The sequence below is a fragment of the Micromonospora sp. CPM1 genome, from assembly GCF_023896895.1.
In the GTDB taxonomy this organism is placed as follows: domain Bacteria; phylum Actinomycetota; class Actinomycetes; order Mycobacteriales; family Micromonosporaceae; genus Micromonospora; species Micromonospora tulbaghiae.
In genome coordinates this window covers 284,375-339,608 of sequence record NZ_JAMHIU010000004.1, presented here as the reverse complement: position 1 = coordinate 339,608, position 55,234 = coordinate 284,375, and the positions used below count along the sequence as shown (strand labels likewise).

Genomic DNA, 55,234 nt, shown 5'->3' with positions numbered 1-55,234 from the left:
GGCGGGGGCGGGGTCAGGGGCGGTGGTGCATGGCCAGGCGGAGCAGGAGGAAGCGCAGGGCCGTGGCGGCCAGGTTGGCGGCCACCAGGACGGTCAGCTCCCGTCCGCGACTCGGGGGCGTGGTGGCGTGCAGCACGGCCAGGGAGCCGCTGGTCAGGGCCAGGCCGAGCGCGAACGCCAGCAGCCCCTGGAGGTGGTGGCGGCCGGCGTGCCGGCGTCCGGTCACCCCGAACGTGAGCCGCCGGTTGGCCGCCGTGTTGGCCACCGCGGTGAGCAGCAGCGCCAGCAGGTTCGCCGGTTGCGCACCGAGCGGGCCGCGGGCCAGCAGGAACAACAGCAGGTACGCGAGCGTGCTCGCCACGCCCACCGCGGCGAACCGGGCGAGCTGCCGGGGCAACCCGGCCGGCACCTGCGCCGGGGGTGCCGGCAACGGCCCACGGCCGAGCTGGGCGCGCAACCGCGCCAGCGGCAGCGCCCCGGTCACCAGCGCCCGGCCCAGCCGGCCGATGCCGCGCAGGTCGGCCAGCGCGGTGGCGACGATGTCGACGCGGCTGTCCGGGTCGTCCACCCAGTCCACCGGCACCTCGTGGATGCGCAGCCCGGCCCGCTGCGCCAGGACCAGCAGCTCCGTGTCGAAGAACCAGCCGGTGTCGCGTACCAGCGGCAGCAACTCGGCCGCCACGTCGGCGCGGATCGCCTTGAACCCGCACTGGGCGTCGGAGAAACGCGCCGCGAGCGCGCCGCGCAGCAGCAGGTTGTAGCCCCGCGAGATGACCTCCCGCTTGGCGCCCCGGACCACCCGGCTGGTCCGCGCCAGCCGGGTGCCGATGGCCAGGTCCGAGTGCCCGGAGATGAGCGGCGCGACCAGCGGCAGCAGCGCGGCCAGGTCGGTGGACAGATCCACGTCCATGTACGCGAGCACCGGCGCCGGCGAGGCCGACCACGCGGCGCGCAGCGCCCGCCCGCGTCCCTTCTCGTCCAGGCGCAGCACCCCCACCCCGGGCAGCTCGTCGGCGAGCGCCCGCGCCACCGCCGGCGTGCCGTCCACGCTGGCGTTGTCGGCCACCGTGATCCGGAACGGGTACGGGAAGTGCGCGGTCAGGTGCGCGTGCAGCCGCCGGACGCAGGGGCCCAGATCGGCCTCCTCGTTGTACACCGGAACCACCACGTCGAGCACCGCGCTGCCGGCGGCGGGCCGGGCCTGCACGGCGGCCCGGGGAGCGTACGTGCCGGTCATGGCTCAGCCCTGCTTTCCGCTGCTCAGGTCGTACACGGTCACGCCGTCGAGGGTGGTCGCGGTGAAGTTCTCGGCGACCCAGGCGGCGATCTCGGCCGAGGCGTTGCTGCCGCCGTTGGCCCGGAACCCGCCGCCGCCGAGGAAGTAGTGGATCCGCCCGTCGGCGACGTACCGCTGGAACTGCGCGAGCGTCGGCGACGGGTCGCTGCCGTTGAAGCCGCCGATCGGCATGACCGGACGGCCGGTGGCCAGCTGGTAGCCGGAGGCGTTGTTCGAACCGACAGTGGCGGCGACCCAGGTGTAGTCGTCGGCGTCGGCGGTGAGCAGCCCGGTCATCTCGGCGCTCGGCTCGCGGGCGTCGAGCAGCCCGCCCATGCCCCCGCCGCGCTGCCCCCGCCCTTCCTGCCTGGTCCCGCCGTCCTGGCCGGTGCCGCCGGGAGCGCCCGGAGCCGAACCACCACCAGGGAATCCGGGGAACCCACCGGCGTTCGCCCCGCCGTCCTGGCCGGTGCCGCCCGGGCCGTAGCCGTCGGAACCCGTGCCGTCCGAGCCGGTGCCGTTCGGACCGCCCGGGAAGCCCGGGAACTGCCCGTTCCCACCGCCCGGACCACCGGGGAACTGTCCGTTCCCGCCGCCCGGCATCCGCCCGCCCGGTCCGCCGGGGCCGCCGAAGCCGCCCGCTCCGGCCGGCCCGGCGCTCGGGATCGAGCCGCTGTGCGGGGTGGCTGCGGTCTGCATCGCGTACGCGGCCGGCCCGGCCAGCGCCACCGCGATGCCGGCGACGGACACCACCGGCACGACCCACCGCGCAACCCGCCCGGCGAACCCGGCCCGGCTCCGCGCCGTCGCCCCCGCCTCGGAGTTGACCAAGGAGTTCGCGTCACCCGGAACGCCACTTCCGGACACAAACTCCTTGATCACCGGGGCGGTGGCCAGGAGGGCGGCTGTGGTCAGACCCAGGGCCAGCACCGTGGTGCGCAGCCAGGGGTGCCAGTCGGGTGTGCGGCCGAGCAGGTGCCAGGACCACCAGGCGGTGACCGCCAGCGTGCCGGCCAGCACCAGCGTGGCCGCTGACCGACGCCACCGGACCGGCGCGGAGCGGGCCCGCCACAACAGGGTGGTCCCGATGCCGACCAGCGCGCCGACCGCCGGGGCCAGGGCGACCGTGTAGTACGCGTGGAAGATCCCGGACATGAAACTGAAGATCAGGCCGGTGACCAGCAGCCAGCCGCCCCACAGCAGCAGACCGGCCCGAGTACGGTCGGTACGCGGCGCCCGTCCGGCCAGCCACAGGCCGGCGACCAGCAGGATCAGCGCGGCCGGCAACAGCCAGGAGATCTGCCCGCCGACCTCGGTGTCGAACATCCGCAGCAGGCCGGTCCGGCCGGAGAACGGCCCGCCGCCTCCCCCGCCGGGCCGGCCGCCACCGCCGCCGACGCTGCCCACCTCGTCGCCGGTGATGCGGCCCAGGCCGTTGTAGCCGAGCGTCAGCTCCAGGATGCTGTTGTTCTGCGAGCCGCCGACGTACGGGCGGGCGCTCGCCGGCACCAGCTCGACGATCGCCACCCACCAGCCGGCCGAGACGACCACGGCGAGCCCGGCCAGCAGGAGCCGGCGGATCCGCCGTCCGAGGCCGGTCGGGGCGGCCAGCAGGTAGACCCCGGCGAAGACCGGGATCACCAGGAACGCCTGGAGCATCTTGGTGAGGAAGCCGAAGCCGACGAGCACGCCGGTCAGCGCGATCCACCGGGTGCTCGCCGTCTCGACCGCGCGCACCGTGGCGTACGCGGCGGCGACGAGCAGCAACACCAGCAGCGCGTCCGGGTTGTTGAACCGGAACATCAGCGTCGCCACCGGGGTGAGCGCGAGCACCGCGCCGGCGAGCAGGCCGGCGGCCGGGCCGTACCAGCGGCGGACCGTCGCGTACAGCACGCCGACCGAGGCGACGCCGAGCAGCGCCTGCGGCACGAGGATCGACCAGCCGTTCAGGCCGAAAATCCGCACGGAGAGCGCCATCAGCCACAGCGATGCCGGGGTCTTGTCCACGGTGATCGAGTTGGCCGCGTCGGACGAGCCGTAGAAGAACGCCGTCCAGCTCTGCGACCCGGCCTGCACGGCGGCCGAGTAGAACGCGTTGGCCCAGCCGGAGGCGCCCAGACCCCACAGGTAGAGCAGCGCGGTCACGACCAGCAGGCCGACCAGGGCCGGCCGGGCCCAGCGCGGGTCGCGGTCGGTGCGGGTCTGCGGGGGTACGGGCGCGGGGGCCGGCTCGGTGCCGGGTGGCGCGGCCGTGGGCACGGTCGGCAGGCTGTCGGTTCGGTTCATGCCGGCAAGCCTCGGCGGGTCCGCTGGCCCGCTCCCGTGAGCGGCCTATGCGTCGGCTGTGGATCCCGGCAGCCAGACCGTGAACGCGGTGTGGCCGGGCCGGCTGACCACGTCGACCCGCCCGTGGTGGGCCTCCACCACGGCGGCGACGATGGCCAGGCCCAGGCCGGTGCTGCCCTGCGCGCGGGAGCGGGAGCTGTCGCCGCGCGCGAACCGCTCGAAGACCTCCGGCCGCAACTGCTCCGGGATGCCCGGCCCGTCGTCGGTGACGCGCAGCTCGACGCCGCCGGGCGCGGGCGCGAGCCGGACGGTGACGGTGGTGCCGGCCGGGGTGTGCACGCGCGCGTTCGCGAGCAGGTTCGCCAGCACCTGGTGCAGCCGGTGGGCGTCGCCGGTGACGGTGAGCGGTTCGTCGGGCAGGTCGAGTTGCCAGCGGTGGCCGGGCCCGGCGACGTGCGCGTCGCTGACCGCGTTGACGGCCATGGCGGTCAGGTCGACCGGCTCGGCGGCCAGCGGGCGGCCGGAGTCCAGCCGGGCCAGCAGCAGCAGGTCGTCGACGAGGCTCGTCATCCGGGTGCTCTCCGACTCGACCCGGCGCAGCGCGTGCGCCACGTCGGGCGGCACCTCCTGGCGCCCCCGGCGGGCCACCTCGGCGTACCCGCGGATGGCAGCCAGGGGTGTACGCAGCTCGTGGCTGGCGTCGGCGACGAACTGGCGTACCCGCGTCTCGCTGGCCTGCCGGGCGGCGAGCGCGGCGGCGACGTGGCCGAGCATCCGGTTGAGCGCGCCGCCGACCTGCCCGACCTCGGTGCGGGGATCGGTGTCGGCGGCCGGGACCCGCACGGACAGGGCGACCTCGCCGCGGTCCAGCGGCAGTTCGGTGACCCGGGCGGCGGTGGCGGCGACGCGGTTGAGCGGGCGCAGCGTGACGCGGACGACGAGCGTGCCGAGGGCACCGGCGATGACCAGGCCGGCGCCGATCACCCCGGCCTGCGCGACGAGCATCCACATGACCGTGTCGTCCACCTGGGCCAGCGGGATCGCGAGGACCAGGATGTCCCCGTCGCCGCGCGGCGACCGCATCGCGATCGCCCGGTACTCGCCCCGGTCACCGACGACGACGGTGCGCGGGCGTTCGCCGGCGGGTACGCGGGCCAACGCGGCCAGGTCGGCGCCGGGCACCGCCTCGCTGTCGCCGTCGCCGGACCGGACCCGGCCGGCGGGTTCTCCGGTGACGGACACCCGGACCGCGATCGAGCCCGGCGGGAACCCGCCCGGAGGAGCCGGCGCCACCTCGTCGGTGTCCGGCGGGGTGGGCCGCTGGTCCGGGCGCGGTGGGTCCATGCCGCGGCGGGCCCAGCGTTCGAGGTCGTCGGGCCGCCGGTCGCCGAAGCTGAGCTGGTTGTCGATCTGGTCGATCAGGAAGTGCCGCAGCGCCACTGTGGTCAGGCCGCCGATGCCGAGGCTGACCAGCGCGAGCAGCGCCACCACGGAGACCACCAGCCGGCGGCGCAGCGACCAGCCGGCGAGGCGGCGGCGCAGCCGGCCGCGCCTGTCACTCGGCGGGCTTGAGGACATAACCCGCCCCGCGCAGGGTGTGGATCATGGGTGCCCGGCCCGCGTCGATCTTCTTGCGCAGGTACGAGATGTACAGCTCGACCACGTTGGCCTGGCCGCCGAAGTCGTAGTTCCACACCCGGTCGAGGATCTGCGCCTTGCTGAGCACCCGGCGCGGGTTGCGCATGAGGTAGCGCAGCAGCTCGAACTCGGTGGCGGTGAGGGTGATCAGGTCGTCGCCGCGGCGTACCTCGTGGCTGTCCTCGTCGAGGGTGAGGTCGCCGACGGTGAGCACCGCCTCCTGGCGGGCGGCGACCGCGAAGCCGGAGCGGCGCAGCAGCGCGCGCAGCCGGGCGATCACCTCCTCCAGGCTGAACGGCTTGGTCACGTAGTCGTCGCCGCCGACGGTGAGCCCGGCGACGCGTTCCTCCACCGCGTCGCGGGCGGTGAGGAACAGGACCGGCACGCTCGGCGACTGCTCGCGCAGGCGGCGCAGCACCTGGAAGCCGTCCAGGTCGGGCAGCATCACGTCGAGCACCACGGCGTCCGGGCGGAACTGGCGGGCGGTGGTGACCGCCGCCATGCCGCTGCCGGCGGTGGCGACCTGCCAGCCCTCGTACCGCAGGGCCATCGAGAGCAGGTCGGTGAGCGTCGGCTCGTCGTCGACGACGAGCACCCGCACCGGTTCGCCGTCCGGTCGGCGCAGCTCGATGCGACCCTGCGCGGACTGCGCGTTCATGACCATGCCCCCATCGTGGGCGGACCCGCTGTCGCCGGGCTGTCCCGATCCTGTGTACCAGCTGTGCGCGCCGTTCGGCGGCGATCCGGGCAGGTGCGGCCGGGTCTTCCGCACCGGGGCTACCCGGTGGTAACTTCCCGGCATGTCCATCGATGGTCGTGTTTCCGGCCGGTTGGCCGGCAAGGTGGTGCTGGTGACCGGCGCGGCCCGGGGCATCGGCGAGCACACCGCCCGCCTCGCCGCGGCCCGCGGCGCCCGGTTGTCCCTCGTCGGGCTGGAACCCGACCGGCTCGCCGCGCTCGCCGCCGAGCTGGGCCCGGGGCACGCCTGGTTCGCCGCCGACGTCACCGACCAGAACGCCCTCGCGTCGGCGGTGGACGGGACACTGGCGACGCTGGGCGGGATCGACGCGGTGGTGGCGAACGCCGGGGTGGCCAACCGCGGCACGATCGCCGTCGGCGACGTCGAGGCGCTGGTGCGTACCGTCGAGGTCAACCTGATCGGGGTGATGCGCACCGCGGCGGCGACCGTGCCCGCGCTCGTCGACCGGGGTGGCTACCTGCTGATCGTCTCCTCGGCCGCGGCGTTCGCCGCGCTGCCCGGCATGGCCGCCTACTGCGCCTCCAAGGCCGGCGTCGAGCAGTTCGGCAACGCGGTCCGGCTGGAGCTGGCCCACCGGGGCGTGGCGGTGGGCACCGCCCATCCGTCGTGGGTGGACACGGATCTGGTCCGCGAGGCGCGCGCCGACCTGCCGGCCTTCGAGACCGCGCTGGGGAAGCTGCCCTGGCCGCTGCGGCGCACCACCACGGTGACCGAGTGCGCCGAGGCGTTCGTCCGGGCGATCGAGCGCCGCAGCCGCCGGGTGTACGTGCCACGCGCCGTGGCCGGCGTCCAGGCGGTGCGGTCGGCGCTGGTCAGCCCGCTGGCCGACCGGCTGGTGGGCCGCACCGCCCGGGCCACCGTGCCGCTGATCGAGGAGCAGTCCCGGGCGCTGGGCCGGGGCTTCGGCGCCAGCACGCCGCAGGGGCGGCCGTGAGCGCGCCGGTGGAGGTCGTCTACGAGCGGCGGGGCGCCGGGCCCACGCTGGTGCTGCTGCACGGCATCGGTCACCACTGGGCCGCCTGGCGGCCGGTGATGGACCGCCTCGCCGAGGCGCACGACGTGATCGCCGTCGACCTGCCGGGCTTCGGCCGCTCCCCGGTGCCCGCCGCCGGGCTGCCCGCCGACATGCCCGGGCTGGCCGCGGCCATGGTCGAGCTGTTCGGCGCGTTCGGACTGGACCGCCCGCACGTCGCGGGCAACAGCCTCGGCGGCGCGATCGCGCTGGAACTGGCCGCGCTCGGCGCCGTCTCCTCGGCCACCGCGCTGTCGCCGGCCGGGTTCTGCACCGCGCGCGAGCTGCGCTGGGCGCTGACCGTGCTCTCCCTGCACCGCAACGCGGCCCGGCTGCCCGAACCGGTGCTGCGCCGCCTGTTCGCCGCACCCGCGCTGCGGATGCTGGCGATGGGCATGATCCTGGCCCGGCCCAACCGGATGGCCCTCGACGACGCGCTCGCCGACGCCCGCGCGCTGCGCCAGGCCCGGGCGTTCCGCGCCGTCGCCCGCGCCGGGCGGGGGTACGCCTACGCGGGCGCGCCGACGGTGCCGGTCACCGTCGCGTGGGGTACGCGGGACCGGATCCTGCCGTACCGGCAGGCGGCGCTGGCACGTACCCGGCTGCCCGGCGCCCGGCACCTGGACCTGCCCGGCTGCGGGCACGTGCCGATGCACGACGACCCCGAGCTGGTCGCCTCGGTCATCCTCGGCACCACCGGCGTCCGGCCGGCCTGACGCCTCGCCTGCGGCCGCTGCGGAGTCTCACTCGGTCGCGCCGAACGGGAACGTGTGCACGTACCGCATCGTCCAGCCACCGGGTGACGCGTGGTCGTCGCGCTCGTAGAGGTGGTCGGCCACCCCCTCGGCCGGCTCCTCCGGATGACGCAGCACCCACCGGGGCGGCGGCACGCCGTCCGGCCCGGCGGGCAGCTCCCGGGTCAGCTCGTCGGCCGGTCCGCCGACGAACCGTACGCGCACCACGGCCACCGATGCCCTCCGTCCGTCGACGCCCTCGCCGCGAAGCTACCCCGCCGCGGTGCGTACCCTCTGCGGTTTGCACAGCTCCGGGGCCGGGTAGCGGGACCGGAGGGCACCGGACGAGGCGAGGAGTGGGCGATGAGGACGCTGGGCGGGCGGTACGAGCTCGAACAGCGGGCCGGCCTGGGTGGCATGTCGGAGGTGTGGCGCGCGCACGACCGCGTGCTGGACCGGACCGTCGCGGTGAAGCTCATCTCGCCCGCGCTGGACGGCGACGCCGGCTCGGTCGAACGCATCCGGGACGAGGCGCGTTCGGCGGCTCGGCTGGTGCACCCGAACGTGGCGAGCGTGCACGACTTCGGCACCGCGACGCTGCCGGACGGGCGGCCGGTGCCGTACATCGTGATGGAGCTGGCCGAGGGCGAGACGCTCGCCGCGCACCTGCGCAGCGGGCCGCTGGACTGGCGGATCGCGGTGCGGGTCTGCGCCGAGGTGTGCGCCGCGCTCGCCGCCGCGCACGCGCACGGCATCGTGCACCGGGACGTGAAGCCCGCGAACGTGATCCTCACCCCGTGCGGGGTGAAGGTGCTCGACTTCGGCATCGCCACCCCGGCCGGCGCACCGGACCGCACTCCGGACGGCGTCGTGGTGGGCACCCCGGCGTACCTGGCGCCGGAACAGCTCGACCGGCAGCCCGCCACCCCGGCCGCCGACATGTACGCCCTCGGCGTGCTGCTGTACTACTGCCTCACCGGCGAGCTGCCGTACGAGGCGGGCAGCACCACCCAGCTGCTCGGGTCGCGCCGCCGCCGGCCGCCCCGCCCGCTGCCCGAGGTTCCCGGCCTGCCGGGCGAGGTGGCCGAGCTGTGCCGCAGCTGCCTCGACGCCGACCCGTCCGCCCGGCCGACCAGCCCGATGGCCGCGTTGCTGCTGGCCGAGGCCGTGGACGCCCGGGTCTACGTGCCGATGACCGCGGTGCTGCCCCGGCAGCGCGCGCCGCAGGTGTCGCCGTGGACCAGCCGGGCCGCCGCCGAGGCCACCGAGGCGATGGCGGTGGACGCCGCGCCGAGCGGCCGGGTCGGCTGAGCGCTCCTACTGCCTGCCCGGGCGCGGTTTCGCCGCTCGGGGTCCGGGAACGCGGTCCGGTGAGTGACGGGAGGAACGCGATGCCGGATCCGAGTTCCTGGCTGGCCGAGACGGCCACGGCGACCGCGGCGGGCGGTCACGTACGCACCGACGACGGCGGGCTCTCCTCCGCCCTGGCGTCCCCGCTGGCGCCGCACTGCACCGGCCTGACGCCGGAGCAGCTCCTGGCCGCGGCGTTCGCCTCCTGCCTGCACCACGCGGCGGTGGAGGCGGCCGGGGAGATCACCGACGAGGCGCACACCGTGCAGGTGACCGCCGAGGCGAAGCTGGGCCGCGACGACGACGGCCGCTACCGGGCCGACGTGCACGCCGAGATCTCCTCGGCGGGACTGACCCGGGACCAGCTGGCCGACCTGGTCGCGTACGCCGACCGGCTCTGGCCGTTCTCCAGCGGCGACCCGAGCCGGCACCGGCTCACGGTGACCCCGGCGGAGAACGGCCGGCACTGAGCGTTCACCAGCGGAAGCCGGCGGTCACCGCCCGGTGGTCACTGTCCGGGGTGCGCAGCACCCCGGCGGTGGTCGGCGTCAGTCCCCGGTAGAGGACGTGGTCGGGGCGGGTGACCGGCAGCTCCGCCGGCCAGGTGAACCCGAATCCCTGCCCGGCCTCGGCCTGGGCGTCGCCGAGCAGCCGGGTCAGCGGGTCGAAGACCCGGTCGGTGGTGGCGGTGTTCAGGTCGCCGAGCACCACCAGCCGGTCGGCCGGGTCGGCGCGCACGGCGTCGGCGAGCGCGGCGACGGTCTGGTCCCGGGTGGCGGTGTGCCCGGCCCGCGCGGAGCCGAGGTGGACCACGTACACGGTCAGGTCGCCCCGGGGCGCGGCGACCACGGCCCGCAGCGCGCGGTCCCAGCCCAGCCCGGTGTCGACGCCGTGCGCCTCGCGGATCGGCCACCGGCTCCACAGCGCGACAGTCGACACCACCGCCCGGTGCGGGTAGCGCTCGGCCAGCACGGGTGCCACCCGGTCGCCGTCGGCGACCTCCTGGAGCCCGATCAGGTCCGGGGCGTCGCCGGTGAGCGCGCCGACGGTGGCGGCCGGGTCGGGGTTGCCCACGCGCAGGTTCTGGCTGACCACGCGCACCGCGGCGCCGTCCGCGCCGGCGGCCGGGGGCAGCCACGCGCGGCCGTAGAGCCCGGCCCAGACCAGGGCCGGCAGCAGCACCGCCAGCAACGCCGGCCGGGAGCGGCGCAGCAGCGCCGCGAGCGCGAGCAGCGGTACGGCGATCCCGAGCAGCGGGGTGACGCTGTCCACCAGGCTGCCCAGGCCGTTGACGTTCGGCACCGCCCGGTGCCCGGCCAGCAGCAGTGCGAGCAGCACGGCGCAGACGACGAGGATCGTGCCGCGCCGGCTGCGGGGGCCGGGCGGGCGCTCGTCGACCATCCGCTCCGTCACCGTCGGAATCGTATCGAGCGCCGCGGTCGTCGCGCGGCGACCTCGCCATGATCCACAGCCTCGGCGCCGGAGCCGCCGGATCGCGATCGGTCGATCCGACCGTCGGCGGACCCGCCGCCGCGCGAGGGCCGCCCGACCAGGGCACCCTCGGCCGAACGGAGGAGCCGGGCGTCCGCCGCAGCCGGCTCTACCGGACGTCCGTTTCACCCCGTCGAAACCGACATAGGCATTGTTCCGGGTACGCGAGGTTGGCGGCTTTGATGATCAGCCACCCCTAATGCCGCCCGCGAATCCGGCAGATTGTGGCGCATGCCACCAATCACCCCGATGGCAAAGGGCCCGAAGCTTTCTAGCCTCGGCGGGTGCATCCCGACCACCCCGATCATCAGCCGCTGCCCGCCAACCGCCCGGTTCGCCGAACGATTGACCCGGCATCAGCCGAACGGAGAGTGGGACGTCACCGCGCCCCGGAACCGCCACGTCGCGGACCGGCCCGGTCCGTACCCGGCCGGATCGCGGTGGCCACCGGCGTCACCTGCTGCCTCGGCCTGATCGGCGTAGCCGGCGTCGGCGAGACCGGCCCGGCGCACCTGGAGGTACGCGAGGCGGTCGCCGACCGGGCCGCCGCCGACCAGCGCGCCTCCCGCGACTTCACCCGGATCGCGCCACCGGCCGCCGCGGCCCTGCCGCCGCCGGCTCCCACACCCAGCGCCACCCCGGCGACGAAGAAGCCGCCGCGCAAGCCCGCACCGCCCAAGCGCCCCCGGCCGGTCGCCGGCCTGGACCAGCGGCAGATGGACAACGCCAAGGCCATCGTCGACGTGGGCCGGGAGATGAGGATGCCCCGCCGGGCTCTCGTCGTCGCAGTGGCCACCGCCATGCAGGAGAGCAACCTCTACAACCTGGCCAGCGACGTGCTGCCGGAGTCCTTCGACCACCCGCACCAGGGCAGCGGCACCGACCACGACTCGGTCGGGCTGTTCCAGCAGCGCCCCAGCAGCGGCTGGGGCACTGTCGCCCAGCTCATGCGGCCGGCGTACGCGGCCCGCGCCTTCTACGCCGCGCTGCGCGAGGTGCCGGGCTGGGAGGACATGAGCGTCACCGCCGCCGCCCAGGCGGTACAGGTGTCCGCCTACCCCGACGCGTACGCCCGGCACGAGAAGCGCGCCACGACCGTGGTGGCGGCGCTGGTCTGACCCGGCGCGAATCAGGCGGCGCTGCGCCCGGCACCACCGGGCCGTACGCTCGCCGCGGCGGTGGGCGTGTCCACCGCGACCCGCTCACCCCGTGCCCCGGCCAGGATCTCGTCGACCCGCGACTCCCGGCGCCGGCGCGCCAGCAGGGCCGCCTCGAACTCGCGGCGCGCCCGCACCGCCTCGGCGTACGCCTCCTCCCGCAACCGGCGGGCCTCCTCGCGCGCGGCCTCCAGCTCGGCGCGTGCCTGCGCCAGCAGCTCCGCGGCCTCCCGTTCGGCCGCCGACGGGCGGGACGGGCCCCCCTCGACCGGGGCGGTACGGCGATGCAGGAAGTCGCACAGGTGCAGGGCGTCCGAGCGGATCTGGTCCCACTCCCGGCCGGCCCCCGCGGCGCCCTCCGCACGCGCCGCCAGCCGCCCCAGCCGCAGGCTCAGCTCGTCCAGGCAGGCGTCGACCTGACGTCTGTCGTAGCCGGTCTCCACCACCGAGAACCTCATGCGTCGCCCCCCAGGCAGCCGGTGTGCGTCCCCACCTGCCGATCCTGCGGTCCGGGCGCTCCCGGGCGCGGCCGTTCCCACAAAATGTTCAGGATGCGGTGGCCCGGACTTCCCGCCCCTACTGGTGCTTCGGGAGCACGACCACCCGTCCGAAGAACTCGTCGATCCGGCGCACCACGTCGTTGAAGTCGTCCAGGTCGATCGGCTTCGTCACGTACGCGTTGGCCTGCAGGGTGTAGCTGCTGACCACGTCGGTGTCGGCGTTGGAGGTGGTCAGCACGACGATCGGGATGGTCCGCAGGCTCTCGTCACCCTTGACCTCGCCGAGCACCTGCCGCCCGTCCATCCGGGGCATGTTCAGGTCGAGCAGGATCACGTCCGGGCGCTGCGCCTCGGTGTGCCGGCCCTCGCGGCGGAGGAACTCCATCGCCTCCTGGCCGTCGGCCACCACGTCGATGACCTTGTCGACGTCCGAGTCGGCGAGCGCCTCCTCGATCATCAGGACGTCACCCGGGTCGTCGTCCACCACCAGGATGCGTACGGGGCTGGGACTGGTCTGACCCATCGGTTTACCTGCTTCGTGGTGAGGAGGGCGTCCGGCCGCACGGCCGGCTGCTGGCGGGGAAATGTACCGGATCAGGAGGCGGCCGGCGCGGCCGGGTCGGCGGTGTCGCGGCCGTGGTGGAGCACCTCGGCCAGCCCTGTCACCTGGAGCACCCGGTCCACCCGGCCGGTCGCCCCGGTGAGCCGCAGCCAGCCGCCGTCGGCGGCGGCGAGATTGTCGCCGCGGACGAAGGCCGCGATGCCGGTGGAGTCGCAGAACGTCAGTTCGGTGAGATCGAGCAGCAGCTCGCGGTGCCCCTCGGCGACCAGCCGGTCGATCGTCGAGTTCAACTCTCCGGCCGTGGCGAGGTCGAGCTCGCCGGCCAGCCGGAGGCAGACGCCGCCCCCGTCCCGCTGGGCGTACGTGACGGTGAACGTCACAGTGGCCCCCCTCGTTCCCACCACGGAAAAACCCTTGCAGTGGTGCAAGTATATGGGACGGCCGCCCCGGCGCCCGTCAGCGGCCCGCCGCCGACAGCCCGCCCACCAGTGCGCGGCCCCGGCCGAGGAAGGCGGCCGCGCGCGGGAAGTCGCGCAGCTGCTGTCCATAGTGCCCCAGCGTCAGCCCCACCGCGCCCGCCGGCACCCCGCGGCTGACCAGGATCTCCACCAGCCACTCGACGAACGCGGTGAACAGCGTCGCGTCGTCCACGTAGAGCGCGGCGGCCAGGAAGTCCACGATGTAACCGAGGTCGCTGATCGTGGAGTCGAGCTGCGCGGGGGTGTAGTCGGCCGTCGACGGCACCCGCTCCCGCAGGTCGGCCAGGGCGCTGTCGATCAGTTCGCCGCGCCGCTTGACCAGGCTGGCGTACTCGTCGTCGGCCAGGTGGTCCAGCCGCTCCGGCGGTGCCTCGCGCAGCGCCCGCTCGTCGGCCACCAGGTCCGCCGCGGCCGGCGCGTCGGGCGCCCACGGCACACCGAGCACGCGGGCCCAGCGGCCGTCGTCGCCGAAGCCCCGGCCGCCGACCACCACCGGCACGTCGGAGCGGCGGCACGCCTCCACCATCCGGTGGGCGTGCGGCAGCCGCATCGGCAGGGCGCAGGCGAGCGCCACCGCCTCGGCGTCGTAGCGGTGCAGGTAGGACACCAGGTGCGCGGCCGGGACGCTGGCGCCGAGGAAGACGACCTGCCAGCCGCGCAGCCGAAGCACCTCGGCCACCAGCCGGGCCGGCAGCGCGTGCCACTCACCGTCCATGCAGGCCATCACGATCCGCCCCCGCGTCGGCCGGGGATCGGCGTACGCGGCCACCGCGGCCACCACCCGCTCGCTGATGTGGGTGGCGGCGTGCTCCTGGGCGACGCTCCACTCGTTGCGGGCCCAGCGTTCGCCCACCTCGGCCTGGGCCGGGGCGACCAGGTCCAGCAGCACCCGCTCGGCCGGCACGCCCGCCTCCAGCAGCCCGCGGGCCACCGCCACGGCGGCGGACTCGTCGGCGTCGGCCAGGCACTCCAGATAGCCGGGGAAGGCGTGGGCCGGGTCGGCCTCGACGGTCGGCACGGTCACGCGGACAACTCCCTCGTTCGTTCGGTCACGTCCGGCACCGCGTGCAGGTGCCGCGGCGCCCGCCCGGCCGGGCCGGTGGCCCGCAGCGCCAGCACCGCGATGTCGTCGTGGTCGCCGTGCGCCAGCCAGTCGCAGGTCACCTGCTCGATCCGCTCGGCGAGCGCCGGCGCGGGCATCCGGTGGCAGCCGGTGATCGCGTTGAGGAGCCGCTCGGCGCCGAACTGCTCGTCACCGCGCCGGCCGCCGCGCGCCTCGGTCACCCCGTCGCTGTAGAACAGGCAGGTCTCCCCCGGCGCCAGCTGCACCGTCACCTCGCCGATGCGGGGATCGGGCACCACGCCGATCAGCATGCCGCGCAGCGGCACCACCTCGACCTCGCCGGACTCCCGCAGCACCAGCGGCGGCAGGTGCCCACCGCCGGCCAGGGTCAGCGTCAGGCCGCCGTCGCGGTCCGGCCGCGCCACGCCGAGCACCATGGTGGCGAACCGGCCCTGCCCGTGCGCCTGCGTGGTCTCCAGCAGCGCGTCGTTCAGCAGCTTCAGCAGCCGCCCCGGCTGACTCTCGACCCGGTGCAGCGCCTGCAGGCACTGACGCAGCTGGCCGGTGAACACGGCCGCCTCCACGCCCTTGCCCGACACGTCACCGAGGAAGAACACCGAGCCGCCGTCGGCGAGCCGGTGCGAGCCGTAGAAGTCACCGCCGATGCGCAGCCCGGCCTGCGCCGGCCGGTACGCGGTGCCCCACTGCACCCCCGCCGCGGGGGCCGGCTCGACCGGCAGCAGGCTCGCCTGCAACGTGTCGGCGACCTCCGCCTGGTCGCGGTAGAGCATGGCGGTGGTCAGCGCCGCGCCGGCCCGGGCCGCGAACGCGCGGACCAGGTCCACGTCGGCCTCGTCGTACCAGCGGTCGGCGCGCCGGACCACCAGCAACGCCCCGGCCGGCGCCTCCCGGCCGGGCAGCGGCACCACCCGGGCGGTGGCTCCGGAGGCGTCCAGCCCGGGCAGCCAGCCCGCCTCGGCGGCCTGCTCGACCAGCCAGTCCAGTTCGTGCGGCTCGGTGCCGTCCAGGCCGGCCTCGATGGCCGCGGGGAGCGCCGGGGCGGGCAGCACCCCGCTGTCCACGACGGGCGACCGGTCGTCCGCGCGTACCGCCCGCCACCAGCGGGCGCGCCCGGAGCGCGGGGCGAGCACGAGGACCGCCACGTCGGCCGCCGTGGGCACCGCCAGGCGCACCACCGCGGCGGCGGCCCGGTCCGGGTGCAACGGGTTGCCCAGCTTCTCGCCGACCACGGCGAGGAACGCCGAACGAGCCCGCTCGGCCAGCAGCGCGTCGGCCCGGCTGACGCTCTCGGTGACGTCGTCGACGTACCAGCAGCGCCGGCGGTGGGACAACGCGACCGGGCGTACGCGCAGCCGCCGCCCGTGGTGGGTGAACTCGGCCGGGCCGTCGCCGCGCAGCGGGGCCGGCCCGGCGGCGGCCAGCAGCTCCCCGGGCGTCGCCTCGGGGATCAGCCGCTCCGCGACCGGGCTCACGTGCCGGACGACACCGTCGGCGTCGCAGACGACCAGGCCCTCGCGGAAGTGCTCGACCACCTCGGACCAGTTCGGGACGGTGCGGTCGCGGTCGGCTGCCAGCGGCGGCAGGGCGGACGGCGCCGGCGCGGCGGCGGACCGCGCCCGAGGCCGTGCGGCACTCGGCGTGGAGATCCGTCCGTCGCCCGGGTCGGCACCCCTGACGTCGGCAGCAGTCACCAGCTGAGCCCCACTCTCCTCGTCGACACCCGGGGGCGCCGGACCGGGCGCCTGTGGTCACGTCTCATCGCCCACCCTACGCCGGTGTGCCGGGAGCGCCACCTCACGGCGCTGCCGGCCCGCTCGCGCGTCCAGCGAGGTGACGCCGCTGTTGTTACGATCCTGTCAACCCGGTCCCGGCCGGCAGCCCCGCGGAAAGGCGTGACGTGGTTCCTCAACGGAGAAGGCCCGAGGCGAGCCCGCTGAGCATCTCCGTGGATCGATCCGACCCGGCCGTCCCGGTGGTCGTCGTCGGCGGCGACCTGGCCTACGCCACCGCCTCCCCGCTGCGCGCCGAGATCGACGGGCTGCTCGCCACGCGTCCGGCGACGCTGGTGTTCGACTTCGGCGACCTGGAGTTCATGGACAGCACCGGCCTGTCCGTGATCGTGCACGCCTGGCGCGAGGGCCAGCAGGCCGGCACCGCCATCGCGCTGCGCGCGGTTCCGCGCTTCCTGGAGACCATCCTCGACCTGACCGGCGTCACCGGTCTGCTCGACCGCGCCCCGGTCGACGACGCCTCCGGCCACCCCGCGCCGGGCTCGGTCGCGTCCGCGTGACCCCGCAGGTTTCCCGGCCGCGCCCGGCTGGGAACATGGACGCGTGTCCTCCCAGATGTTGACCATCGAGGTGGACCGGCTCGGCGCCGGTTCCGCCCGGATGCGGCTGGCCGGGGAGCTGGACTTCGACACCGCGCCGGAACTCGTCGACGCCGTCGCCCACCTGCGCCGCGACGGTCACCAGGAGCTGGAACTCGACTTCGGCGGGGTGCACCTCTGCGACTCCTCCGGCCTGAGCGCTCTCGTGGTGATCCACCGGGCCGGCACCGGGGCGATCCACCTGCTGAACCTGAACCCGCAGATCAAGCACCTGCTGGACCGCACCGGCCTGGCCGAACTGCTGGCCGCCCCGCCGCGCGACCTGACCGGCGACGCCCGCGAGGTGGGCTGACCGACCCCGCGGCGCCCGCCACACGGGCTGAGCGTCCGGCGGACAGGGGTGGCCCCCGACCCTGGGACCAGGGGCCGGGGGCCGGGGGCCGAGGAGGATGGCTCAGGCGGCGGGCGCGGCCTGCCGGTGCGGCACCCCGTCGCGCGACTGCCCCGCGAGCGGAGGCTCGACGTCCTCCGGCGCGCCGGAATCGGGCGTCTGGAACAGATAACGGACGAAATCCCCGCTCATGTCGTCGTCGTCCGCCCCGGGCCACTGCCCGACACAGTCGACGCCGACCACCTCGCGTCCGCTGCCGTCGTGGTGCTCCAGCAGGGCCCAGAGGGTCACCGGGTAGGAGCGGGTGTCGTCCGGGCCGATCCGCCAACGGGCGTACCAGCCGGGACGGGCGGGGACGATCTCCACGATCCGTTTCATGTCGACCTGCCCTTCCGCGTGCGTCGGAAGTTGTCCGGTCCGTCCGAGCCTGCCGCCCGCCCGGGTGAGCGCTCCTCACCCGCAGCGAATGAAGCGTCCGCCGGGCCGTCCGCCGTTACCTTCCCGGCAGCGCCGGGAACGCGGTCGGCGCAAGCGCAACCGACCCAGGAACGAGGTGCGACGATGCGCAAGCAGATGGAGGGCGACAACCAGCGCCGCCGGACCCTGGCCCGCGAGGCCCGCGAGCGAGGGCTGCGGCCGAGCCAGACCGGCGCCAGCCTGAGCGCGTCCAAGCAGGTCACCTCGCTGGACCAGCACGACCGGTCCGGCCCGCCGCCGGCCGGACGGCACAAGCCGGACAGCACCCGGGGTGGTCCCGCGCCGCCGCCGGTCGCCGTCGCGGAGCAGCAGCGCCCGCTGCCCGACCCGACGCCGCCACCCGGGGTCTCGATGGGCTACCGGGATCTCGTCGACGACGTGAGCCGGCGCGCCGGCGTGGACTTCTCCACGGCCAAGGTCGCGGCGGAGGGCACCGTCCTGGCCCTGGCCCAGGCGCTGGACGAGGCGGAACGGGAGCGGCTGCTGGAGGCGGTGCCGCTGACCCTGCACGACGTGGTGCCGGTGTACGGCCTGGAACGCCGCCGCGACCTGCCCGGCTTCCTGGCCGAGGTCGGCCGGTACAGCCGCCTCACCCCGGAGCAGGCGCGCTACCAGGCCGAGGCGACGCTCGCCGCGCTCGCCGCGGCCGACGCGGATCTGGTCGAGTCGCTGCACGTACCCGACGGGTTGCGTGACCTGCTCGGGCCGACCGACTTCGGCGGCGGCCTGGTGGGCGCGTCCTCGGCCACCGCGCCGCTGACCGAGGCGGAGCTGCGCGACGCGCTCGCGACGCTGCCCTACTGGTCCAGCGACCGGCGGTCGCTCGTGCGGACGATCGAGCTGCCCGGCGGCAACCTGGACCGGGTGCTCGACCGGCTGGACAAGCTCAAGTCCGACGTCGGACGGTCGCCGCAGATCGGGCGGCCGGACCCGGACAACGCCGTGCTGACGGTCCGGACCCAGCAGGTCGACGGCGTGACGGCGGCGGACGTCGACCTCGCGCACCGGGTGGACGCGGCAGTCGACGAGGCCGGCGCCGGGATGGCGGCCGGCTGAGCCGGCGGCGGGACGGCTCCGGTCCCCCGCGGGCCGGGGCCACCCGTGGCCGCGCGGTACCGTGTCCCGCCGTGGATCGCGACGACGCCGAGACCCTGGAGATCGTGGTGGACCCGGCCCGCCCGTCCGGGCGCACGCTGCTGGCCGACGGGGTCGAGCAGTCGTACGTGGACGTGGCCGACGCCCGGTACCTGCACTTCGAGTACGTGCGGCGGATCGCCGCCGCGATCGACGTGGCCGCCCCGCGCGGCGCGCCGCTGACCGCGCTGCACCTCGGCGGCGGCGCACTCACGCTGCCGCGCTGGCTCGCGCGCACCCGGCCCGGCTCGGCGCAGCGGGTGGTCGAGCGCGATCCGGCCGTGGTCGAGCTGGTCCGGCGGAAGCTGCCACCGCTGCCGCCGGAGGTGGTGGTGGCGCTCGGCGACGCCCGGGAGGCGCTCGCCGGGGAGCCGTCCGGGGCGTACGACGTGGTGGTGGCCGACGTGTACCGGGCGGCCCGGATGCCGCCGCACGTGGCGGCGCTCGAGTTCGCGGCCCAGGCCGCCCGGGTGCTGCGCCCGGACGGCCTCTATCTGATCAACCTGACCGACCTGCCGCCGCTGGCGCACACCCGGGCGCAGGTGGCCACGCTGCGCGCGGTCTTCGCCGACGTGTGCCTGGTCGCCGACCGGCGGATGCTGCGCGGGCGCCGGTACGGCAACGTGGTGCTGGCCGCCTCGCCCGCCGCCGGGCGGCTGCCGGTGGTCCGGCTCGCCACCCGCGTCGCCGCCGACCCGGTGCCCGGGATCGTGCTGCACGCCGCGACGCTCGACGCGTTCGCCGCCGGCGCCCTCCCGGTCACCGACGCCGACCTGGGCTGAGCGGTTTCCGCACCGGCGTGGCGGGTAGCCGCGCCGGATGAGCGCCGCCTCGGACCGGTCCACCGCGCGCCGGACGCTGATCGTGATCGGTCTGGTCCTCGCCACCGTGGTCGGACTGGCGCTGGTCTGGGCCACCCGGCGGGTGCTGGTGTGGGGGCTGGTGGCGGTGTTCTTCGCGGTCGCCCTCAAACCGCTCGTGGACCGGCTGGAACGTCGGGTACGCCGCCGCGCGCTCGCCACGCTGCTGGTGTTCCTGGCCGCGTTCGCGCTGTTCGCCGCCGTCGGCGCGCTGATCGTGGTGCCGCTGGTGGACGAGGTGGGCCGGTTCGCCGACCGGGCGCCGGAGCTGGTGCGCGAGGCGCAGGCCGGACAGGGACCGCTCGGGCGGCTGCTGGAGCGGTTCCACCTGCTCCGGTACGCCGAACCCGGCCAGCTCCGCCGCTTCGGCGCCCGGCTCGGTGACCCGACGGTCGGGGTGGTCCGCAGCGTCGTCCAGGCGGTCGCCGCCCTGGTCACAGTGGTGGTGCTGGCGTACCTGATGGTCCTGGAGGCGCCGAAGATCGTGGCCGCCACGCTGCGGCTCACCGGCGACGGCCCGGCGGCGCGGCTGCGGCGCATCGGGCGCGACTCGTCCCGGATCGTTACCGGCTACCTGAGCGGCAACCTGCTGATCAGCGTGATCTGCGGTGGTCTGACATTCGTCGTGCTGTTCCTGCTCGGGGTGCCGTTCGCCGCGGTGATCGCGCTGACGGTCGCCGTGTTCGACCTGATCCCGCTCGTCGGCGCCACGCTCGGTGCGATCGCCGCGACCGGCGCGGGGTTCCTGCACTCCCCCACCGCCGGCATCGTGGTGCTGGTCTTCTTCGTGGTCTACCAGCAGGTGGAGAACCATCTGCTGCAACCGGTCATCATGGCCCGCGCGGTCCGGCTGAACCCGTTGACGGTGCTGGTCAGCGTGCTGCTGTCGGTCGAGCTGGCCGGGCTGGTGGGCGCGCTGCTGGCGATCCCGGCGGCCGGCATCGTGCAGGTGCTGCTGCGCGAGTTCGCGCCGGCCGGACGGCAGGCCCTGCCGCAGCCCGCCGACGGCGAACCGGCGGAACCGGCGGGTCCGCCCGACACCGGCCCGGCCGCCAGTGCGATCGCGCCGCATCGGCCGGAGGCCGGCCCGGGAGCGCCGCAACGCCCGCCGGCCGGCGGGTGAGGGCCGGCCGGCGGGCGCGCGGGGCGCTCAGCGGCGGCGGGCCAGCTCCGGGGACTCGCTCTCCAGCGGCACCGCGTTGGCCGGGACCAGGCCGAGCTGCACGGCGGGCCGGGGCAGCGTCGCGTCCAGTGCCCAGTCCGCCGCGACCCGGGGACGGTTACCCGGCATGGCGAGCAGGTGGTAGCCGCGGGTGACGGCCTTGGCGGGCAGCCCGGCCAGCGGCACCTTCAGCGGGTTCGCCGCCGCGTCCTTGCCGCCCAGGTCCACCACCCAGCCCAGGTCGTGGTGCTTGTACGACTTGCGCACGCCCTGCCCGTAGGACGCGGCGATGTTGTGCGCGGCCAGCTTGCCCTGCCGCTGGGCGTGCTGCGCGGTCATCGCGCACACCTGCCCGGGGCGGGTCGGGTCGGGCACGGCGGCGGCGTCGCCGCAGGCGAACACCTCCGGGTAGCCGGGGACGTTGAGGAACTCGTCGACCACCAGCCGGCCCTTCTCGGTGCGCAGCCCCAGTTCGGCCACGAACGGGTCGGGGCGTACGCCGACGCACCAGATCAGGCTGCACGTCGGGACGTACTCGCCGTCGGTGAGCATCACGCCGTCCGGGGTGGCCTCCGCGACCGAGGTGCCCATCCGCACGTCCACGCCGCGTTTGCGCAGCACCCGGTCGGCGGTGACGGACATCCGCCGGTCCAGTTCGGGCAGCACCCGGGGCGCCACGTCCAGCAGCATCCAGCGCGGCCGGATCTTCAGGTGCGGGCGCTGGGCCATCAGCCGGTCGGTGAACAGCTGCCCGTGCGCGGCCACCTCCGTGCCGGTGTAGCCGGCGCCGACCACGACGAACGTGGAGCGGGCCCGCTGCTCGGCCGGGTCCTCGGTCAGCTCGGCCAGCTCGACCTGCCGGACCACGTGGTCGTGCAGGAACAGCGCCTCGGGCAGGCCGCGGAAGCCGTGGGCGTACTCGGTCACGCCGGGGATCGGCAGCAGCTTGTTGACGCTGCCGACGCTGAGCACCAGCCGGTCGTACGCGAGCTGCCCGTGCTCGCCCTCGATCGAGCGGTAGCCGACCCACCGGTTCTGCAGGTCGACCCGGTCCGCCTCGCCGACCACCACACGGACGCCGTCGAGCGTGCCGGCGAGCGGCACCGCGATCCGGGTCGGCTCCACCACGCCGGCCGCCACCTCGGGCAGCAGCGGCAGGTAGAGGAAGTAGTCGGTCGTGTTCAGCAGGACGATCTCGGCCCGGTCGCGGGCCAGTCGGCGCAACGTCTTGGCCGCGTGGTACCCGGCGAACCCGGCCCCCACGATCACCACCCGTGGTTTCGTCATGCCTGCTGCCGTTCCCGGGCAGACCTGCGACAAACGTGCCCATGATCCATCCATCGGCGGCTATATGGACATTCCTCGTGATCGGCGCGAGGATGCCGGGATGGGAAACCACGAGACCGCCGAGGGTCGGCCCACGAGGTCCAGCCGGCGTACCTTCCTCACCGCCTCCGCCGCGGCCACCGCCGCCGCCGTCGCCACCCCGCTCGCCGCCGCCCCGGCCGCCGCCGCGACCGGCGCGCCCCCGGGCCCGGGCCGTCCGGCCCGGCCGCAGCGGCCCGACCGCGAGCTGACCGCGCTGCTGCGCGAGATCGACAGCCGCCGGATCGAGGCCGTCGTGCGCCGGCTCGCCGCGTTCGGCACCCGCCACACCCTGTCCAGCCAGACCGATCCGGTACGCGGCATCGGCGCCGCCCGCGACTGGATCCACGCCCAGCTCTCCGGGTACGCGGCCGCGTCCGGCGGCCGGATGAGCGTCGAACTGCAGTCGTACGTGCAGCAGCCCGCCTCCCGCATCCCCGTCCCGACCACCATCACCAACGTGGTGGCGACCCTGCGCGGCGACGTCACGCCCGAGCGGGTTTACGTCATCACCGGCCACTACGACTCCCGGGCGACCGACGTGATGGACGCGGTCAGCGACGCGCCCGGCGCCGACGACGACGCCTCCGGCGTGGCGGTGGTGATGGAGCTGGCCCGGGTGCTGTCGACCCGCCGCACCGAGGCCACCATCGTGCTCGCCGCCGTCGCCGCCGAGGAGCAGGGACTGTACGGCTCGGCGTACCTGGCGTCGCAGCTGAAGGCGGCCGGCGTGGACGTCCAGGCCATGTTCAGCAACGACATCGTCGGGTCCAGCACCGCCGACGACGGCACCCGCGACCCGCGTACCGTGCGGTTGTTCGCCGAGGGCGTGCCGACCGCCGAGACCCCGGCCGAGGCGAGCGTCCGGCAGTCCGTCGGCGGCGAGAACGACTCGCCGTCGCGGCAGCTCGCCCGGTTCGTCACCGACGTGGCCGAGAACTCCGCCACCGGCATGGACGTGCGCGTCATCTACCGGCGGGACCGCTACCTGCGCGGCAGCGACCACATCTCGTTCCTGCGCGAGGGCTGGCCGGCGGGCCGGTTCACCGAGCCCAACGAGGACTTCGCCCACCAGCACCAGGACGTGCGCGTCGTCGACGGGGTGCAGTACGGCGACCTGCCCGAGTTCTGCGACTTCGGCTACATCACCCGGGTGGCGCGGGTGAACGCCGCGACGCTGTGGTCGCTGGCCCAGGCGCCGGGTACGCCCAAGGGCGTCACCGTGGTGACCACGAACCTGACCAACGACACCACGCTGCGGTGGCAGCGCGGCCCCGAGCCGGACCTCGCCGGGTACGAGGTGGTGTGGCGGGAGACCACCGCCGACCAGTGGCAGAAGGTGCTGCCGGTCGGCGACGTCACCGAGGTGACGATCGACCTGTCCAAGGACAACGTGTTCTTCGGCGTGCGGGCGGTGGACCGGGACGGGCACCGCAGCCCGGTCGCCTTCCCGAAGCCCGGTAGCTGAGGCCGGCCGGTCACCGCCCCGGCGCCCGGTCCACCCCGTCCGGGGCGGTGATCGCCCAGCGTTCGTGGTCGCGCCACGCGCCGTCGATGAACAGGTAGTCCGGCGAGAACCCTTCGAGGCGGAAGCCGAGCCGGCGCGCCAGCCGCTTCGACGGCTCGTTGCCGGGCTGGATGTTCGCCTCCAGCCGGTGCAGACCGAGCGGCCCGAACGCGTACTCGATCACCAGCCGCACCCCGGCCGAGGCGTGCCCGGTGCCCGCGTACGGGCGGAACGCCGCGTATCCGAGGTAACCGCCACGCAGTGCGCCGAGCACGATGCCGCTGATGTTCGCGTATCCGGCGATCTCCCCGGTGGCCCGGTCGCAGAGCAGGAACCCGGAGCTGTCCCGCGCCCGGATCTTGCGCAGGTACGCCGCGTACCGCTGCGCGTCATCGGGCGCGGACAGCCACGGATGGTGCAGGTCGCGGCTGCGCCTGGCGGCGGCGACGAACTCCGCCTCGTCGGCCGGACGGGGACGGCGGATGGCGACGCGTCCGTCGCTGCGCAGATATCGCACAGCCCCACTCTCGGACACCGCCCCCACCCCGCCCCACCCGGGGTGCACTCCCCCGAAGGTCCTTCGCAGATCGCCCGCGTCCGGCATCCGCGGCTCGCGCGATCTTGCACTTGGCGCCCGCGAGTTGTCCGTTTGTGAGGGCTCGCCGGGGACCGAAGTGCAAGATCGCGCGGTGGTGCAGTCCGCCCGTGCGACGGCGCGACGGGTTTGGTGAGTTGTGTCCGGTTCGGTTCCGGCGGGGGTGTGGTCGGTGCCATCGTGAGGGTGGAATCGGTGGCGGGCGCGGGGCGTTGTACATGGCTGACCGCCCAGGCACCAGGGTCGAGCGCCGGACACCGGCCCGCCCGGCGTCCTCCTGGCAGGTCAGGGAATCGGCCCGGCCCGGTCGTTGTTACGTCCCCGAGCGACGGGCACGCCCGCCGTCCCCGGGAATCGCCCCGGCCTGACGGTCGTTACATCCCCGGTGCCGAGCCGCCCCGCCGGGCAGGCTCCCGGGTCGTCATCCCGGCCGGAAGCCTCGGCCGAGAGCCACACGTCCCGGGAATGGCCCCGGACCGACGGTCGTTACACCCCCGAGCCGCGGAGCAGGCCCCCAGCCGCCCGCGCGCGACAGCCCCTTCGACGGGCACCCCCCCAAGACTTTCCCCTCCGCGGCACCCCCGCCGCGTTTCCCCCGACCAGGGAGGCAACCATCATGGCTACCACTCTGCTGCGTAAGACCGTTCTGACCGCTGCCGGTATCGCCGCCACCGCCGGTGGCATCGCCGGACCCGCGATCGCCGCCCACGCCGCCCCCACCGAGAAGACCACCGCCGCCGTCGCCGACCGCAAGGGTCACGGTGAGCGGGAACTCGACGTGCGCTACGAGGCCCAGCCCAACTTCTACTTCTGCGGCCCCGCCGCCGCCCGCAACGCCCTGTCCGTGCAGGGCAAGAACATCGACGTGCACGCCATGGCCAAGGAAATGGGCACCACCGAGGCCGGCACCAACAGCATCAACGACATCACCCCCGTGCTGAACAAGGAGACCGGCGCCAGCAACGCCTACAAGTCGGTCGAGATCAGCACCCCCAAGGCCGACGACAAGCAGACCGACACCCTGCGCACCGACGTGGTCAAGACCGTCGACGCCGGCCGGGCCGTGGTCGCCAACATCGCCGGCACCGCCACCGACACCGACGGCACCACCCACTCCTTCGAAGGCGGCCACTACATCAGCGTCATCGGCTACCGCGACGACGGCCACACCGTCACCATCGCCGACAGCGCCAACCCCAACACCGCCACCTACCGCATGAGCATCGACAACCTCGCCGACTGGATCGCCACCCGCGGCTACAGCACCAGCTAAGAACACCACCCCACCGCGCATACGGCTGCAGAGCAAGAACAAGGCCAGCGGCCAGAGCAACACATGGCGGACCGGAGCAAGATGGCGTGAAGCAACACGCGAAAGGGCCCGACCCCACCACAGGGGTCGGGCCCTTTCGCGCATGTCCAACGGCTGCCTGCCGGTCATCTCGCCGTCACGCCGGTGTCGTCACCCGGACGGCTCGCTCCACCACGCTGGGTCGCGCCGGATCGTCCGGGCGACCGCGAAGGAGCAGCAGTGGCAGCCGAGGAGGCGACGCACCGCCCACCGACCACGCACCGCCCACCCGCGACGAGCCGCCCCGACGTGAGCGTCGTCGTGCCGGTCTACAACACGCTGCGCTACCTGCGGTCCTGCCTCGACTCGGTGCTGCGGCAGACCATCGGGCCGGACCGGATGGAGATCGTGGCGGTGGACGACGGGTCCACCGACGGCAGCGGCCGCCTGCTGGACCGGTACGCCGCCAAGCATCCCGGCACGGTACGGGTGGTCCACCAGGCCAACTCCGGTGGCCCGGCGGCGCCCTGCAACCGGGGACTGGACCTGGCCACCGGCCGGTACGTCTTCTTCCTCGGCTCGGACGACCGGCTCGGCCCGGAGGCCCTGGAACGTCTGGTCGCCGCCGCCGACCGGTACGGCTCGGACGTGGTGCTCGGCAAGGTGGTCGGCGTCAACGGCCGGCACGTCTTCTCCGACGTGTTCGCCGCCGGCAACGCGGTCGACGTGAGCCTGTTCGACTCGGCGCTGCCCTGGTCGCTGGCGAACACGAAGCTGTTCCGGCGCGACCTGGTGGACCGGCTCGGGCTGCGGTTCCCGGAGGACATGCCGGTGCTCAGCGACCAGCCGTTCACGCTCGCCGCCTGCTACCACGCCCGGCGGATCTCGGTGCTCGCCGACTACGACTACTACCACGCGGTACGCCGGCTGGACGCCCGCAACATCACGTACCACAGCCGGATCGAGCAGCGCCTGGTCAGCGTGGAGCGGCTGTTCGCGTACGTGGCCGACCTGATCCCCGCCGGAGCGCGCCGGGACGCGGTGCTGCGCCGCCACGTCGGGCTGGAACTGGCGAACCTGGTCGGCGACGACTTCCGGCACCTGGACCGGGCCGCGCGGGAGCGGGTGCACGCGACAGTCGGCCGGCTGGTGCGGCGGCACGTCACCGACGGCCTGCGGGACCGGCTCGGCATCGAGGCGCGGCTGCGCCTGGGCGCGGTGACCGCGGGCGGGGTCGACGACCTGCTGGCGGTCATCGAGCAGGACAGCGGCCGGGGCGTACCTGCGACGGTGTTCGCCGGTGACCGCTGGCACGCGGGCTACCCGGGCGCCCCGGCGCGGTGGACCGACGTCACCGACGTGCGCGCCGACTGGCTGGCGCGGCTGGACGCCGTCGACGTGAGCTGGGCCGACGGGCACACGCTGACGGTGACCACGCGGAGCCCGTACCCCCGGTTCGCCGCGGAGGCCGGGCCGGTGCGGATGCTGGCCGGTCCGGTCGTGGGCGCCACCCGGATGGACGCCGGCGATCCGGCCGGCCGCACGCTGCGCACGGACTTCGCGCTGGACCGGCTCCTGGCCGCCGGCGGGCGGCGGCACCCGGTGCGCGCCGAGGTGGACGGCGGGTACGGGCGCGGCGGGGCCGCGGTGCGCGCGCCGCGGCTCGCCGCCGGGCGGCCCCGGCTGCTGCGGCGCGGCGCCCGGCTGTACGCGGTGGCGGCGACCGTCGACCCGCGCAACGGTCAGCTCGTGCTGTCGGTGGTGCCGGTGACTGTGGGTCAGCTCGTCGGGCGGCTGCGCCGACGCGGGCGGCGCGGCCCGGCCACGGCGCAGACGCCGGAGCGCGGCCCGGCCACGGCGCAGACGCCGGAGCGCGGCCCGGCCACGGCGCAGACGCCGGAGCGCGGCCCGGCCGGGGTGCAGGTGTCAGGGCGCGGCGCGGAAGCCCGGCTCGGCCGCCATGGGCACCTGGAGGTACGTGGTGCCGCGCAGGTCCAGCCAGGCCCGCTGTGGCGCGCGGACCAGCCGCACCATTACCCCGGAGCAGGCAGGACAGCGCCCGACCAGGCCCGGGGCGTGCGAGTAGACGTGTAGCCCGGCCATCGGGCCGGTCGTCCCGCAGGTGTCACAGCGGCCGGTGGTGGCGCTCAGGTCGACGGCGAACAGCTCGCGCAGCGGCCCGTCGAGCATGTTGCCGTCGAGGTACGACAGGTCGGTCATACGCCCTCCTCGGGTCGTCAGCCGGTCGGGCCGAACCGTTCGGTCCGCACGCGCCGGGTCGGGTGACCCAGCCCCACCAGCAGGTCGGCCACGGTCTCCACGAATCCGGTGGGGCCGCACACGTAACAGAGCGGCTCCAGGTCGGGCGGCCAGCCGTGGCTGTTCACGTCGGCCAGGCCGATCCGGTGCGGCTCGCCGCGCCAGCCCTCGGGCGCGGACCGGGTGTAGACGTACGCGACGTCGAGGCCCTGGTCGTCGCGGGCGCGGCGGCGCAGCTCGTCGGCGTAGATGACGTCGTCGGGGGTGCGCACCGAGTAGACGAGCCGGAACGGCGTCCTGCTCCCGGCGGCCCGCCGTGCGCGGATCATCGCCATCAGCGGCACCACGCCGGATCCGCCGCCGACCAGCAGCACCGGCGCGGTGTCGTCGGTGCGCCAGACGAACCAGCCGCCGACCGGTCCGCGTACCTCCAGCGGGTCGCCCTCGGCGTAGGTGTCGGTCAGGTACGGCGACACCTCGCCGTCGGGCACCCGCTGCACCGTCACCTCGATCCGCTCGCCGTCGGCGGGGCCGGCCAGCGAGTACGACCGGGCGGCCTGGTAGCCGTCCTCGGCGGTCAGGCGCAGGTCGACGTGCTGCCCGGGCAGATGCCCGGGCCAGCCGGGCACGTCCAGCACCAGCGTCTGCGCGGTGGGCGTCTCGATCCGCCGTTCGACCAGCCGGGCGACCCGCCACATCAGCGGCGCGACGCGGCGGCCCTCGGTCTGTGCCGTCACCTCAGTCGCCCTGGTAGCGCTGCTCGCGCCACGGGTCGCCGTAGTCGTGGTAGCCGGCGGTCTCCCAGAAGCCGGGCCGGTCGTCGACGAGCAGCCGGATGCCGTGCACCCACTTCGCCGACTTCCACAGGTACAGGTGCGGCACGAGCAGCCGCGCCGGGCCGCCGTGCTCGGCCGGCAGCGGACCCCCGTCGTACGTGTGCACCACCCAGGCCCGCCCGCCGCGCAGGTCGTCCAGCGGCAGGTTCGTGGTGTAGCCGCCGTACGAGTGGGCCAGCGCGTACCGGGCGCCGGTGTCGACGCCGTCGAGCAGCGTGTCCAGGGAGACGCCCTGCCAGGTGGTGCCGAGCTTGGACCAGCGGGTGACGCAGTGCAGGTCAACGGTCGGGGTGTCCTGCGGCAGGCCCATCAGCTCGTCCCAGGACCAGCGGTACTCCGCGCCGGTCTCGCTGGTCAGCACGAACTCCCAGGTGTCGAGCGAGACACGTGGCGTCGGGCCGGCGGAGAGCACCGGGAAGTCCTCGGTGAGGTACTGCCCCGGCGGCAGGTCGGGTGCGGACGTACGGGGCCGGCCCTGGAAGCCGGGCGAGACGATTCCCACCCGTCAGTCGTACCACCGCCGGTCGCGCCGGGGCAGGGGTTCCCACCGAGTCAGGCGGAACCTCCGCCCTGCACCTCGTGCACGACCGTGCGCTTGCCGTCGCCGCTGTTGCGGGTGGCCCGCAGGCTGGTGATGGTGACGATCACCAGGACGCCGATGATCACGCCGAGCGAGGCGAGCGTCGGGATCTCCGGTACGCCCTTCCAGATGCCGTGCGCCCAGTGCAGGCCGAGCTTGACGCCGATGAAGGCCAGGATGGCGGCCAGGCCGTAGCTGAGGTGCACGAGCCGGCTCAGCGCGGCGTGCAGCACGAAGTAGAGCGCCCGCAGGCCCAGCAGCGCGAAGGCGTTGGTGGCGAAGACCAGGTACGGGTCCTCGGTGATGCCGTAGACGGCGGGCACCGAGTCGACGGCGAACACGATGTCCGTGGCCAGCACGGCGACCACGACAAGCGCGAACGGGGTGAGCGCCCGCCGGCCGGCCTGCCGGATCGTCATCCGGGTGCCGTGGTAGTCGTCGACCACCGGCATGATCTTGCGCAGCAGCCGTACCGACCGCATCTTGTTGATGTCGACCTCCTGCTCGTGCCCGGAGAGGGCGTCGCGCAGCAGCTTGACCGCGGTGGCGATCAGGATGAGCGCGAACAGCAGGAAGGCGAAGTCGAGCGTCTGGAGCGCGGCGGCGCCGAGCGCGATGAACACACCGCGCAGCACCAGGGCGCCGGCGATGCCGTAGAGCAGCACCCGCTGGGCCAGCACGGCGGGCACCGCGAACGCGGCCAGCAGCAGCATGAAGACGAACAGGTTGTCGACCGAGAGGGACTTCTCGACCAGGTAACCGGTGAGGTACTCGATGCCCTGCTGGCTGCCGTAGCGGGACCAGACCCACGCGCCGAAGGCCAGCGGCAGGGCGATGTAGAAGGCGGACCAGCCGAGCGCCTCACGGATCGAGACCTCGTGCGGCTTTCTGGTCACCAGGAAGTCGAGCACCAGCAGGACGAGCACGCCGACGATCGTCACGGCCCACAGCGTGGGCGTGCCGACCGACGACAACCCGGCCGCGGCCAGGGGCGACAATTCGGGCATGGAGCCTCCTCGAACACCGTGTCATGTTCGAGGTCTCCTTCACCCACGTTTTCGTGGGCAACCACCCGGGGCTCGCCTCGGCGGCTTGCCGTACTGACCGGAATGATTCGTGGGAAGTACTCCCCTCGCCTGGACAAGGCTAGGTCACCGCCGGACCGGACGCCAAGTCGGGACACGGTTGATTGCCCTGGTCAACCGCTGTGCGGCGGCGGAGGGCATGGCGCCGGCTCACCCCGGCCCCTATGGTGACGCGGGTGACCAACCAGGGACCACTGACCGGCGTACGGGTGATCGAGCTGGCCGGCATCGGCCCCGGTCCGTTCGCGGCGATGATGCTGGCCGACCTCGGCGCCGACGTGGTACGCGTCGACCGGCCCGGCGGCGGCGGGTTCGGCGCCTTCCCCGGCGACCTGCTGAACCGCAACCGCCGCTCGATCGCTGTGGACCTGAAGCAGCCCGAGGGGCGTGACCTGGTGCTCGCCCTGGCCGCCGGCGCGGACGCGCTGGTCGAGGGCTTCCGGCCCGGGGTGACCGAACGGCTCGGCCTCGGCCCGGACGACTGCCTCGCCGCCAACCCCCGCCTGGTGTACGGGCGGATGACCGGCTGGGGACAGGACGGGCCGCTGGCACACAGCGCCGGGCACGACATCGACTACCTGGCGCTGACCGGCGCGCTGCACGGCGTGGGCCGGGCCGGGGAACGCCCGGTGCCGCCGATGAACCTGCTCGGCGACTACGGCGGCGGGGGCATGATGCTGGCGCTCGGCGTGGTCGCGGCGCTGTACGCGGTACGCGGCGGCGCGCCCGGCCAGGTGGTCGACGCGGCCATCGTGGACGGCGTGTCGGTGCTGGCCACCCAGATCCACGCGCTGCGCGGCATCGGCCTGTGGCAGGACCCGCGCGGGGTGAACCTGCTCGACGGCGGCGCGCCGTTCTACGACACGTACGAGTGCGCCGACGGGCGGTACGTCGCGGTGGGCGCGCTGGAGCCGCAGTTCTACGCCGAACTGGTCCGGCTCACCGGCTTCCCGCCGGGCGGCGAGGACGCCGGGGCGGACGGCAGCGCCGCGGACGACGCGCTGGACCGGGACGACCCGGCGAACTGGCCGGCGCTGCGGGCCGCGTGGGCGCGGCTGTTCCGCACCCGGACCCGGGACGAGTGGACGGAACTGCTGGCCGGCACCGACGCCTGCGTGGCACCGGTGCTCGACTGGGCCGAGGCTCCGGCGCATCCGCACCTGCGTGCGCGGGAGGTGTTCGTGGCGCCGGACGGCGTCACCCAGCCCGCCCCGGCGCCGCGCTTCTCGGCCACCCCGACCTCGGTGCGGCGCCCCCCTCCCTCGCCGGGCGAGCACACCGGCGAGGTGCTCGCCGACGCCGGGATCGACGCGGGCCGGATCGCCGCGCTGCGCGCCGCCGGTGTGATCGGCTGACCGCCCGCGAACCGGCTCAGCGGCGGTTCGCCGCGGCCGGGGCGAGTGCCGGTTCGACCATGTCCCGGTAGTCGCGCGGGAACTGGACCACGACCTCCTGGAACTCCCCTCCCCGGATCGCCTCGCGCATCGTGACGAACACCGCGCGTACCGCGTCCCGGGCGGTGTTCTCGTCGCAGTCCGCCCGGCGGGCGACCCGGGCGACGAACTCCGCCGCCCCGAAGCGTTCCGCCGCCTCGTCGCGCGGATACGGACTGAGCAGCCCCTGTAGTGGCTTCGGCAGCTGCGCGGCCAGGTCCAGCACCTCGCCGCCGGTCAGCCGCTCGGCGAACGTCTCCAGCGTGGCCCCGGTGAGCGTGGCGGCCCGGTCCTCGCTGGTGCCGGTGAGCCGGGCGACCCGGCTCACGAAGGTCAGGTAGTGCATCCGTGGTACCCCCTTCGGTGCGCCCACCGCGGCTACCCGCGACGGCGCGCCGGAAACGGCGCCGGCCACCGGCGCGATCACGGCAGCGGGATTTGCGCGCGTGGGGGCGTGAGCGGCGGCGCGACGGGTAACCGCCGCCCGGTCACGACCGCGACTACTGCCACGAGGAGCCCGACCCATGGCGAGTTACACGGATGTCCTTGAGTACCTGTCCGCGCTGGACTACCCGGCCGGCAAGGACGACGTCATCCGCGAGGCGGAACGGGAGGGCGCGCCGCCGGACGTGTTGCGGGCGCTGCGCGCGCTGCCCCCGGTGGACTACGCCAACGGCACCGAGGTGGCCCGCTCGGCCGGCATCGACGCGGCTCCCGAGGTGAGCCCTTCGCAGCGCGCGGCGCAGGCCCGGGTCGACCACCCGCGCGTGTCGCAGCACCTGCGCGGCATCTGAGCACGGCCGCGGGCCGGCGGGCGACACGGCCGCCGGCCTCTGCGCGTGCCGAGACGAGCCCGGCGTGCGATCGTCGCGGGTGGGCGGTCGTGCGCACTCCCGTGTGGGCGGTCGGCATGCCCTGAACAGGCGAGCGCCCCGGGTCACGAACCGCGACCTGGGGCGCCACGCAGCACCTGTCCTCCGCGGTTCACGCCCGAACCGGGTCGCGACCGCGCAGCGGTGAGATGTTCGCCCGAACCGGGCGGGCATCGCTGCCACGATCATCATACGACGTGGCATCAGCCGAACGGGTGAGAATCGCGGAAGTGTGTCCGGGCGCACGCGTGCGCTCAGGCGGTCACCTCGGCGTACCGCCGCTCCAGGTCCACTCGCGCCAGCGCTCCGACCAGCCACGACAGTTGCTCCGACCCGTCGTTGCCGGTCAGTCCGGCGAGGTCGCGGGCGGTGCGGCCCAGCCCGAGCCGCCGGGCCGCCGCGAGCGCCCGCCGGTCGGCCACCGGCGCCGCCTCGCGCCACAGCGCCTGCGCCTCGCGCAGGAACAGGTCGCACACCTCGTCGTCCACTCCGGGCAGCGCGGTCAGCAGCCGTCGTTCCTCGCCCGGGTCCTGGTGCGCGGCGGTCCGCAGCCGGCGCAGGTCGCCCCGGTACGTCTCGACGACCGTGCGGGCCAGGTCGCCGAGGGTGTCGGCGATCCCGGCCAGGTCACCGCGCAGCCCGGCGGCGCGCAGCACGCGTACCCGGTCCTCGTGCCGGGAGCGGGCCATCCGGGCCGCGGTGTCCCAGCCGGCGTCGCGCAGCGCGGTGGCCGCGTCGACGGCCCGGTGGAAGTCGCCCCGGCGGGCCAGCAGGACGGCCAGGTACAGCACCTGGAACAGCTGGGCCGGGTTGTTGGTCACCCGGAACCCGAAGCACTCGGCGAACCCGCGGCCGTCTCCGGCGAGCCGGCGGGCGAGCCGCTTCTTGTCCGCGACGTCGCGCGGGGCGGTCTTTGTCGGCATGCCGCCGTCTACCCCGGCGACGGCGCGGCATTCGGGTACGGCGGTCAGCCGCGTACGTCGCCGCCACGGTCGCGGGCCTTGAGCCGGGTGGTGGGCAGCGCGGGCGCGGGCAGCGGTGGCGCCGCGTCGTCGGCGACCACACCGAAGCGGCGGCCGGCCATCCAGTCCTCCCGGGCGGCCACCACCTCCTCGTGCGAGCGGCCGACGAAGTTCCACCACATCACCAGCGGCTCCTCGAACGGGGTGCCGCCGAGCAGCAGCAGGCGCGTGCCCGGCTCGGCGCGCAGGGTCAGCGCGCTCCGCCCGAGGCCCAGGTAGAGCAGCGCGCCGGGGGCCAGCGCCGTGCCGTCGCACTCGGCGGCGCCGGACATGGCCAGCAGCCCGTACTCGAAGTCCGGACGCAGCGGCAGCGTGGCCGGCGCCGGGCCGCGGACCTCGATCTGCGCGCCGACCAGCGGGGTGTGCACGACCGCGGGCGAGCGTTCCCCGCCGAGGTCGCCGACGAGCAGCGTGACGTCCACGTCGCGGTCGCGGAAACGGGGCAGGTCGGCGTGGTGGGCGAAGTCCGGGTCACCGGCCCGGGCCGGGTCGGGCAGCGCCACCCACAGCTGCACGCCGTGCATCAGCGGCGGGTGCACCAGCGGGGAACGCTCGGAGTGGGCGATGCCCCGCCCGGAGGTCATCACGTTGAGCTGGCCCGGGCGGATGGGCTGGACGTTGCCGAGGCTGTCGCGGTGCAGGATCTCCCCGTCGAGCAGCCAGGTGACGGTCTGGAGCCCGGTGTGCGGATGCGGCGGCACCTCCATGCCGGGCCGGTCGGCCACGTCGTCGGGCCCGAAGTGGTCGACGAAGCACCAGGCGCCGACCATCCGGCGCTGCCGCTGCGGCAGCAGCCGGCGCACCGTGGTGTAGCGGCCGAGCGGGACGTCGTGGCCGGGCAGCAGCACGCTGCCCGGGTCGGTCGGGCCGACGCCCGGTGGGAGCGTCTGCGCGGGCAGGGATTCGGTGCGGTCCACCGCCCGACTCTACGCTCACTCCGCGGTGACGCTCACCGCGTTCGCGCCCCCGACCAGGTCGAGGTAGAGCCGGTCGGCGGCCCGGTCCCAGCCCGGCGAACTGACCAGGTCACCGGCGGCGATCCCGCCGCGCCGCTCGTCGTACAGGGTCAGGGAGCCGGCGCCGGAGGCCACCCGCACCCGGGCCGGCGGCCCGCCGGGCACGGTGACGGTGAGTTCGCTGACCCCGCCGGTCATCCGGACGGTGAGCGAGCCGTCGATGCGCGGCAGCAGCAGCCGGGTACGCGACGCGCCCCCGACCAGGTCGACCCCGGCGAGCCGGGCCTCGCCCAGGTCGAGGCGCTGCTCGCTGACGCCGCCGATCAGCCGCAGCCGCCAGGTGACCCGGGAGTTGAGCACCACCTCGACGGCGGACGGGCCGGGGCGGCCGTTCTCCTCCACCCGCAGCCGGACCCGGTCGCCCACGAGTTGCGGGCGCGGCGTCACACCCGAGCCGTCCGGCGCGCCGATCCGGTAGAGGTCGTCGCCGAGGTCGGCGGCCCGCAGCGTGAACCGGGTCAGCCCGTCGACCAGCTCGAACTGGGCGCGCTGCCGGTCGCCGCGGGGCGCGGCGACGGTCTCGGCGCCGGCCACCTCGGCGGCGCCCGCCGCGCCGGAGCCGCCGTTCCCGGTGACCGGTGACGCCGGCGCGCCGCCGGAGAAGACCACGCCGAGGCGGGCCGGGTTGGACAGCGTCACCGCCACCGCGACGACCCCGAGCACCACCACCAGCACCGCGGCGGCGGCCAGCAGCCGGGCTCCGCCGGACCAGCGGGGCCGGGCCAGGTCGGGGTCGTCCTCGGATGCGGTCATGGTCGTCCCCTCTCGCCGGTCCCCACCGGGTCATACGTCCGCGTCGGCGTCCCGGTTCATTCCCACTCCGGTACGCGAACGCACCTTGTCGGCGCACGCGGTCAGCACGGCGTGCGCGTCCAGGCCGAGGCTCTCGATGGCGACCAGGGCGGTGAACGCCACGTCGGCAAGTTCGGCGGCGACCTCCTCGCGGGTGTGCGTCACGCCCTTGCGCGGGTTCTGCCCGAGCAGGCCGATCCAGGCCGCGGCGACCTCGCCGGCCTCCTCGCCGATCTTGAGGATGCGGCAGGTCAGTTCGGTGTCGCCGCGGCCGTTCGCGGCGTCGAGCCAGGCGCGCGCGTCCCGCGCCGTCGTCCAGATGGTGGCGTCCACGCGGACCAGTGAACCCCACCCCACGGACCGTTCGTATCCTGGGGCGACGCAGGCCAGGGGGCCTGTGTCCCAGGCGAGAGGAGGTGCCCGTGATGCCGGAGACCGTCGAGTCGGTGTTCGCCGGCGTGGTCGCCCGGAACCCGGGAGAGCCCGAGTTCCACCAGGCGGTCCGCGAGGTACTGGAGAGCATCGGTCCGGCCCTGGCCCGGCATCCGGAGTACGCCGAGGTGGTCGAGCGGGTCTGCGAGCCGGAGCGGCAGGTCATCTTCCGCGTGCCGTGGGAGGACGACCAGGGCCGGGTACGGGTGAACCGCGGCTTCCGGGTGGAGTTCAACAGCGCGCTCGGCCCGTTCAAGGGCGGCCTGCGCTTCCACCCGTCGGTCTACCTGGGCATCGTGAAGTTCCTCGGGTTCGAGCAGATCTTCAAGAACGCGCTGACCGGGCTGTCCATCGGCGGCGGCAAGGGCGGCGCCGACTTCGACCCGAAGGGCCGCTCCGACCGCGAGGTGATGCGGTTCTGCCAGAGCTTCATGACCGAGCTGTACCGGCACATCGGCCCGCAGACCGACGTGCCGGCCGGTGACATCGGGGTGGGCGGCCGGGAGATCGGCTACCTGTTCGGGCAGTACAAGCGCATCACCAACCGGTACGACGCGGGCGTGCTCACCGGCAAGGGCCTGGCGTACGGGGGCGCGCAGGTGCGCCGGGAGGCGACCGGGTACGGGGCGGTGTTCTTCGCCGACGAGATGCTCCGGCAGGCCGGTGACAGCCTGGAGGGCAAGCGGGTGGTGGTGTCCGGCTCGGGCAACGTGGCCATCTACGCGATCGAGAAGGTGCACCAGCTCGGCGGCACCGTGGTGGCGTGCTCCGACTCGAGCGGCTACGTGGTCGACGAGAAGGGCATCGACCTGGCGTTGCTGCGCGAGCTGAAGGAGCAGCGCCGGGGCCGCCTGGCCGAGTACGCGGAGCACGCGCGCAACGCGGTGGCGGTCCCGGACCGCAACGTGTGGGAGGTGCCCTGCGACCTGGCCCTGCCCTGCGCCACGCAGAACGAGATCGGCGGCGCGGAGGCGGCCGCGCTGGTCGCCGGCGGCTGCGTCGCGGTGGTGGAGGGGGCGAACATGCCCACCACGCCGGAGGCGGTGCGGATCCTCGGCCGGGCCGGGGTGCGGTTCGCCCCGGGCAAGGCCGCCAACGCCGGCGGGGTGGCGGTGAGCGGGCTGGAGATGCAGCAGAACGCCAGCCGCGACACGTGGACGTTCGGCGAGTCGGAGCAGCGGCTGCGCGAGATCATGCGGGACGTGCACGACAGGTGCTGGGCGACGGCCGAGGAGTTCGGCCTGCCCGGCGACTACGTGGCCGGGGCGAACATCCAGGGGTTCCGGCGGGTGGCCGAGGCGATGCTGGCGCACGGGCTGGTGTGAGCGGACGGCGGGACGGACGCTGACGGAGCGGTCGGTCAGCGATTGACAGCTCTCGACGCCCGGCCTAGGTTCAGGGCGCTACCGGCCGGTAGGCATCCGTCCCGCGTCGTCACCCCCGTCCCGGGGTGGCACCCGTCCCCGGGGAGCAGCGATGCAGCCCTCACCCGTCCGCCGCCGGCTGCTCGCCGTCGGCGCGGCCCTCGCGCTGACGCTCGGCCTGACCGGCGCGGCGCCCGCCGCCGCCACCGGCCGTGACGACGGCAGCGGCCCGCTGCCCGGCTACACGGTCGTCAACCCGCCGCTGCCGCCGCTCGTCGTCGGCGGGGTCGCCACCACCGTGCGGCAGGGCGTGCACGCGAACGCCGGGTACATCATCGAGGTCCCGGCGCGCTGGAACGGCGACCTGGTCATGTGGGCGCACGGCTACCGCGGTCAGGGCACCGAGCTGTCGCCGGAGCCGCCCGCCTTCGAGCTGCGGCAGCGCCTGGTGGCGCAGGGGTACGCGTGGGCGTCGTCGTCGTACGACCGCAACGGCTACGACGTGCGCTCCGGCGTACGCGGCACGCGCGCCCTGGCCGACCTGTTCAGCCGTACCGTCCGGCGCCCGCACCGGGTGCTCCTGGCCGGTGTGTCGATGGGCGGCCACGTCATCGGCCGGTCGCTGGAGCAGTACCCGGGCTACTACGCCGGGGCGCTGCCGATGTGCGGGGTGCTCGGCGACCAGGAACTGTTCGACTTCTTCCTGGACTACAACCTGGTCGCGCAGGCGCTCGCCGGGGTGCGCGCGTACCCGACGCCGGCCGACTACCTGACCTCGGCGGTGCCCCGGATCCAGGTCACGCTCGGCCTGGCCGGGCTGACCCCGGGCGGCCCGGACACCACCAACGCTTTGGGCAAGCAGCTGCGCGCGGTCACAGTGGAACGCTCCGGCGGGCCACGGCCGGGCGGCGACGCCGCGTTCGCGGTGTGGAAGGACTTCCTGTTCGGCATCGCCGTCAGCGAGGCGGACGGCTCCCCCGCCCGGCGTCCCGGTCAGCTCGCCACGAACCTGTTCACCCGGTACGCGCCGAACCAGCCGGTGAACCTCGACGCCACCGTGCAGCGGGTCGCGCCGGAGAACCTGCGCCAGCGGCTCTCGCCCGGCCTGACCGAGGTGCCCCGGATCGCCGGGCGGCCCACCGCGCCGGTGCTCAGCCTGCACGGGCTCGGCGACCTGTTCGTGCCGTTGCGCATGGAGCAGGCGTACGCCCGGGACGTGGCCCGGCACGGACGGTCCCGGCTGCTGGTGCAGCGGGCGGTGCGCACCGCGCAGCACTGCGAGTTCAGCCCGGCCGAGGCCGGCGCCGCCTGGGACGACCTGGCCCGCTGGGTCCGCACCGGCAAACGCCCGGCCGGTGACGCGGTCACCGACCGGCGTGCGGTGGCGGCGCCGGACTTCGGCTGCCGGTTCAGCGACCACGCCGCCCGGGCCGCCGGCGCCGGCACCCGCCCGCTCTACCCGCCGTGCTGAGCCGGCCTCAGTCCTCCGCCCGGCCGTACCAGCCGCCCCGGTAGACGGTGCCCTGCGGGGCCGCCTGCGGCTCCGGCTCGAGCTGCGGCTCCGGTTGCTGCGGCACGTCGGCGGCGGTGCGGCGGGAGCGGCGGACGCGGCTGACCACGAACCAGCAGACGCCGGCCAGCACGGCCACGATGACGACCTTCTGGAACGTGCCCGCGTACGCCTCGACCACGTGCCACTGCTCGCCGAGCAGGTAGCCGGCGAGCACGAACGTGGTGTTCCAGATCAGGCTGCCCAGCGCGGTGTAGAGCAGGAAGACCGGCACCGGCATCCGTTCCACCCCGGCCGGGATGGAGATGAGGCTGCGGAAGATCGGAATCATCCGGCCGAAGAACACCGCCTTGACGCCGTGGCGCAGGAACCACGCCTCGGTGCGGTCCACGTCCTCCAGCTTGATCAGCGGCAGCCGCGCGGCCAGCGCACGCATCCGGTCCCGCCCGAGGGCCGCGCCGATGTAGTAGAGCGCCAGCGCGCCCACGATCGACCCGAGCGTGGTCCAGAAGATGGCGCCGGCCAGGCTCATCCTGCCCTGGCTCGCGGTGAAGCCGGCCAGCGGCAGGATCACCTCGCTGGGAATGGGCGGGAACAGGTTCTCCAGGGCCACCGCGAGGCCGGCGCCGGGACCACCGAGCCGTTCCATCAGGCCGGTGACCCAGCCGGCTACTCCGTCGCCGGTCGGCTCCGCGGCCCGCGAGGTGCTCACCCGGGGGACGGTGAGCAGCTGTGCGTTTCCGATCATCGGACCAACGTTACGGGGCGAAGCCGCGGACGACCACGCGTCATGGAAACCATTATCGTGTACGGCATGCGTACGCCGTTGCGGATCGCCGTCGCCCAGCCGCTGACCCGCTCCCACGACGTCGAGGGCAACGCCGTCCGGCACGCCGACGCGGTACGCGCCGCCGGGGCCCGCGTGGTGTTGTTCCCGGAGATGTCGCTGACCGGGTACGAGCTGACCGCCGCGCCGCTGGACCCGGCCGACCCGAGGCTCGCGCCGCTGCGGGCGGCCTGCGCCGACACCGGGACGCTGGCGCTGGCCGGGGCGCCGGTGCCCGGGCCGCACATCGGGGTCCTCGCGGTCGACGCCGACGGCGTGCGGGTCGCGTACCGGAAGATGTGTCTGGGTGGCGCGGAGCCGCGGCACATGCGACCGGGCCGGGAGCCGGCGGTGCTCGATGTGGACGGCTGGCGGCTGGGCCTGGCCGTGTGCAAGGACACGGGGACGCCGGAGCACGCGGCGGCGACGATGGCGCTCGGCGCGGACGCCTACCTGGCGGGGGTGCTGGAGTCGGCCGAGGACGCGGCGGTACCCGACGAACGCGCCCGCCGGGTCGCCGCCGCGCACGGCGTGTGGGTGGTGACTGCGAGTTTCGCCGGCTCGACCGGGGGCGGGTACGCGCGCGCCGCGGGCGGTTCCGGGATCTGGTCACCGGCGGGTGAGCCGGTGGTCCGTGCCGGCACCGGCGTCGGCGAGGTGGTGGCCGCCGATCTGCGGTGACCGTCAGCCCTCGTCGGCGCCGCCGCGCAGCCGCTCGTAGCCGTCGATCAGCTTCCGCAACGCGGCGGCGGTGACCGGGTCGATCTTGTCGTCCTCGGCCGCGTCGTCGATCTTCTCGCGCAGGTCCTCGACCCGCTTGTCCCGGTCCTTCGGTTTGCCCCGGTCCAGCTCGCCGGCCTTCTTCCGCAGGTCGTCGGCGGTCTTGCGGTCGATCAGGCCGATCGACTCGGCCCGGTCGAGCAGCTCACCGAACCGGTCGCCGAGCTGACGCAGCGTCACCGGTTCGGATGCCGTCGACGGCGGCGCGGCGCTGGTGGGCTTCGGGGCGGGCGGTTCGGCGGCGCCGGTCGACGGGCCGGCGGTGGGCGCGGCGGCCGGCGGGGTGCCGGAGCCGTCGCCCCACACCAGCGAGCCGACCACGGCGAGCAGCAGCACCAGGGCACCGGCCACCAGCAGCCCGAGCAGCCGGTTCGACGAGACCGCCGGGCGCGGCGGCGCGACGGGACGTGCCGGCGGGACCGGGCGGGACGCGGCGGCCGGGGACCGCTCGACGAGGGTGGGCGGGTGCGCCTCCGGCGCCACGGTGGGCAGGATCGCGGTCGGCGGGTCCACCGGACGGCCCGCGCCGAGCCGCTCGGCGAGCCGGGCCGCTGTGGGCCGCCGCTGCGGGTCCACGGCGAGGCAGGCCAGGACCAGGTCGCCGACCTCCGGCGGCAGGCCGGGCACCCGCAGCGGCGGCACCGCCGGACGGTTGCGCCGCACGTCCAGCACGTCGTCCCAGCTGCGCACCGGCAGCGGCGCCCGCCCGGCGAGGCTGCGGTACAGCAGGACGCCGAGCGCGTACACGTCGCCGGCCGGGTTCGCCGGGCCGGGGTCGAGGCGTTCCGGGGCGAAGTAGGCGGGGGTGCCCATCAGCAGCGCGCCGGTCTGCCCGGTGACCGGGTGCGGGCCGGCGGGCGCGGCGATGCCGAAGTCGAGCACCTTCGCGCCGGTCTCGGTGAGCATCACGTTGGCCGGCTTGACGTCGCGGTGCACCACGCCGATCCGGTGCGCCGCGGCCAGCGCCCCGGCGACCTGCCCGGCCGTGCGGACCGCGTCCGACCAGGCCAGCGGCCCGCCGGCCAGCCGGTCGGCGAGCGTCTGCCCCTCCACCAGCTCCATCACCAGGTACGGGACCACGACGCCACTGTCCAGCGTCGCCTCGCCGTAGTCGTACACCTGGGTCACGTGCGGGTGGGTGAGCCGTGCCGCCGCGCGGGCCTCGCGCTGGATGACCGCCCGCAGTTGCGGGTCGGCGGCGAGCTGCCCGGCGAGGGCCTTGACCGCGACGGGCCGGTGCAGCACCTCGTCGTCGGCGCGCCAGACCTCGGACATCCCGCCGAGGCCGATGCGTTCGCGCAGGACGTACCGGTCGTGCAGGCGCAGGGCGGGCGTGAACGGCGACATAATTCACCAGGCTGCCATGCGCGGCACCGGCCGCACCAACCCGCGCCCCCGTTTCGTCCCGTTCCGGCGTTCTTGCGCCCGCCGCCGCCCCGGTCAGGCCGGGTACAGCTCGTCGCGCATGCGGGCCAGCAGCTCCGGGGTCCGCTCCGGCGGCGCGGCCTCGACGCACAGCCGTTCCATCGCCTCGGCGTAGAAGTCGAGGTCGTCGCGTTTGTCCAGGTAGATCGCGCTGGTGAGCTGCTCGATGTAGACGATGTCGGGCAGGTCGGCGTCGCCGAAGCGCAGGATGCTGAACGCGCCGCTGGCCGCGGCGTGCCCGCCGGCGGCGAACGGGACGATCTGCAACCGCACGTGCGGGCCCGACGTCGCCTCGATCAGCGCGTCCATCTGCTCCCGCATCACCGCGGCGCCGCCGATCGGGCGGCGCAGCACCGCCTCGTCGAGCACCGCCCACAGCTGCGGCGGGTTCGCGCGCCGCAGCAGCTCCTTGCGCTGCATCCGCAGCTCCACCCGCCGGTCCAGCTCCGCCGCCGACGCGGCGCGGTGGCCGAGCAGGATGACCTCCCGGGCGTACGCGGCGGTCTGCAACAGGCCGGGTACGAACTGCACCTCGTACGTGCGGATCAGCGCGGCGGCCGCCTCCAGGCCCAGGTACGACTGGAACCAGGCGGGCAGCACGTCACCGTAGCGGTGCCACCAGCCCGGGCTGTTCGCGTCGCGGGCCAGCTTGAGCAGCGCGTCGCGGTCCTCGGGCGCGGTGACGCCGTAGAGCGTGAGCAGATCGGCCACGTCGCGCTCCTTGAAGCCGACCCGGCCCAGCTCCATCCGGCTGATCTTCGACTCCGACGAGCGGATCTCCCAGCCGGCGGTCTCCCTGCTGACCCCGGCGCTCTCCCGCAGCCGGCGCAGCTGCCCGCCGAGCAGCATGCGCAGCACTGTCGGACCGCTTGTCGGACCACCCTCGACGGGCACCGTCGCCACCTGACCGCCCTCGCATCCCGACCGCCCCGGCCGGGCACCCTCCCGGACCGACGAGTAAGCATGCCATGAACCGACAGTGAGGTGAACTCCTCCGGACGGACGGAGTCAGTCCCGTGTACGGGACGGCGGGATCAGGTGGTCGAAGTCGCCGTCCCGGGCGCCGAGCACGAACGCGGCGATCTCGTCCACTGTGTAGATCAGCGCCGGGCCCTCGGGGTGCCGGGAGTTGCGGACCGCGATGCCGCCACCGCCGGGCAACTCGGCCAGTTCGACGCAGTTGCCGCTGGGGTTGCTGCGGCGGCTCTTCAGCCAGCGCATCGGCGGCAACTCGGTCGCGGGCACGCCGTTCGGGGGTTGCTGCATGGGCGTCCTTCGGGATGAGCCAGCCGAGGCCGCGGGGAGGAGCGGTGGGTGGCGACGTCTGTCGACTGAGGAGTGAGATGCACGTGCATCTGCTATTGCATCTGCAATGGACAGAGAGCATGATAGCGGAAATACGGTGTGCCGGTTCGTTCACGCACGGTGACCCGAGCCCGGCCCCGGGGACGCCGCTCCGCGCGGCTTCGGGACTGCGGTGAGGAGGACGCGTTGGCGGATCCGATGACCATCGCCTCCGGCATCTCCGCGGCGGGCGCGATCGTCTCCGCCTGGCAGTTACGCCGCCGCGCGCTGCGCGCCGAAGCCGAGATCGAGCTGCTGCAGGCCGAGCTGGCCGCCGAGCGGCACGCCGCCAGCCACGACCCGCTCACCGGGCTGCCCAACCGCCGGGCGTTCTTCCGGCTCGCCGCCGCCCTGCTCACCGACCCGGCCGGTCAGCCACTCGTCGCGGTCGTGCTCGACCTGGACAACTTCAAGCAGGTCAACGACCGCTACGGGCACGCCGCCGGGGATCAGGTGCTGGTCAGCGTGGCGCAGCGGCTCGCCGCGTTCGCCGGCCCCAACCTGGTCGCCCGGCTCGGCGGCGACGAGTTCGCCGGCCTGCTGGCCAGCCCCACGGCCGACCGCCGGTGGATCGAGCACGCCACCCGGCGGCTCTGCGAGGCGCTCGCCGCGCCGATCCCGCTGGGCACGCGCAGCATCCAGGTCACCGCCTCGGTCGGGCTCGCGCCGGTGCACTGCCCCACCCAGCTCGCCGACGCGCTCTGCCGCGCCGACGCGGCAATGTACGAGGCGAAGACGCTCGGCCCCGCCCGCCCCGCCCGCCAGCTCGTCGCGGAGTGCTGAGCCGGCACCGCCCGGCTCGTCGCGGGGCGCTCAGCCCGGCTCGTCGCGCGGCGCTCAGCCCGGCTCGTCGCGCGGCGCTCAGCCCGGTCCGGCGGCTCGTCGCGGTGCCGGCCGGGCTCGGTCCGGCCGGTCAGCGCCAGCCGTAGCCGGCGCGCAACGCCTGCCCGACCCGGTCGAACCGCGGCCGGTCCAGCACCGCACCCTCGCGGCGGATGCTGTCCTCGCGCATGGTGAGCACCCGGTCCAGGCGTACCCAGCTCGGCCGGTTGTCCCGGTCCCACTCCCCCGGGCCGAGCGCCAGCCAGTGCCGCTGACCGTCCCGGTCGCTCTGGCTGGACAGCATCAGCCCGAACAGCGTCCGGCTGTGCCGGCCCACCACCAGCACCGGACGGTCCTTGCCCTGACGCGGGTCGTCCTCGTACGGCACCCAGGTCCAGACGATCTCGCCCGGGTCGGCGTGGCCGTCCGGCTCCGGGGCGTACGACAGCTCACGGCGCTGCAACGCGCTCACCTGGCGGCGGCGCGCGACCTGGGCCGGGATCGGCCCGCCGGTGCGGGCCGGGGCGGGCACGACCCGGGTGATCCGGCCGAGCTTCGACGCCACGTTCTTCAACAGACCTGCCACGGCGGGCAGCCTAGTCGGCGGTGTCCGGCGGTCGCGAGGCGGCGCTGCCCCGTTGCCTAGGCTGGGAGCGTGGAGTTGCCCGACGATCTGCCGCTGTTCGAGCGCAGCGCGGTGCGGCTGGTGGTGCTCGACGCCGCCGACCGCCTGCTGCTGTTCCACACCCGCGACCCGGACCACCCGGACCTCGGCGTGTGGTGGGAGCTGCCCGGCGGCGGGCTGGACCCCGGTGAGACGTACCGGGAGGCGGCGGTACGGGAGCTGCGCGAGGAGACCGGCATCGTCATCGGCCCGGACGAGGTCGGCGCGCCGACGTGGCGGCGGCGGGCCAGCTTCCGGCACCGGCAGCGCCGCCACCTCCAGGACGAGGTGATCGTGGCGGTACGGCTGCCCGGCCCCGGGCCGGACGTGGACGAGGCGCTGCGGCTGGACTACGAGGTGGAGGACTACTTCGGGTTCCGCTGGTGGCCGCTGGCCGAGGTGCTCGCCGAGCGGCCGCGCTGCTACCCCGGGCGCCTGCCGGAACTGCTCCCGGCGTTCCTGGCCGGGACGGAGATCGACGAGCCGTTCGAGCTGTGGTCCTGACCGGCGGCGTGCCGCCGGGCGCGCCACCGGGCAGAGTGGAGGCGTGACCCCTCTGCGCGCACCCCTGGCCCGTTACGCCGAGCGGCTGCACCGCGCCGCCGGCGACACCCACCACGTCGCCTCCCCACTCGGCGCCTGGCTGCTGCTGGCGCTGACCGGCCCGACCGCCACCGGCGACGCCCGCGCGGCGCTGGCCGAGGCGCTCGGCGCCGACCCGGACGACGCCGCGGCCGAGGCCCGGGCGCTGCTGGCCGCGCCGCACCCGATGGTCGCCGCCGCCACCGCGCTGTGGGAGCGCACGCCCGCGGCGGAGCTGGCCGCCTGGCGGGCCGCCCTGCCGGAGGACACCGAGCGCGGTGCGCTGCCGGACCAGGCGGCGCTCGACGCCTGGGCCCGCGAACGTACCGGCGGGCTGATCGACCGTTTCCCGGTCGACGTCACCCCGGACACGCTGCTGGTCCTGGCCAGCGCGCTCGCGACCCGGGTGTCGTGGGCCGACCCGTTCGACACGGCTCCAGGCGCGGAGCTGGGCGCCGGCAGCGCCTGGTCGGGCCGCCTGCGGTGGGTGCTGCGCACGCCGCCGTCCGGGCACCGCTGCTGGGTGGCGGCCACCGGCCGGGCCGGCGACGTGGCGGTGCACGCGGTCCCGGCCGGCGACGGCCGCGCCGGGATGCTGGTGGTGTCGGTGGCCGCCGCGCCCGAGGTGCCGGCCGCCGACGTGCTGGCCGCCGCGCAGGAACTGGCGAGCGCCGCCGCGTTCGCCCCGGACGCCGTACCGGGTCACCGGTCGCTGTTCGACCTGCCGCTGGGCGAGACGCCACTGTGGGCGCTGCGGGAGGAGCCGACCCGGACGTACGCGGCCGACGGCCGGGAGGAACGCGCCACGGCGGTGCTGCCGTGCTGGTCGGCGCAGAGCCGGCACGACCTCACCGCGCCCGGGTTCGGCTTCGACGCGGCGGCGCGGGCGCTCGGCGAGCTGCTGGGCCTGACCGGGCCGGAGTTCGACGCCGCGCAGTCGGCGGTGGCGCGGTTCGGACGCTACGGCTTCGAGGCCGCCGCGGTGACCGCGTTCGGCCGGGCGACAGCGCTGCCGCCGGAGGGGGTCGCCCGCGTCGCGGAGCTGCGGTTCGGTCACCCGTACGCGGTGGTCGCGGTGACCACCGACCCGGACGGCGGCCCGTGGCACGCGCTGCCGGTCTACTCCGCCTGGGTGGCCGACCCGGAGGAGCTGCCCGCCGACGAGGCCGGATAGGCGGCGAGCGCGCTCCTGAGCTGGTCCAGCCCCAGCGAGCCGAGTTCCAGCGCTCGGTCGTGGAACGCCCGCCGGTCGCCGGGGAACGCCGCGCGGCCGTCGCGCCACACCCGCTCCCCCACCTTGTAGGTGAGCGCCTGCCCGGGCCGGCCCAGGTAGCGGGCCAGTTCCAGAGGCGCGTACGGGCCCTGGTGGCAGCGGTCGCGCAGCAGGTCCAGCGCGGCGTCCGGCGTCCACGGCGCGCCGCCGCCGGAGGGCATCGGCAGTCGCAGGTGCAGGCCGATGTCGAGCACCACCCGGGCCGCCCGCAGCAGTTGCATGAACAGGTGTCCCAGCCGGGCGCCCGGCTGCTCGTAGAGCCCGAGCTCGTCCATGAACCGCTCGGCGTACAGGGCCCAGCCCTCCTGGGCGCCGGAGAGCCCGCCGAGCAGGTTCAGCCGCTGCCCGGGTCCGCCCCGGCACGCCTCGGAGCCGAGGTGCAGGTGGTGGCCGGGGACGCCCTCGTGGTACGCGGTGCTGTACGCCCACCAGGTGGGGAAGTGCTCCCGGCCCTCGGGCAGCAGCCACGAGACCCGGCCCGGCCGCGTCAGGTCCCGTGACGGACCGATGTAGGCGGTGCCGCCCGACACGGTGATGCGTGACTCGATGCGCCGCAGCGGCGCGGGGATGTCGAAGTGGGTGCCGTGCAGCCGCTCGGTGGTGGTCTCCAGCAACTCCTGGAGCCAGGAGCCGAACGCGTCCCGGCCGTGCAGGACGCCCGGCGCGCCTGGGCGGTCGAGCCGGTCCCGCACCTCGGGCACGGTGCCGCCCAGGGCCTTCGCCTCGGCGACGAGTTCCGCCTCGATCGTGGTGAACTCGTCCCAGCCCCACTCGTACAGCTCGCGCAGGTCCGGTTCCGCGCCGAGGAAGGCCCGCACCCAGAGCGCGTACCGCGCCGGGCCGAAGGCCTCGTCGTCGTGCGCCAGCGGCGCGAGGTCCGCGGTGAGCGTCGCGGCGAACCCGCGGTAGGCCGCCTGGGCATCGCGCGCCGCCGCCTGCAACGACCGCTGCTGCGGGCCGTCGCCGTACCGGTCCACCAGGGTCGTGTCGTCGTCGATCCAGGCGCGGCAGCGCTGCGTCACCAGCTCCACCTGGCGCCGGGCCGGCAGGTGACCGCGGGCGGCGGCGAGCAGGAGGCTGCGGGCGTACCCGTCGAGTGCCGCCGGGATCGCGGCCTGGCGCGCGCCGACGCGGGCCCAGCCGTCCTCGGAGGCCGCGCCCTCGGCGTCGCGGCCCGGCACCGCCGACTCGACGCACTGTCGGATGAGCTGGAGCGGGCCGGTGGCCGCGGCGTGCAGTTCCCGCAGGTCCTCCCCGGCGTCGTGGAAGGCGATCCGGGCGCGCAGCCGCTCCGCGAGGTGGGCGTGCAGCGGGGTCGCGGGCAGCGCCTCGATCCGGCGCAGGGTGTGCGCGGCGAGGTCGGCGCGGGCCTGGTGACCGTCCGGGCTGTAGTCGGTGAGCCCGTCGACGTCCAGCTCACCGGCCTCGACCACGGCCGCACACGGATCGAGGCGGGCCACCTCCCGCAGCAGCCCTTCGGTGATGTCGTCGATCACGGCATCGAGGCTAGTCGCACGCCGGCGGGTTCTCGGTACGCTCCCGCCATGAACGTCGATGTGCCTCGCCGGCGCCCGATCCAGGCTGTCGCGGCCCTACCCGCCCTGCCCTGGTTGAGCATCCACCTGCTGCTCTACCTCGGCATCGCCATCGCGGTCCCGGTGCTGTGGCAGCTGACCCCGCCCGGCGGACTCGTCGAGGTCTCCGGCCCGGCCCTCACCGAGGTGTCGTCCGTGATCTTCAGCCGGGGCGGGCTGATCGTGAGCGCCCTGGCCGCCGGCAGCCTGGGACTGCTGCGCCTGCTGGCCGACGCCCGGTGGTACTGGTTCCGGCTGGCCGCGGTCCTGCTCGTCGCCGTGCCGTTCCCGCTGCTCGCGTTCGGCCTGGCCGGTGCGAAGGCGACAATGCCGGTAGCAGTCACCCATCTGCTGGTGGCGCTGCTCATCGTGCAGCCCCGGCATTCGCACGGGATGGCCGACCGGGCCCCCGCCCGGTGCCCACGGTGTTCGCGTCGGCCGGGTGCCCGGAACCGACGCGAACTCCGTGATCGACACGGTCAGACCGAGACGAGCTCCTTCTTCTCGGCCTTGGCGGCCAGGCGCTTCTCCCGCTCCTGGGCGCCGATCAGGTCGTCCGGCAGGGAGTCCTCCACCTCGATGTCGAACCGGCGCAGCAGCCGGATCGCGAAACCGCCGAGCGTGATCAGGATCAGCGCCACGCCGAAGCAGATGTACGCGAAGCCGATGCCCCTGCCCGGCCCGGTGCCGATCACTTCGCCCACCGAACCGGCCAGCGCCCCGCCCGGGGCGAGCATCGGCTCGAACAGGGCGGTGGCGCCCGGCGCGAGCAACGCGAAGCCGATCGGCAGCGTCGACCAGGAGATGGTCTGGTTGAGGCTGAACACCCGGCCGTGGAAGCGCTGCGGCACCTTCACCTGGACGATCGTCGCGTAGATCGACTGCGCGGTGGTCATCGACATGGCCAGCCAGCAGAAGCCGACGCAGATCATCGCCACCGACGCGTCCAGGCCGATCAGCACGCAACCGATCGCGGTGCCCAGGTTGCCGACCAGCACGCCGATCATGCGGCGCTTGCGCGGACCGCCCCACAGCGACATGAGGACGCCGCCGAGCACCGCGCCGACCGCCTCGGCCAGCGCCACCTGCGCCACCTGGGTCGGGCTGCCGAACGACAGCACCAGCGGCGTGATGAGCACCAGCGCGGGCGCCAGGAAGATGTTGCCCAGCGCGAAGTAGCCGAGCATCAGCCGGAACCCGCGGTGCCGCCAGGAGTAGCGCATGCCGTTGGCGATGGCCACCAGCAGCCGTTCCCGGGGCCGCCAGCCCAGCGCGTCCGGGAAGCGGACCACGGCGAGGGTGAGCACCGCGAACACGTAGCTGGCCACGTCGACCAGCAGGATGCCCTTCAGCTCGATGGTGGCGAGCAGGCCGGCCGCGAACGCCGGCATGAGCAGCGTGGCCACACCGGTGGAGAGCTGGGTGATGCCCATGGCGTGCCCGAGGTAGCGCTTGGGCACCAGCTGCGGCACCGCCGACTGGAACGCGATCCGCTGGAACGAACCGGCCACCGAACTGAGCGCCACCAGCATGTAGATGTGCCAGAGCACCAGGTTGTCGGTCCACAACAGGGCGGCCAGCACGAGCTGGACCGACCCGGCGAAGCAGCTCGCCGTCATCATGATCCGCCGCCGGCTGACCCGGTCGACCAGCGCGCCGGCCACCGGCAGCATGAGCACGCCGCAGATCAGCGCGAGCGCCCACAGCAGGCCGAGGTTCGCCACCGAGCCGGTGCGGTTGAACAGCCAGATCGGCAGCGCGAACGCGGTCAGCGCGGAACCGGTGCTGGAGATGAGCTGACCGGTCGTGATGGCCATGAACCGGCCCATGCTCGGCTTGACCGCGGTGGTGGGCTTGCGGTCCTCGCCCACCCGCAGCGTGTCGGCCACCACCCACCCGGCGTCCTCGCCCCGGGCCTCCGCGGTCAGCGCGCCGACGTCACCGGCGACGACCGCCGGGTGCACCCGCGTGACGATCTCGGCCAGTTCCTCGGCCCGGTACTTGAGGAAGAAGTGCCCGGCCTGGTCGAGCACCACGAGGCCGAGCGTGTCGCTGAGGAACTGCCACTCGGCGTACCGCTCGCGGTAGTAGTCGGTCACCGGGTCCTCGGAGCCGACCACCGAGATGATCGGTGCGCGCAGCTTCGTCGCCTGCTGGTCCAGCAGCCGGGTGAAGTACTCCTCCGAGGCGCGGGAGTCGGCCCGCATGTTGCTGATGATCCGGTCGGCCTGCTCCGGGTCCAGCTCGTCGGTGTCCACACCCATCGACTTGAGCCAGCTCGCGGAGTGCCTGTTGCTGCTGAGCCGTTCGAGGCGGTCGCGCAGCGCCGCGATCACGCCCTTCGGGCGGGCGAACGGGAACATGGCGCCGATGTAGACGGCCTCCAGGTCCCGGCCGGCCGCCTCGACCTTGCGGGCCACGTCGGCGAGGATGGCGCTGCCCACGCCGCAGTGGCCGTACAGGGCGATCGGTCCCTCGACCCGCTCCAGAATCTCGTCGGCGACCCGGCTGGTCAGCTCGTCGAACGGCAGCGCGTCCTCGCTGAGACCCACGTCGTGGCCGGGGATCGCCAGCGACCACAGCCCGTACCCGGCCGGCAACGCGTCGGCCAGCGGCTGGTAGACGATGGCGCTGCCGCCGCCGTACGGGACGCAGACGTACGTCAGCACCCGCTTGCCCGCCGGGATCGGCTTGGTCAGCTCGTAGAGCAGCCGGCGCGGCCCCTCCTGCGCGGCATCGCCGGAGATGAACGCGGCGAGTTCGCGGATGGTGCGCTGCTGGAACAGGTCCATCACGCCGACCGCCCGGCCGCCCAGCTCCGCCTTGCGGATCTTGGCGACCACCTGGGTGGCGAGCATCGAGTGCCCGCCCAGGTCGAAGAAGTCGTCGTCGATGCCGAGCGTGTCCACGCCCAGCACCTCGGACCAGATCGCGGCGAGCGCCCGCTCGGTGTCGTCGCGCGGCTCGACCAGCGCCACCGACGCCTCGCGGGTGACCACCGGCGCGGGCAGCGCCTTGCGGTCCAGCTTGCCGTTCGGGGTCAGCGGCAGCGCGTCGAGCGTGACGAACGCGGCCGGCACCATGTACTCCGGCAGCGTGTCCTTCAGCGCCGCCTTCAGCGCGGCGTGCTCCGCGGCGCCGACCAGGTACGCGGTGAGCCGCTTGTCGCCCGGGCTGTCCTCGCGGACGATCACCGTGGCCTCGGTGACGCCCGGCTGCTCGCGCAGCGCGCTCTCGATCTCGCCCAGCTCGATGCGCAGGCCGCGCAGCTTGACCTGGTGGTCGATCCGGCCCAGGAACTCGATCACCCCGGCGCCGTCCGGGCCGACGACCCAGCGGGCCAGGTCGCCGGTGCGGTAGAGGCGGGCGCCCGGCTCGTCCGAGTACGGGTCGGGGACGAACTTCTCCGCCGTCAGCGCCGGCCGGCGGTGGTAGCCGCGGGCCAGCCCGACGCCGCCGATGTGCAGCTCACCGGCCACCCCGACCGGGCACTGCGCGCCGGACGGGTCGAGCACGTGCAGCCGCAGATTGGCGATCGGCGCGCCGATCGGCACGCTCGTCATCTGCGCCAGCCGGTCCGGCTCGCACGCCCAGGCGGTCACGTCGATGGCCGCCTCGGTCGGGCCGTACAGGTTGTGCAGGCCGCACCAGGGCAGCCGGGCGGTGAAGTCGGCCGCCGACGCCAGCGGCAGCTCCTCGCCGGAGCAGATCACCCGGCGCAGCGCGGTGGCCGCCTCCACACCGTCCTCGGCGAGGAAGACGGTGAGCATCGACGGGACGAAGTGGGCGGTGGTGATCCGCTCGGACACCAGCAGGTCGCGCAGGTAGCCGGCGTCCTTGTGGCCGCCGGGCTTCGCCAGCACCAGGCGGGCGCCGGTACGCAGCGGCCAGAAGAACTCCCACACCGACACGTCGAAGCTCGCCGGGGTCTTCTGGAGCACCGCGTCGTCGGCGCCGAGGCCGTACGTCTTCTGCATCCAGTCGAGCCGGTTGACGATGCCCCGGTGCGTGTTCGGCACGCCCTTCGGGCGGCCGGTGGAGCCGGAGGTGTAGATGACGTACGCCAGGTGCTCCGGCCCGGCCGTCGGCCCGGGGTCGGTCCCGGGCTGGTCGGCCCAGACTGCGGCGTCGTCCAGTTCGAGCACCGTGGCGCCGGTGTCGGGCAGCACGTCGCGCAGGTGCGACTGGACCAGCACCACCGGCGCGTCCGCGTCGCCGACCATGAACGCGAGCCGGTCGGCCGGGTACTCCGGGTCCAGCGGCAGGTACGCGCCGCCGGCCTTGAGCACGCCGAGCAGCCCGGCGACCAGCTCCACCGACCGTTCCGCGCACACCCCGACGAGCGTCTCCGGGCCGACGCCGGCCGCGCGCAGCCGATGCGCGACGCGGTTGGCCTGCGCGTTCAGCTCGGCGTACGTGCGGCTGTGCCCGTCGATGGTGACCGCCACCGCGTCCGGGGTGGCCGCGGCGCGCTCCTCGATCGGGCCGTGCAGCGTCTGCTCGCGCGGGAAGTCCGCAGTGGTGTCGTTCCAGGCGGCGAGCAGGTCCCGCTCGGCGGCGGGCAGCAGCGGCAGCCGGGACACCGGGGTGTCCGGCGCGGCGACGACCGCGTCCAGCAAGGTGGTCCACCGCTGGGCCATCCGCTCCACGGTCACCCGGTCGAACAGGTCGGTGTTGAAGACCAGCTTGCCCCAGAGCCCGTCGACGGTCTCCACCGCGTGCAGCTCGAAGTCGAACCGGGTGGCCTGCAACTCCATCGGGGTCCAGGAGAACGTGACCTCGTCGGTGCGGGACACGCCGGTGAACCGGCCCATCTCGTAGTTCTGCAGCACGAACATGGCCTGGAACACCGGGGAGCGGCTGACGTCGCGCGGCAGGCCCAGCTCGTGGACCACCTTGGCGAACGGCACCTCGGCGTGCTCGAACCCGTCGAGCACGGTGCGGCGGGTGCGTTCCAGCAGCTCGGTGAACGTCGGGTCGTCGCCCAGGTCGGCGCGCAGCGGCAGCATGTTGATGAACATGCCGACGAGGTTCTCCAGCTCCGGTGCGGACCGCCCGGCCACCGACGCGCCGATCGCGAAGTCGTCCTGGCCGGAGTGCCGGGCCAGCAGCACCTGGTACGCGGCGAGCAGCGTCATGAACAGCGTGCCGCCGCTGTCGCGGGTGAGCGTGTTGAGCGCCTCGGTGGCGGCCGGGTCGAGCTGGAACTCGACGAAGTCGCCCCGGTACGTCTGGGTGGCCGGGCGCGGCCGGTCCAGCGGCAGTTCCAGCGGCGTGATGCCGGCCAGCCGCTGCTTCCAGTAGTCGACGTGCGCCCGCGCCTGCGGACCGTCCAGCTCCTGGGCCTCCCAGACGGCGAAGTCGCCGTACTGGATCGGCAGCGCGGGCGGCTCGCCGCCCCGGTAGAGCGTGATCAGGTCGCGCAGCAGCACGTCCACCGACCAGCCGTCGCCGACGATGTGGTGCTGGGCGAGGAACAGCACGTGGTCCTCGGCGGTCAGCCGGATCAGCAGGGCCCGCAGCAGCGGACCGTTCGCCAGGTCGAACGGCTCGGCCGCCGCCGCGTCGACGAGCGCCTGCGCGGCGGCCTCGTCGGGCGCGTCCACCACTGTGAGCGGCACGTCGGCGGTGTCCGCGACGACCACTGTGGGACGGCCGTCGGCGTCGGCCGGGAAGCGGGTGCGCTGCGACTCGTGCCGCTCGGCCAGCCCGGTCAGGGCGGCACGCAGCGCGTCCACGTCCAGTGGTCCGCGCACCCGCAGCGGCACCGCGATGTGGTACGCCGCCTCGCCCGGGGCGAGCTGGTCCATGAACCAGACCCGCTCCTGGGCGTAGGACAGCGGCACCTCCGCGCCGGACGGGCGGGGGGTGATCCGGGCCGCGGGAGCGGTCTGGCGGGCGCGTAGCCGTCGGGCGATCAGCGCCTGCCGGGCCGCCTCGCGGGCCGGATCCTTCAGGTCGGTCATCAGTTGGTTCCCTCTTCCGCCGCGAGCAGCGCGGCGACCTCGGTGTCGGAGAGCCCGTCGAGTTCGGCGGCGATCCGCTGTTCGATCTGGGCGGCCAGGTCCGCCACCACGGGGCTGCTGAACAGCGCCCGCATGGGCAGGTCGACGTCCACCTCGGCGCGGATCCGGGCCATCGCCCGCATGCCGCGCAGCGAGTTGCCGCCGAGGGCGAAGAAGTCGTCCAGGGCGCCGACCTTCTCCACCTGGAGGATCTCGGCGTACACCTCGGCGACCAGCCCTTCGGCATCGGTGCGGGGCGCGACGTAGCTGTCCTGGGCCTGCTCGGCCGCCGCCGGGGCGGGCAGCGCGGCACGGTCCAGCTTGCCGTTCGGCGTCAGCGGCAGCGCGTCCAGCCGGACCAGGGCGGCCGGCACCAGGTGCGCGGGCAGCTCGCGGGCCAGTTCGGCGCGGACCGAGTCCTCGTGGGCCGGGCCCACCAGGTAGCCGACGAGCGCCGGCTCGCCGCCGTCGGTGCGTACCGCCGCGGCGGCGGCGCGCACGTCCGGGTGGGCCAGCAGCGCCGCCTCGACCTCGCCCAGCTCGATGCGCATGCCGCGCACCTTGACCTGGTCGTCGCGGCGGCCCAGGTAGTCCAGCGTGCCGTCGGCGCGCCAGCGGGCCAGGTCGCCGGTGGCGTACATCCGGGCGCCGGGCGGGCCGTACGGGCAGGGCAGGAACCGCTCCGCGGTCAGGCCGGGCCGGTCGTGGTAGCCGCGGGCGAGCTGGGTGCCGGTGACGTACAGCTCCCCCACCACGCCCGGGGGCACCGGCCGCAGGGCGGCGTCGAGCAGCAGCGCCCGGGTGTTCCAGGTGGGCGTGCCGATCGGCACCGGGCCGGCCGGGACCGGTTCGCCGGGGGCGATCCGGGCCGCGACGCAACCCACAGTGGCCTCCGTCGGGCCGTACTCGTTGATCACCGCCACGTCGGGGTGTGCGGCCCGCCAGGCGACGAGCTGCTCCCCGGTCAGCGCCTCGCCGCCGATCACCAGGTCGGCCGTCGGCGACAGCTCGCCGTCGAGCAGCGGCAGGTGACTCGGCGTGACCTTGAGGAAGGCCGGCCGGCCACCGGCGCGGGCGGCGGGCTCGTCGATCGCGGCGAGCCGGACCGTGCCGCCGGCCGTCAGCGTGCCGAGCAGGCCCGTGACGGTGAGGTCGAACGACACCGGCGAGTGCAGCAGCGCCACCCCGGAAAGCCCCGGGTAGGTGGCGCGGGCCCACGCCAGGTACGCGGTCACCGCCCGGTGCTCGACCACCACGCCCTTCGGGCGGCCGGTGGAGCCGGAGGTGTAGAGCACGTA

At 74.9% G+C, this 55,234-nt stretch carries 51 protein-coding genes and 1 pseudogene (1 of these 52 only partly in view); 21 read left to right on the top strand and 31 right to left on the bottom strand.

The features are described 5' to 3' along the window. Positions 1-13: 13 nt before the first annotated feature. From M8C11_RS07585 to M8C11_RS07570, 4 genes are read right to left on the bottom strand one after another with little or no spacing between them, the layout of a single operon-like run. Positions 14-1,237, bottom strand: a complete 1,224-nt coding sequence (locus M8C11_RS07585) for a dolichyl-phosphate beta-glucosyltransferase (protein ID WP_120570156.1) — start codon at positions 1,235-1,237, stop codon at positions 14-16. Positions 1,238-1,240: 3 nt separating this feature from the next. Continuing rightward, on the bottom strand, positions 1,241-3,562 hold the full coding sequence (locus M8C11_RS07580; protein ID WP_252449002.1) for a glycosyltransferase family 39 protein: 2,322 nt from the start codon (positions 3,560-3,562) through the stop codon (positions 1,241-1,243). A gap of 45 nt (positions 3,563-3,607) precedes the next feature. Beyond that, the gene (locus M8C11_RS07575) at positions 3,608-5,140 is read right to left on the bottom strand and encodes an ATP-binding protein (protein ID WP_252449001.1); all 1,533 of its coding nucleotides are present in this window, start codon (positions 5,138-5,140) and stop codon (positions 3,608-3,610) included. Next, complete coding sequence (locus M8C11_RS07570) at positions 5,118-5,864, bottom strand: response regulator transcription factor (protein ID WP_374667421.1); 747 nt, start codon at positions 5,862-5,864, stop codon at positions 5,118-5,120. The genes M8C11_RS07575 and M8C11_RS07570 overlap by 23 nt, the downstream gene beginning before the upstream one ends. A 136-nt stretch (positions 5,865-6,000) precedes the next feature. Here M8C11_RS07570 and M8C11_RS07565 point away from each other — a divergent pair, with 136 nt between their 5' ends. Together M8C11_RS07565 and M8C11_RS07560 are read left to right on the top strand one after the other, a co-directional pair. Further along, a complete protein-coding gene (locus M8C11_RS07565) occupies positions 6,001-6,894 on the top strand; it encodes an SDR family oxidoreductase (protein ID WP_252449000.1) in 894 nt (297 codons plus the stop codon). Then, on the top strand, positions 6,891-7,688 hold the full coding sequence (locus M8C11_RS07560; protein WP_252448999.1) for an alpha/beta fold hydrolase: 798 nt from the start codon (positions 6,891-6,893) through the stop codon (positions 7,686-7,688). Before M8C11_RS07565 ends, M8C11_RS07560 begins: the two co-directional genes overlap by 4 nt. Before the next feature lie 27 nt (positions 7,689-7,715). Here M8C11_RS07560 and M8C11_RS07555 read toward each other — a convergent pair whose 3' ends face one another. Beyond that, positions 7,716-7,940, bottom strand: a complete 225-nt coding sequence (locus tag M8C11_RS07555) for a hypothetical protein (protein ID WP_120570161.1) — start codon at positions 7,938-7,940, stop codon at positions 7,716-7,718. Between the two features lie 129 nt (positions 7,941-8,069). Between M8C11_RS07555 and M8C11_RS07550 the strand changes: the two genes are divergently transcribed. Beyond that, complete coding sequence (locus M8C11_RS07550) at positions 8,070-9,017, top strand: serine/threonine-protein kinase (protein ID WP_252448998.1); 948 nt, start codon at positions 8,070-8,072, stop codon at positions 9,015-9,017. An 80-nt stretch (positions 9,018-9,097) separates the two neighbouring features. Further along, a complete protein-coding gene (locus M8C11_RS07545; RefSeq protein WP_013285994.1) occupies positions 9,098-9,526 on the top strand; it encodes an OsmC family protein in 429 nt (142 codons plus the stop codon). 4 nt (positions 9,527-9,530) lie between these two features. On the opposite strand, the gene M8C11_RS07540 is transcribed toward M8C11_RS07545, so the two are convergent. Continuing rightward, on the bottom strand, positions 9,531-10,469 hold the full coding sequence (locus M8C11_RS07540) for an endonuclease/exonuclease/phosphatase family protein (protein ID WP_244933360.1): 939 nt from the start codon (positions 10,467-10,469) through the stop codon (positions 9,531-9,533). 362 nt (positions 10,470-10,831) lie between these two features. On the opposite strand from M8C11_RS07540, the gene M8C11_RS07535 reads away from it, so the two are divergent. Beyond that, positions 10,832-11,665: a hypothetical protein gene (locus M8C11_RS07535; RefSeq protein WP_374667414.1), complete on the top strand. Its 834-nt coding sequence runs from the start codon at positions 10,832-10,834 to the stop codon at positions 11,663-11,665. A gap of 11 nt (positions 11,666-11,676) precedes the next feature. Here M8C11_RS07535 and M8C11_RS07530 read toward each other — a convergent pair whose 3' ends face one another. The 5 genes from M8C11_RS07530 to M8C11_RS07510 form a co-directional block, all read right to left on the bottom strand. Next, positions 11,677-12,162 (bottom strand): ATPase, encoded by a 486-nt coding sequence (locus M8C11_RS07530; RefSeq protein ID WP_252448995.1) that lies wholly within the window; start codon positions 12,160-12,162, stop codon positions 11,677-11,679. Between the two features lie 118 nt (positions 12,163-12,280). Further along, complete coding sequence (locus M8C11_RS07525; RefSeq protein WP_120570165.1) at positions 12,281-12,727, bottom strand: response regulator; 447 nt, start codon at positions 12,725-12,727, stop codon at positions 12,281-12,283. A 71-nt stretch (positions 12,728-12,798) separates the two neighbouring features. Next, on the bottom strand, positions 12,799-13,146 hold the full coding sequence (locus M8C11_RS07520) for an STAS domain-containing protein (protein WP_308212728.1): 348 nt from the start codon (positions 13,144-13,146) through the stop codon (positions 12,799-12,801). Positions 13,147-13,222: 76 nt separating this feature from the next. Then, the gene (locus M8C11_RS07515; protein ID WP_252448991.1) at positions 13,223-14,269 is read right to left on the bottom strand and encodes a B12-binding domain-containing protein; all 1,047 of its coding nucleotides are present in this window, start codon (positions 14,267-14,269) and stop codon (positions 13,223-13,225) included. After that, positions 14,266-16,020 (bottom strand): PP2C family protein-serine/threonine phosphatase, encoded by a 1,755-nt coding sequence (locus M8C11_RS07510; RefSeq protein ID WP_252448989.1) that lies wholly within the window; start codon positions 16,018-16,020, stop codon positions 14,266-14,268. Before M8C11_RS07510 ends, M8C11_RS07515 begins: the two co-directional genes overlap by 4 nt. Before the next feature lie 254 nt (positions 16,021-16,274). Between M8C11_RS07510 and M8C11_RS07505 the strand changes: the two genes are divergently transcribed. Both M8C11_RS07505 and M8C11_RS07500 read left to right on the top strand, forming a co-directional pair. Continuing rightward, entirely contained in the window at positions 16,275-16,619 is a 345-nt protein-coding gene (locus M8C11_RS07505; protein ID WP_252448987.1) for an STAS domain-containing protein, read from the top strand. Positions 16,620-16,662: 43 nt separating this feature from the next. Beyond that, positions 16,663-17,010 (top strand): STAS domain-containing protein, encoded by a 348-nt coding sequence (locus tag M8C11_RS07500; RefSeq protein ID WP_252448985.1) that lies wholly within the window; start codon positions 16,663-16,665, stop codon positions 17,008-17,010. A 102-nt stretch (positions 17,011-17,112) separates the two neighbouring features. On the opposite strand, the gene M8C11_RS07495 is transcribed toward M8C11_RS07500, so the two are convergent. Next, complete coding sequence (locus M8C11_RS07495; RefSeq protein ID WP_252448983.1) at positions 17,113-17,427, bottom strand: hypothetical protein; 315 nt, start codon at positions 17,425-17,427, stop codon at positions 17,113-17,115. A gap of 183 nt (positions 17,428-17,610) precedes the next feature. Between M8C11_RS07495 and M8C11_RS07490 the strand changes: the two genes are divergently transcribed. From M8C11_RS07490 to M8C11_RS07480, 3 genes are all read left to right on the top strand, one after another. Beyond that, positions 17,611-18,582, top strand: a complete 972-nt coding sequence (locus M8C11_RS07490) for a DUF2267 domain-containing protein (protein ID WP_252448981.1) — start codon at positions 17,611-17,613, stop codon at positions 18,580-18,582. A 71-nt stretch (positions 18,583-18,653) separates the two neighbouring features. Then, positions 18,654-19,442 (top strand): spermidine synthase, encoded by a 789-nt coding sequence (locus M8C11_RS07485; protein WP_252448979.1) that lies wholly within the window; start codon positions 18,654-18,656, stop codon positions 19,440-19,442. Between the two features lie 37 nt (positions 19,443-19,479). Next, positions 19,480-20,643 (top strand): AI-2E family transporter, encoded by a 1,164-nt coding sequence (locus tag M8C11_RS07480; protein ID WP_252448977.1) that lies wholly within the window; start codon positions 19,480-19,482, stop codon positions 20,641-20,643. Between the two features lie 27 nt (positions 20,644-20,670). Here the strand turns inward: M8C11_RS07480 and M8C11_RS07475 are convergent, their stop codons facing one another. Next, complete coding sequence (locus M8C11_RS07475) at positions 20,671-21,969, bottom strand: NAD(P)/FAD-dependent oxidoreductase (protein ID WP_252448975.1); 1,299 nt, start codon at positions 21,967-21,969, stop codon at positions 20,671-20,673. 100 nt (positions 21,970-22,069) lie between these two features. Between M8C11_RS07475 and M8C11_RS07470 the strand changes: the two genes are divergently transcribed. Continuing rightward, a complete protein-coding gene (locus M8C11_RS07470) occupies positions 22,070-23,515 on the top strand; it encodes a M20/M25/M40 family metallo-hydrolase (protein WP_252448973.1) in 1,446 nt (481 codons plus the stop codon). Between the two features lie 10 nt (positions 23,516-23,525). On the opposite strand, the gene M8C11_RS07465 is transcribed toward M8C11_RS07470, so the two are convergent. Further along, entirely contained in the window at positions 23,526-24,071 is a 546-nt protein-coding gene (locus M8C11_RS07465) for a GNAT family N-acetyltransferase (RefSeq protein ID WP_252448972.1), read from the bottom strand. 694 nt (positions 24,072-24,765) lie between these two features. On the opposite strand from M8C11_RS07465, the gene M8C11_RS07460 reads away from it, so the two are divergent. Beyond that, positions 24,766-25,422 carry a C39 family peptidase gene (locus tag M8C11_RS07460; protein WP_252448970.1) on the top strand — a complete coding sequence of 219 codons (657 nt, stop codon included), beginning with the start codon at positions 24,766-24,768 and terminating at the stop codon, positions 25,420-25,422. Positions 25,423-25,680: 258 nt separating this feature from the next. Continuing rightward, the gene (locus M8C11_RS07455) at positions 25,681-27,534 is read left to right on the top strand and encodes a glycosyltransferase (RefSeq protein ID WP_308212726.1); all 1,854 of its coding nucleotides are present in this window, start codon (positions 25,681-25,683) and stop codon (positions 27,532-27,534) included. On the opposite strand, the pseudogene M8C11_RS30500 reads toward M8C11_RS07455, so the two are convergent. From M8C11_RS30500 to M8C11_RS07435, 4 genes and pseudogenes are all read right to left on the bottom strand, one after another. Continuing rightward, positions 27,460-27,630 (bottom strand): annotated as a pseudogene (locus M8C11_RS30500) (DUF6510 family protein); the annotation flags it as partial. The gene M8C11_RS07455 and the pseudogene M8C11_RS30500 overlap by 75 nt on opposite strands. Before the next feature lie 47 nt (positions 27,631-27,677). Further along, positions 27,678-28,436 (bottom strand): ferredoxin reductase, encoded by a 759-nt coding sequence (locus M8C11_RS07445; protein WP_121685640.1) that lies wholly within the window; start codon positions 28,434-28,436, stop codon positions 27,678-27,680. A gap of 1 nt (position 28,437) precedes the next feature. Then, a complete protein-coding gene (locus tag M8C11_RS07440) occupies positions 28,438-29,037 on the bottom strand; it encodes a sulfite oxidase-like oxidoreductase (RefSeq protein ID WP_252448969.1) in 600 nt (199 codons plus the stop codon). A 50-nt stretch (positions 29,038-29,087) separates the two neighbouring features. Then, positions 29,088-30,122, bottom strand: coding sequence for a TerC/Alx family metal homeostasis membrane protein (locus tag M8C11_RS07435; RefSeq protein WP_252448968.1), 1,035 nt, complete (start codon positions 30,120-30,122; stop codon positions 29,088-29,090). Positions 30,123-30,364: 242 nt separating this feature from the next. On the opposite strand from M8C11_RS07435, the gene M8C11_RS07430 reads away from it, so the two are divergent. Continuing rightward, a complete protein-coding gene (locus M8C11_RS07430; RefSeq protein WP_252448966.1) occupies positions 30,365-31,555 on the top strand; it encodes a CaiB/BaiF CoA-transferase family protein in 1,191 nt (396 codons plus the stop codon). 16 nt (positions 31,556-31,571) lie between these two features. On the opposite strand, the gene M8C11_RS07425 is transcribed toward M8C11_RS07430, so the two are convergent. After that, positions 31,572-31,979, bottom strand: a complete 408-nt coding sequence (locus M8C11_RS07425; protein WP_120570183.1) for a DUF2267 domain-containing protein — start codon at positions 31,977-31,979, stop codon at positions 31,572-31,574. A 178-nt stretch (positions 31,980-32,157) separates the two neighbouring features. Here M8C11_RS07425 and M8C11_RS07420 point away from each other — a divergent pair, with 178 nt between their 5' ends. Then, complete coding sequence (locus M8C11_RS07420) at positions 32,158-32,427, top strand: DUF2795 domain-containing protein (protein ID WP_091427162.1); 270 nt, start codon at positions 32,158-32,160, stop codon at positions 32,425-32,427. Between the two features lie 332 nt (positions 32,428-32,759). Here M8C11_RS07420 and M8C11_RS07415 read toward each other — a convergent pair whose 3' ends face one another. The 4 genes from M8C11_RS07415 to M8C11_RS07400 are packed head-to-tail and all read right to left on the bottom strand — an operon-like array spanning position 32,760 to position 35,668. After that, positions 32,760-33,428: a hypothetical protein gene (locus M8C11_RS07415; RefSeq protein WP_091427163.1), complete on the bottom strand. Its 669-nt coding sequence runs from the start codon at positions 33,426-33,428 to the stop codon at positions 32,760-32,762. Positions 33,429-33,472: 44 nt separating this feature from the next. Then, a complete protein-coding gene (locus tag M8C11_RS07410; RefSeq protein WP_252448964.1) occupies positions 33,473-34,444 on the bottom strand; it encodes a pirin family protein in 972 nt (323 codons plus the stop codon). Between the two features lie 15 nt (positions 34,445-34,459). Further along, positions 34,460-35,296 carry a hypothetical protein gene (locus M8C11_RS07405; RefSeq protein WP_121685645.1) on the bottom strand — a complete coding sequence of 279 codons (837 nt, stop codon included), beginning with the start codon at positions 35,294-35,296 and terminating at the stop codon, positions 34,460-34,462. A 30-nt stretch (positions 35,297-35,326) separates the two neighbouring features. After that, positions 35,327-35,668, bottom strand: a complete 342-nt coding sequence (locus M8C11_RS07400; protein WP_252448963.1) for a MazG-like family protein — start codon at positions 35,666-35,668, stop codon at positions 35,327-35,329. A 92-nt stretch (positions 35,669-35,760) separates the two neighbouring features. Between M8C11_RS07400 and gdhA the strand changes: the two genes are divergently transcribed. Further along, positions 35,761-37,092 carry an NADP-specific glutamate dehydrogenase gene (gene gdhA / locus M8C11_RS07395; RefSeq protein WP_121685649.1) on the top strand — a complete coding sequence of 444 codons (1,332 nt, stop codon included), beginning with the start codon at positions 35,761-35,763 and terminating at the stop codon, positions 37,090-37,092. 151 nt (positions 37,093-37,243) lie between these two features. Then, a complete protein-coding gene (locus tag M8C11_RS07390) occupies positions 37,244-38,602 on the top strand; it encodes a S9 family peptidase (RefSeq protein ID WP_252448962.1) in 1,359 nt (452 codons plus the stop codon). Between the two features lie 7 nt (positions 38,603-38,609). On the opposite strand, the gene M8C11_RS07385 is transcribed toward M8C11_RS07390, so the two are convergent. Continuing rightward, positions 38,610-39,389: a DedA family protein gene (locus tag M8C11_RS07385; protein WP_252448960.1), complete on the bottom strand. Its 780-nt coding sequence runs from the start codon at positions 39,387-39,389 to the stop codon at positions 38,610-38,612. 66 nt (positions 39,390-39,455) lie between these two features. Between M8C11_RS07385 and M8C11_RS07380 the strand changes: the two genes are divergently transcribed. Then, positions 39,456-40,148 carry a carbon-nitrogen hydrolase family protein gene (locus M8C11_RS07380; protein WP_252448958.1) on the top strand — a complete coding sequence of 231 codons (693 nt, stop codon included), beginning with the start codon at positions 39,456-39,458 and terminating at the stop codon, positions 40,146-40,148. Positions 40,149-40,151: 3 nt separating this feature from the next. Here the strand turns inward: M8C11_RS07380 and M8C11_RS07375 are convergent, their stop codons facing one another. The 3 genes from M8C11_RS07375 to M8C11_RS07365 form a co-directional block, all read right to left on the bottom strand. After that, positions 40,152-41,594: a serine/threonine-protein kinase gene (locus tag M8C11_RS07375; protein WP_252448956.1), complete on the bottom strand. Its 1,443-nt coding sequence runs from the start codon at positions 41,592-41,594 to the stop codon at positions 40,152-40,154. Positions 41,595-41,687: 93 nt separating this feature from the next. After that, the gene (locus M8C11_RS07370) at positions 41,688-42,575 is read right to left on the bottom strand and encodes a helix-turn-helix transcriptional regulator (protein WP_252448954.1); all 888 of its coding nucleotides are present in this window, start codon (positions 42,573-42,575) and stop codon (positions 41,688-41,690) included. Positions 42,576-42,680: 105 nt separating this feature from the next. Beyond that, complete coding sequence (locus M8C11_RS07365; RefSeq protein ID WP_120570193.1) at positions 42,681-42,938, bottom strand: DUF397 domain-containing protein; 258 nt, start codon at positions 42,936-42,938, stop codon at positions 42,681-42,683. A gap of 225 nt (positions 42,939-43,163) precedes the next feature. Here M8C11_RS07365 and M8C11_RS07360 point away from each other — a divergent pair, with 225 nt between their 5' ends. Continuing rightward, positions 43,164-43,799, top strand: a complete 636-nt coding sequence (locus M8C11_RS07360) for a GGDEF domain-containing protein (RefSeq protein ID WP_120570194.1) — start codon at positions 43,164-43,166, stop codon at positions 43,797-43,799. A 130-nt stretch (positions 43,800-43,929) separates the two neighbouring features. On the opposite strand, the gene M8C11_RS07355 is transcribed toward M8C11_RS07360, so the two are convergent. After that, positions 43,930-44,424 (bottom strand): type II toxin-antitoxin system PemK/MazF family toxin, encoded by a 495-nt coding sequence (locus tag M8C11_RS07355; RefSeq protein WP_120570195.1) that lies wholly within the window; start codon positions 44,422-44,424, stop codon positions 43,930-43,932. Positions 44,425-44,493: 69 nt separating this feature from the next. On the opposite strand from M8C11_RS07355, the gene M8C11_RS07350 reads away from it, so the two are divergent. Together M8C11_RS07350 and M8C11_RS07345 are read left to right on the top strand one after the other, a co-directional pair. After that, entirely contained in the window at positions 44,494-45,006 is a 513-nt protein-coding gene (locus M8C11_RS07350; protein WP_252448952.1) for an NUDIX hydrolase, read from the top strand. Between the two features lie 43 nt (positions 45,007-45,049). Further along, complete coding sequence (locus tag M8C11_RS07345) at positions 45,050-46,258, top strand: hypothetical protein (protein WP_252448950.1); 1,209 nt, start codon at positions 45,050-45,052, stop codon at positions 46,256-46,258. On the opposite strand, the gene M8C11_RS07340 is transcribed toward M8C11_RS07345, so the two are convergent. The 3 genes from M8C11_RS07340 to M8C11_RS07330 all read right to left on the bottom strand — a co-directional run. Continuing rightward, positions 46,204-47,853 (bottom strand): DUF885 domain-containing protein, encoded by a 1,650-nt coding sequence (locus tag M8C11_RS07340; RefSeq protein WP_252448948.1) that lies wholly within the window; start codon positions 47,851-47,853, stop codon positions 46,204-46,206. The genes M8C11_RS07345 and M8C11_RS07340 overlap by 55 nt on opposite strands. A 557-nt stretch (positions 47,854-48,410) precedes the next feature. Continuing rightward, positions 48,411-53,897, bottom strand: a complete 5,487-nt coding sequence (locus M8C11_RS07335; RefSeq protein ID WP_252448946.1) for a non-ribosomal peptide synthetase/MFS transporter — start codon at positions 53,895-53,897, stop codon at positions 48,411-48,413. Next, positions 53,897-55,234, bottom strand: the 3' portion of a protein-coding gene (locus tag M8C11_RS07330) for an amino acid adenylation domain-containing protein (protein ID WP_252448944.1). It continues 1,788 nt past the right edge of the window; the window shows 1,338 of its 3,126 coding nt (coding positions 1,789-3,126); the start codon falls outside the window, past its right edge; its stop codon occupies positions 53,897-53,899. The genes M8C11_RS07335 and M8C11_RS07330 overlap by 1 nt, the downstream gene beginning before the upstream one ends.

What these genes read in the sequence shown, in the direction of transcription:
- M8C11_RS07585 (WP_120570156.1), bottom strand. Translation starts at nt 1,237, where the DNA reads ATGACCGGCACGTACGCTCCCCGGGCCGCCGTGCAGGCCCGGCCCGCC.
- M8C11_RS07580 (WP_252449002.1), bottom strand. Translation starts at nt 3,562, where the DNA reads ATGAACCGAACCGACAGCCTGCCGACCGTGCCCACGGCCGCGCCACCC.
- M8C11_RS07575 (WP_252449001.1), bottom strand. Translation starts at nt 5,140, where the DNA reads ATGTCCTCAAGCCCGCCGAGTGACAGGCGCGGCCGGCTGCGCCGCCGC.
- M8C11_RS07570 (WP_374667421.1), bottom strand. Translation starts at nt 5,864, where the DNA reads ATGGTCATGAACGCGCAGTCCGCGCAGGGTCGCATCGAGCTGCGCCGA.
- M8C11_RS07565 (WP_252449000.1), top strand. Translation starts at nt 6,001, where the DNA reads ATGTCCATCGATGGTCGTGTTTCCGGCCGGTTGGCCGGCAAGGTGGTG.
- M8C11_RS07550 (WP_252448998.1), top strand. Translation starts at nt 8,070, where the DNA reads ATGAGGACGCTGGGCGGGCGGTACGAGCTCGAACAGCGGGCCGGCCTG.
- M8C11_RS07545 (WP_013285994.1), top strand. Translation starts at nt 9,098, where the DNA reads ATGCCGGATCCGAGTTCCTGGCTGGCCGAGACGGCCACGGCGACCGCG.
- M8C11_RS07530 (WP_252448995.1), bottom strand. Translation starts at nt 12,162, where the DNA reads ATGAGGTTCTCGGTGGTGGAGACCGGCTACGACAGACGTCAGGTCGAC.
- M8C11_RS07525 (WP_120570165.1), bottom strand. Translation starts at nt 12,727, where the DNA reads ATGGGTCAGACCAGTCCCAGCCCCGTACGCATCCTGGTGGTGGACGAC.
- M8C11_RS07495 (WP_252448983.1), bottom strand. Translation starts at nt 17,427, where the DNA reads ATGAAACGGATCGTGGAGATCGTCCCCGCCCGTCCCGGCTGGTACGCC.
- M8C11_RS07490 (WP_252448981.1), top strand. Translation starts at nt 17,611, where the DNA reads ATGCGCAAGCAGATGGAGGGCGACAACCAGCGCCGCCGGACCCTGGCC.
- M8C11_RS07480 (WP_252448977.1), top strand. Translation starts at nt 19,480, where the DNA reads ATGAGCGCCGCCTCGGACCGGTCCACCGCGCGCCGGACGCTGATCGTG.
- M8C11_RS07475 (WP_252448975.1), bottom strand. Translation starts at nt 21,969, where the DNA reads ATGACGAAACCACGGGTGGTGATCGTGGGGGCCGGGTTCGCCGGGTAC.
- M8C11_RS07470 (WP_252448973.1), top strand. Translation starts at nt 22,070, where the DNA reads ATGGGAAACCACGAGACCGCCGAGGGTCGGCCCACGAGGTCCAGCCGG.
- M8C11_RS07460 (WP_252448970.1), top strand. Translation starts at nt 24,766, where the DNA reads ATGGCTACCACTCTGCTGCGTAAGACCGTTCTGACCGCTGCCGGTATC.
- M8C11_RS07435 (WP_252448968.1), bottom strand. Translation starts at nt 30,122, where the DNA reads ATGCCCGAATTGTCGCCCCTGGCCGCGGCCGGGTTGTCGTCGGTCGGC.
- M8C11_RS07430 (WP_252448966.1), top strand. Translation starts at nt 30,365, where the DNA reads ATGGTGACGCGGGTGACCAACCAGGGACCACTGACCGGCGTACGGGTG.
- M8C11_RS07425 (WP_120570183.1), bottom strand. Translation starts at nt 31,979, where the DNA reads ATGCACTACCTGACCTTCGTGAGCCGGGTCGCCCGGCTCACCGGCACC.
- M8C11_RS07420 (WP_091427162.1), top strand. Translation starts at nt 32,158, where the DNA reads ATGGCGAGTTACACGGATGTCCTTGAGTACCTGTCCGCGCTGGACTAC.
- M8C11_RS07415 (WP_091427163.1), bottom strand. Translation starts at nt 33,428, where the DNA reads ATGCCGACAAAGACCGCCCCGCGCGACGTCGCGGACAAGAAGCGGCTC.
- M8C11_RS07405 (WP_121685645.1), bottom strand. Translation starts at nt 35,296, where the DNA reads ATGACCGCATCCGAGGACGACCCCGACCTGGCCCGGCCCCGCTGGTCC.
- gdhA (WP_121685649.1), top strand. Translation starts at nt 35,761, where the DNA reads ATGCCGGAGACCGTCGAGTCGGTGTTCGCCGGCGTGGTCGCCCGGAAC.
- M8C11_RS07390 (WP_252448962.1), top strand. Translation starts at nt 37,244, where the DNA reads ATGCAGCCCTCACCCGTCCGCCGCCGGCTGCTCGCCGTCGGCGCGGCC.
- M8C11_RS07385 (WP_252448960.1), bottom strand. Translation starts at nt 39,389, where the DNA reads ATGATCGGAAACGCACAGCTGCTCACCGTCCCCCGGGTGAGCACCTCG.
- M8C11_RS07380 (WP_252448958.1), top strand. Translation starts at nt 39,456, where the DNA reads ATGCGTACGCCGTTGCGGATCGCCGTCGCCCAGCCGCTGACCCGCTCC.
- M8C11_RS07375 (WP_252448956.1), bottom strand. Translation starts at nt 41,594, where the DNA reads ATGTCGCCGTTCACGCCCGCCCTGCGCCTGCACGACCGGTACGTCCTG.
- M8C11_RS07365 (WP_120570193.1), bottom strand. Translation starts at nt 42,938, where the DNA reads ATGCAGCAACCCCCGAACGGCGTGCCCGCGACCGAGTTGCCGCCGATG.
- M8C11_RS07335 (WP_252448946.1), bottom strand. Translation starts at nt 53,897, where the DNA reads ATGACCGACCTGAAGGATCCGGCCCGCGAGGCGGCCCGGCAGGCGCTG.